This is a genomic window from Streptomyces gilvus (assembly GCF_022513565.1).
Taxonomy (GTDB): Bacteria; Actinomycetota; Actinomycetes; order Streptomycetales; family Streptomycetaceae; genus Streptomyces; species Streptomyces gilvus.
Map to the genome: position 1 here is coordinate 1 of NZ_JAKWBE010000022.1, position 57671 is coordinate 57671.

General features: G+C 71.6%; 50 protein-coding genes and 1 pseudogene. 16 read left to right on the plus strand and 35 right to left on the minus strand.

The genetic code is table 11. The features are described from left to right. The 11 genes and pseudogenes from MKW14_RS28235 to MKW14_RS28285 all read right to left on the minus strand — a co-directional run. A pseudogene (locus tag MKW14_RS28235) lies at positions 1 to 186 on the minus strand (site-specific integrase); the annotation flags it as partial. Then, positions 186 to 386 (minus strand): helix-turn-helix transcriptional regulator, encoded by a 201-nt coding sequence (locus MKW14_RS28240; protein ID WP_240866920.1) that lies wholly within the window; start codon positions 384 to 386, stop codon positions 186 to 188. The gene MKW14_RS28240 and the pseudogene MKW14_RS28235, both read right to left, overlap by 1 nt. 2 nt (positions 387 to 388) lie before the next feature. After that, complete coding sequence (gene repSA, locus MKW14_RS28245; RefSeq protein ID WP_240866923.1) at positions 389 to 1765, minus strand: replication initiator protein RepSA; 1377 nt, start codon at positions 1763 to 1765, stop codon at positions 389 to 391. Then, positions 1758 to 1952: a hypothetical protein gene (locus MKW14_RS28250; protein WP_240866926.1), complete on the minus strand. Its 195-nt coding sequence runs from the start codon at positions 1950 to 1952 to the stop codon at positions 1758 to 1760. The genes repSA and MKW14_RS28250 overlap by 8 nt, the downstream gene beginning before the upstream one ends. 89 nt (positions 1953 to 2041) lie before the next feature. After that, complete coding sequence (locus MKW14_RS28255) at positions 2042 to 2356, minus strand: SpdD-like protein (RefSeq protein WP_240866928.1); 315 nt, start codon at positions 2354 to 2356, stop codon at positions 2042 to 2044. Between the two features lie 25 nt (positions 2357 to 2381). Beyond that, positions 2382 to 2537, minus strand: a complete 156-nt coding sequence (locus MKW14_RS28260; RefSeq protein WP_240866929.1) for a hypothetical protein — start codon at positions 2535 to 2537, stop codon at positions 2382 to 2384. A gap of 12 nt (positions 2538 to 2549) precedes the next feature. Beyond that, positions 2550 to 2741 (minus strand): mobile element transfer protein, encoded by a 192-nt coding sequence (locus MKW14_RS28265; RefSeq protein ID WP_240866931.1) that lies wholly within the window; start codon positions 2739 to 2741, stop codon positions 2550 to 2552. A 2-nt stretch (positions 2742 to 2743) separates the two neighbouring features. Continuing rightward, positions 2744 to 2935: a hypothetical protein gene (locus MKW14_RS28270; protein ID WP_240866933.1), complete on the minus strand. Its 192-nt coding sequence runs from the start codon at positions 2933 to 2935 to the stop codon at positions 2744 to 2746. 17 nt (positions 2936 to 2952) lie between these two features. Beyond that, on the minus strand, positions 2953 to 3624 hold the full coding sequence (locus MKW14_RS28275) for a DUF2637 domain-containing protein (protein ID WP_240866935.1): 672 nt from the start codon (positions 3622 to 3624) through the stop codon (positions 2953 to 2955). A 95-nt stretch (positions 3625 to 3719) separates the two neighbouring features. Further along, positions 3720 to 5075, minus strand: coding sequence for an FtsK/SpoIIIE domain-containing protein (locus tag MKW14_RS28280; RefSeq protein WP_240866937.1), 1356 nt, complete (start codon positions 5073 to 5075; stop codon positions 3720 to 3722). Positions 5076 to 5078: 3 nt separating this feature from the next. Further along, positions 5079 to 5435: an SCO3933 family regulatory protein gene (locus tag MKW14_RS28285; protein WP_240866939.1), complete on the minus strand. Its 357-nt coding sequence runs from the start codon at positions 5433 to 5435 to the stop codon at positions 5079 to 5081. Positions 5436 to 5592: 157 nt separating this feature from the next. On the opposite strand from MKW14_RS28285, the gene MKW14_RS28290 reads away from it, so the two are divergent. Next, positions 5593 to 6324 (plus strand): XRE family transcriptional regulator, encoded by a 732-nt coding sequence (locus MKW14_RS28290; protein WP_240866940.1) that lies wholly within the window; start codon positions 5593 to 5595, stop codon positions 6322 to 6324. A gap of 39 nt (positions 6325 to 6363) precedes the next feature. Continuing rightward, positions 6364 to 6834 carry an NUDIX hydrolase gene (locus MKW14_RS28295; protein WP_240866942.1) on the plus strand — a complete coding sequence of 157 codons (471 nt, stop codon included), beginning with the start codon at positions 6364 to 6366 and terminating at the stop codon, positions 6832 to 6834. On the opposite strand, the gene MKW14_RS28300 is transcribed toward MKW14_RS28295, so the two are convergent. Continuing rightward, positions 6822 to 7382, minus strand: coding sequence for an HD domain-containing protein (locus MKW14_RS28300; RefSeq protein ID WP_240866945.1), 561 nt, complete (start codon positions 7380 to 7382; stop codon positions 6822 to 6824). The genes MKW14_RS28295 and MKW14_RS28300 overlap by 13 nt on opposite strands. 559 nt (positions 7383 to 7941) lie before the next feature. Between MKW14_RS28300 and MKW14_RS28305 the strand changes: the two genes are divergently transcribed. The 6 genes from MKW14_RS28305 (at position 7942) to MKW14_RS28330 (ending at position 15504) form a co-directional block, all read left to right on the plus strand. Then, a complete protein-coding gene (locus MKW14_RS28305) occupies positions 7942 to 9549 on the plus strand; it encodes a hypothetical protein (protein ID WP_240866947.1) in 1608 nt (535 codons plus the stop codon). Positions 9550 to 9706: 157 nt separating this feature from the next. Continuing rightward, entirely contained in the window at positions 9707 to 10813 is a 1107-nt protein-coding gene (rlmN, locus tag MKW14_RS28310) for a dual-specificity RNA methyltransferase RlmN (RefSeq protein ID WP_240866950.1), read from the plus strand. 125 nt (positions 10814 to 10938) lie between these two features. Further along, positions 10939 to 12012: a thiamine ABC transporter substrate-binding protein gene (locus tag MKW14_RS28315; protein ID WP_240866953.1), complete on the plus strand. Its 1074-nt coding sequence runs from the start codon at positions 10939 to 10941 to the stop codon at positions 12010 to 12012. Further along, entirely contained in the window at positions 11988 to 13670 is a 1683-nt protein-coding gene (locus MKW14_RS28320; RefSeq protein WP_374116607.1) for an ABC transporter permease, read from the plus strand. The genes MKW14_RS28315 and MKW14_RS28320 overlap by 25 nt, the downstream gene beginning before the upstream one ends. Continuing rightward, a complete protein-coding gene (locus MKW14_RS28325; RefSeq protein ID WP_240866954.1) occupies positions 13671 to 14690 on the plus strand; it encodes an ABC transporter ATP-binding protein in 1020 nt (339 codons plus the stop codon). It begins immediately after the preceding gene. Between the two features lie 25 nt (positions 14691 to 14715). Beyond that, positions 14716 to 15504 (plus strand): maleylpyruvate isomerase family mycothiol-dependent enzyme, encoded by a 789-nt coding sequence (locus MKW14_RS28330; RefSeq protein WP_240866956.1) that lies wholly within the window; start codon positions 14716 to 14718, stop codon positions 15502 to 15504. A gap of 61 nt (positions 15505 to 15565) precedes the next feature. Here MKW14_RS28330 and MKW14_RS28335 read toward each other — a convergent pair whose 3' ends face one another. From MKW14_RS28335 to MKW14_RS28365, 7 genes are all read right to left on the minus strand, one after another. Continuing rightward, complete coding sequence (locus MKW14_RS28335; protein ID WP_240866958.1) at positions 15566 to 16252, minus strand: LAETG motif-containing sortase-dependent surface protein; 687 nt, start codon at positions 16250 to 16252, stop codon at positions 15566 to 15568. Positions 16253 to 16412: 160 nt separating this feature from the next. After that, positions 16413 to 17534 carry an LOG family protein gene (locus MKW14_RS28340; RefSeq protein ID WP_240866961.1) on the minus strand — a complete coding sequence of 374 codons (1122 nt, stop codon included), beginning with the start codon at positions 17532 to 17534 and terminating at the stop codon, positions 16413 to 16415. 61 nt (positions 17535 to 17595) lie between these two features. Next, positions 17596 to 18003, minus strand: coding sequence for a VOC family protein (locus tag MKW14_RS28345; RefSeq protein ID WP_240867164.1), 408 nt, complete (start codon positions 18001 to 18003; stop codon positions 17596 to 17598). A gap of 102 nt (positions 18004 to 18105) precedes the next feature. Next, complete coding sequence (locus MKW14_RS28350) at positions 18106 to 19464, minus strand: hypothetical protein (protein WP_240866963.1); 1359 nt, start codon at positions 19462 to 19464, stop codon at positions 18106 to 18108. Next, on the minus strand, positions 19446 to 20246 hold the full coding sequence (locus tag MKW14_RS28355) for an ABC transporter ATP-binding protein (RefSeq protein WP_240866964.1): 801 nt from the start codon (positions 20244 to 20246) through the stop codon (positions 19446 to 19448). Before MKW14_RS28355 ends, MKW14_RS28350 begins: the two co-directional genes overlap by 19 nt. Positions 20247 to 20438: 192 nt before the next feature. Then, a complete protein-coding gene (locus MKW14_RS28360) occupies positions 20439 to 21803 on the minus strand; it encodes an aspartate aminotransferase family protein (protein WP_240866967.1) in 1365 nt (454 codons plus the stop codon). A 2-nt stretch (positions 21804 to 21805) separates the two neighbouring features. Then, entirely contained in the window at positions 21806 to 22324 is a 519-nt protein-coding gene (locus tag MKW14_RS28365) for an Lrp/AsnC family transcriptional regulator (RefSeq protein ID WP_240866970.1), read from the minus strand. 203 nt (positions 22325 to 22527) lie between these two features. On the opposite strand from MKW14_RS28365, the gene MKW14_RS28370 reads away from it, so the two are divergent. Both MKW14_RS28370 and MKW14_RS28375 read left to right on the plus strand, forming a co-directional pair. Then, positions 22528 to 23967 (plus strand): gamma-aminobutyraldehyde dehydrogenase, encoded by a 1440-nt coding sequence (locus MKW14_RS28370; protein WP_240866971.1) that lies wholly within the window; start codon positions 22528 to 22530, stop codon positions 23965 to 23967. 113 nt (positions 23968 to 24080) lie between these two features. After that, positions 24081 to 25256 (plus strand): polyamine ABC transporter substrate-binding protein, encoded by a 1176-nt coding sequence (locus MKW14_RS28375; RefSeq protein WP_240866974.1) that lies wholly within the window; start codon positions 24081 to 24083, stop codon positions 25254 to 25256. Positions 25257 to 25271: 15 nt separating this feature from the next. Here the strand turns inward: MKW14_RS28375 and MKW14_RS41625 are convergent, their stop codons facing one another. From MKW14_RS41625 to MKW14_RS28440, 12 genes are all read right to left on the minus strand, one after another. Further along, positions 25272 to 26690: an NADase-type glycan-binding domain-containing protein gene (locus tag MKW14_RS41625; RefSeq protein ID WP_374116608.1), complete on the minus strand. Its 1419-nt coding sequence runs from the start codon at positions 26688 to 26690 to the stop codon at positions 25272 to 25274. Between the two features lie 857 nt (positions 26691 to 27547). Next, complete coding sequence (locus tag MKW14_RS28385; RefSeq protein WP_240866975.1) at positions 27548 to 28114, minus strand: phage tail protein; 567 nt, start codon at positions 28112 to 28114, stop codon at positions 27548 to 27550. Continuing rightward, on the minus strand, positions 28111 to 30072 hold the full coding sequence (locus MKW14_RS28390; RefSeq protein ID WP_240866978.1) for a putative baseplate assembly protein: 1962 nt from the start codon (positions 30070 to 30072) through the stop codon (positions 28111 to 28113). Before MKW14_RS28390 ends, MKW14_RS28385 begins: the two co-directional genes overlap by 4 nt. Continuing rightward, entirely contained in the window at positions 30072 to 30515 is a 444-nt protein-coding gene (locus tag MKW14_RS28395; RefSeq protein WP_240866980.1) for a GPW/gp25 family protein, read from the minus strand. Before MKW14_RS28395 ends, MKW14_RS28390 begins: the two co-directional genes overlap by 1 nt. Before the next feature lie 31 nt (positions 30516 to 30546). Continuing rightward, the gene (locus MKW14_RS28400) at positions 30547 to 32439 is read right to left on the minus strand and encodes a VgrG-related protein (RefSeq protein ID WP_240866983.1); all 1893 of its coding nucleotides are present in this window, start codon (positions 32437 to 32439) and stop codon (positions 30547 to 30549) included. Further along, entirely contained in the window at positions 32439 to 33164 is a 726-nt protein-coding gene (locus MKW14_RS28405; RefSeq protein ID WP_240866985.1) for a CIS tube protein, read from the minus strand. Before MKW14_RS28405 ends, MKW14_RS28400 begins: the two co-directional genes overlap by 1 nt. 14 nt (positions 33165 to 33178) lie before the next feature. Beyond that, positions 33179 to 33601 carry a phage tail protein gene (locus MKW14_RS28410; RefSeq protein WP_133047369.1) on the minus strand — a complete coding sequence of 141 codons (423 nt, stop codon included), beginning with the start codon at positions 33599 to 33601 and terminating at the stop codon, positions 33179 to 33181. Between the two features lie 48 nt (positions 33602 to 33649). Then, positions 33650 to 34099 carry an extensin gene (locus MKW14_RS41005; RefSeq protein ID WP_276622013.1) on the minus strand — a complete coding sequence of 150 codons (450 nt, stop codon included), beginning with the start codon at positions 34097 to 34099 and terminating at the stop codon, positions 33650 to 33652. A gap of 3075 nt (positions 34100 to 37174) precedes the next feature. Continuing rightward, positions 37175 to 37333, minus strand: a complete 159-nt coding sequence (locus MKW14_RS28425; protein WP_165955043.1) for a DUF6760 family protein — start codon at positions 37331 to 37333, stop codon at positions 37175 to 37177. Further along, entirely contained in the window at positions 37330 to 37860 is a 531-nt protein-coding gene (locus MKW14_RS28430; protein ID WP_240866986.1) for a hypothetical protein, read from the minus strand. The genes MKW14_RS28425 and MKW14_RS28430 overlap by 4 nt, the downstream gene beginning before the upstream one ends. Beyond that, positions 37860 to 38303 (minus strand): phage tail protein, encoded by a 444-nt coding sequence (locus tag MKW14_RS28435; RefSeq protein WP_132856017.1) that lies wholly within the window; start codon positions 38301 to 38303, stop codon positions 37860 to 37862. The genes MKW14_RS28430 and MKW14_RS28435 overlap by 1 nt, the downstream gene beginning before the upstream one ends. Before the next feature lie 69 nt (positions 38304 to 38372). Beyond that, positions 38373 to 39968, minus strand: a complete 1596-nt coding sequence (locus tag MKW14_RS28440) for a phage tail sheath family protein (RefSeq protein WP_240866989.1) — start codon at positions 39966 to 39968, stop codon at positions 38373 to 38375. A gap of 230 nt (positions 39969 to 40198) precedes the next feature. Here MKW14_RS28440 and MKW14_RS28445 point away from each other — a divergent pair, with 230 nt between their 5' ends. Together MKW14_RS28445 and MKW14_RS28450 are read left to right on the plus strand one after the other, a co-directional pair. Further along, on the plus strand, positions 40199 to 41797 hold the full coding sequence (locus MKW14_RS28445) for an eCIS core domain-containing protein (protein ID WP_240866992.1): 1599 nt from the start codon (positions 40199 to 40201) through the stop codon (positions 41795 to 41797). A gap of 120 nt (positions 41798 to 41917) precedes the next feature. Next, positions 41918 to 43348, plus strand: coding sequence for a hydrolase (locus MKW14_RS28450; protein ID WP_240866994.1), 1431 nt, complete (start codon positions 41918 to 41920; stop codon positions 43346 to 43348). A 30-nt stretch (positions 43349 to 43378) separates the two neighbouring features. Here MKW14_RS28450 and MKW14_RS28455 read toward each other — a convergent pair whose 3' ends face one another. The 3 genes from MKW14_RS28455 to MKW14_RS28465 form a co-directional block, all read right to left on the minus strand. Then, entirely contained in the window at positions 43379 to 45370 is a 1992-nt protein-coding gene (locus tag MKW14_RS28455) for an ATP-binding protein (protein WP_240867166.1), read from the minus strand. A gap of 62 nt (positions 45371 to 45432) precedes the next feature. After that, entirely contained in the window at positions 45433 to 46104 is a 672-nt protein-coding gene (locus tag MKW14_RS28460; protein WP_240866996.1) for a Pvc16 family protein, read from the minus strand. A 153-nt stretch (positions 46105 to 46257) separates the two neighbouring features. Beyond that, positions 46258 to 46929 (minus strand): helix-turn-helix transcriptional regulator, encoded by a 672-nt coding sequence (locus MKW14_RS28465; RefSeq protein ID WP_240866998.1) that lies wholly within the window; start codon positions 46927 to 46929, stop codon positions 46258 to 46260. Between the two features lie 269 nt (positions 46930 to 47198). On the opposite strand from MKW14_RS28465, the gene MKW14_RS28470 reads away from it, so the two are divergent. After that, the gene (locus tag MKW14_RS28470; protein WP_240867000.1) at positions 47199 to 50390 is read left to right on the plus strand and encodes a helix-turn-helix transcriptional regulator; all 3192 of its coding nucleotides are present in this window, start codon (positions 47199 to 47201) and stop codon (positions 50388 to 50390) included. Here the strand turns inward: MKW14_RS28470 and MKW14_RS28475 are convergent. After that, complete coding sequence (locus MKW14_RS28475; protein WP_240867002.1) at positions 50387 to 55483, minus strand: hypothetical protein; 5097 nt, start codon at positions 55481 to 55483, stop codon at positions 50387 to 50389. The genes MKW14_RS28470 and MKW14_RS28475 overlap by 4 nt on opposite strands. A 228-nt stretch (positions 55484 to 55711) precedes the next feature. Here MKW14_RS28475 and MKW14_RS28485 point away from each other — a divergent pair, with 228 nt between their 5' ends. The 3 genes from MKW14_RS28485 (at position 55712) to MKW14_RS28495 (ending at position 57316) form a co-directional block, all read left to right on the plus strand. Continuing rightward, positions 55712 to 56101: a Tat pathway signal sequence domain protein gene (locus tag MKW14_RS28485; protein ID WP_240867005.1), complete on the plus strand. Its 390-nt coding sequence runs from the start codon at positions 55712 to 55714 to the stop codon at positions 56099 to 56101. Then, entirely contained in the window at positions 56098 to 56736 is a 639-nt protein-coding gene (locus tag MKW14_RS28490) for a class F sortase (protein WP_240867008.1), read from the plus strand. Before MKW14_RS28485 ends, MKW14_RS28490 begins: the two co-directional genes overlap by 4 nt. Before the next feature lie 88 nt (positions 56737 to 56824). Then, positions 56825 to 57316 carry an RNA polymerase sigma factor gene (locus MKW14_RS28495; protein WP_208786070.1) on the plus strand — a complete coding sequence of 164 codons (492 nt, stop codon included), beginning with the start codon at positions 56825 to 56827 and terminating at the stop codon, positions 57314 to 57316. Positions 57317 to 57671: the final 355 nt, after the last annotated feature.

The following is a 57671-nucleotide window of genomic DNA, read 5'->3' on the forward strand; positions in this document are numbered from 1 at the left end:
CAGCCACTGCTCAGCGAGCCGCTTCTGACGGTCGGGGAAGCTCTTGGACTTCTCCGTGCCATCGGGGCCGATGTAGCGGGCGCGGTAGCGCAGGCCGGTGCCGTACCGCTCGGTCTTGACCCTGACAGGCTTGCCGTCGGGGCCGGTTTCGGTCCGGTACCAGCGGTCTTGGATGTGTCCGGCCATCAGGCGGCGACCTCCCCGAGCTGGGAGTCGACCCAGGCCCGTACGTCTTCGGGGTCGAAGCGGAGATGCCGGCCGACGCGGAAGCCGCGGGGACCGGTGCGCTTGCGGCGCCACTGGTAGACGGTCTCGACGCTGGGAAGCTCGAACATCTCGACCAGGTCCTCGGGGGTGAGGAAGCGGTGCGGCAGTGCTGTCGTCATGGTCAGCACCCCCTTTCGTCGGCGAGTTGGTCGCGTAGGGCTTCGCGGGCGGTTTCGCGGTTGAGCTGGAGGCCGCGGGCGATGGTGGCGGCGAGGGCGGACTCGCCGGGGGTGTGGCCGTGTCCGGCGTACTGCCAGTCGGCGAGGACGAGGACGGTGTCGGGCTCGACGTCGTCCAGGCCGAGGGCGGCGTGTTCCTGGGCGGCGCGGTAGTCGGCGCGGGCCTGGCGTAGGGCGCCGAGGGTGGTGGAGTAGCGGCGCGACTTGGAGGAGAAGTGGCCGCGGAAGCCGAGCATGTGTGCCCAGGCCCACAGCCGCCGCTCGGGGTACAGCTGGTCGAGGTCGCGGCATGCGGTGATCAGGCGTCGGGCGTGGTCGGGGACGCCGTGTCGGTCGAGTTCGGCGAGTTCGCCGATGCGCCGGTCGAGGGTGCCTGTGTTCTCGGCGGCTTTGGTGGCGTACTTGGCGACGTAGGAGGCGACGGCCTGTTCGGTGATGTCGGAGCCGTCGCCGAACGCCTTCACTGGGCGGATGTCGAGTTGCCGTCCCCACTGGAAGGTGCGGGCGGGCTGGTCCCCGGCAGCGGGCACGCTGACGCTGCTGTAGGTGTGCCGGGCGGCAGCGTGGATGGCGTCCTCGAGGAGGGGGACCGTGGCCCAGGGTGCCGGCGGGGAGTCGGGGCCGCCGGGTCCGTCGATGCGGATCACGGCGTGGAAGTGGATGGCGCCGCGCTTTTGGAACTCGGCCACCTTGCCGTAGGAGACCCGGCAGACCTCTTTCAGTTCGCGCTGGGTCAGTCCGGCCCGCTTGGCGATCTCGCGGCGGAGCCGGTTGGTGAACCGCATCCACAGCTCTCCGGCGTGGTTGTTGAACAGCACGGCGCCCGCGTAGTCGTAGGTTTCCGGGTCCAGGGCGGTGCCGAGGGCCGGATCGTCGGCAGCGTGGCGGGCGCCGCAGCGGCAGCGCCCGGAGTCGGGGCGGTTGTGGACCGGGCCGAAGGAGGGGGCGGTGAAGGTGGCGAAGACGCGGGGGTGTTCGCGGACGGTGGCGGGGATGTCCTTGTCGTCGTCTCCGGCAAGGCCCGCGCGGATGAGGCGGTAGGTGTCGCCCGCGTACAGCCATGCGCAGGCCGGGCAGCGGGAGGCCCGGCGGTTGCCGCAGGCGACGCGGAGGCGTCCGCCGGGTTCGTTCTCGGTGCTGTAGTGGTGCACGACCTGGCCGGTGGTCTTGTCCTTGTGGAGGGTCCAGCCGGTCAGATGGATGGGGTCGGAGCAGCCGCCGGTGCGGCGGATCTGGTCTTGCCAGCGGTGGTAGCCGGGGGCCGAGGCCACCCTCAGCAGGTCGCCGAGGGTGGTCGGGTCCAGCAGCGTTTCAGGCACGGGCACCCTCCCGGACGCGACGGACGGGCAAGGTGCCCAGGCCCTGGCAAGCGGGGCAGTGGGCGGTGATGGTGCGCAGGCGACCGCGGGTGTCACGGCCGCCGATGGTGACGGCCACGGCGGCGAAGCCGTCGCAGTTGGGGCAGATACGGGCGTTGCGGGTCGTGGCCGGGACGGCGGCGGGCATGATGGTGGTTCCTTCCGGATCAGTGGTTCGGACAGGGATGGCGCCCGGGCGGCGGATGCTTGGCGGTATCAGGGCCGCCCGGGGGCCGGTCAGCGTCGCTTGGTCTCGGAGGCGAGCAGGGAGCGCAGGACGACGGCGCACACGGCGACCGAGGCGCCGGTGATGGCGACCGCCAGGAGCAGCGAGACCAGGACGGCGCCGACGACCAGGACCACGGCGGTGCCGCCGCCGACCAGGGCGAGCATCGTGCCGGGGGTGAGCTGGACGACCGGCCGGGACGAAACCGGGGCCGGAACGGCCAGCGGGGTCTGGGACGCCGGGACGACGGCGGTCGGCTCGACGACGACCGGCGGGGTGACGTGCCCGGTCGGAGTGGGCATGGTCGGGATCTTCGGACGGAACATCAGCGGATCTCCCTTCTGGGCTGGGCTACTTGACGAAGTGGTCGATGACGGGGGCGAGGACGCTGTCGGCGAGGAGGAAGCCGCCGAGGAGGAGCACGGCGATGAGCCAGGCGGGCGGGCGGATCAGCTTGACGCCGAGGTAGCCGACGACGAGCAGGGCGAACCAGAGCGGAACCTGCATGACGGTTGCCTCCTAACGGACGCGGCAGCGGTGGGTGCGGGCGGCGAGCTGGGCGGCCGAGGCGCTGGTGTAGTCGGCGGACCAGCCGCAGCCGTCGTTGCTGCACACGGCAGCGTGTTTGGTCTGGCCGTTGCGGTCGCGGTGGGTGCCGATCTGCACCGGGCCGATCCGCATCACGGAGTGGAAGAAGTCGCGTGCAGGCATGGTCAGTTCTCCTCTCGGCTGGTGGTGGGGTCGGGGAAGCTGGCGCGGATACCGGCTGCGGTGGCCGGGTCGGTGGTGTGGCGGGCGGCTTCCTCGGCGAGCAGGAAGGCGAGGTAGGGCCGGTTGGCGGCGGTCATCTCGCGGGCGCCGTCGAGGTAGTCGGCGACCGTCAAGTCGGCGGGGTCACGGGTCACGGTCTTCTCCCTCCGGATCAGGCGAGCTGGGCGGCGATGGCGTCGGCGAGGTGAGGCGGGACGCCGAGGCGAGCGCGCAGGGTGTCGGTGTCGATCCGGGCGCCGGTACGGGCCTGGTGGTCGGCAGCGACCTTGCGGGCGTGGTCCACCAGCGCAGCCGGGACCGGCACCGCAGCAGGAGCAGGAGCCGGGACGGGCGCCGGGTCGGCGGCGGGCAGCTCGGGTACGGTCTCCGCCTCCAGGGCAGGGGCCGCTTCGGGGTCTTCCTCGACCACGGGGGCCGGGGGTGCCGGCGGAACCGGTGCCGGATCGGCGACGTGGCCGGGTGGGGTTGTGGTGTGGGCGAGGAGGGTGCCGCCGAGGAAGGCCAGGGCGGGCCATCCGGCGACGAGGATGCGCAGCCAGGCCGGGACGTGGTCGAGGTCGAGGAGTCCGGCGGTGGCGATGTTGGCGCCGAGCGAGGCGACCAGGGCGACCAGGAACCAGGACCAGGCCAGCCGAGACGGACCATCGGTGCGCAGCCGCCGCCAGACGGCGACCAGGAGCAGGTCAACACTGATGGGGTAGGCCCAGGCTTTCCAGCCGGACTGTCCGGCGGCTGCGGCCAGGTCGTGCAGGTGGGCGAAGGACAGGGCTCCGGCGATGGCGGCCTGGATGAGGACGGCGTCCAGGCGGATCGAGCGAGCCATGGGCTTGCACCTCCCTTCGATCGGGGTTTCGGGCATGGAGGGGGTAGGGACCTGGCGCGAAGCGGTCGCGCCGAACGGCGATGCGTGGAAGGGGGTCAGGCAGCGGCAGGAGCCGACTCGACAGCCGGGGCGGGAACCGGCGTCGGTGCGTCGAGCACGGGCCGGAACCGGTCCAGGCCGGGCAGGTCCGGCGTCAGGTCGGCGTGCCGGTTGCAGGTGTTCACGGCCTGGCGCAGGGAAGTGCGCGGAGCACGGATGCGGTGCCAACCACCGGTGGAGTCACCGGCGACGGCCAGCCCTCGTGTCTCGGCGGGGATCTGGATCGCAGCCAGCACAGCATCCGGGGAGATGTCCCCGAAAGCCATGTTCGCGGACGTTTCGTCGTTGACGCGGTGCGCGGTGCGTGCGGTGAGCTGGGCGCGGAGCATGGTGATGCCCTTGCCGAGTTCGGAGCCGAAGCGCTGCCCGCAGATCTCCAAGTAGATGCCGGCGGCTCGGCCAAGCTGAGCGAGGCGGACGAGGGCGGTGATGATGCGGTCGCGCCGCTTCTCCTCCTCCCGGTTGGCGAACAGGGCGAGTTCGGCGACCTCATCCACCAGGACCACGATCGGCATCGGCCGCAGATCGGCGGGCAGGTCCCAGATGTCGGTGGCGATCTCCGCATCCGGCACGTCCGCGGTGATGCGCTGCTCGGCCCGGATGAGCTGATAGACGTCCTCCATGTGCGCGACCAGGGCATCCAGCAGCTCGGCGGCGGTGTCGGGGTTGTCGGCCAGTGCGGAGAACCGGCGGGCCAGCGGGAACAGCTCCACCCCTTGCTTGCAGTCGATCCCCACCAGCGCGACCCGCTGCGGGGCGAGCCCGGCCACAAGGTTGCGCTGATAGACGGACTTGCCCGACTCCGTGGCCCCGAGGGTCAGGGCGTGCGGCATGGTCCGGTAGTCGCGGTAGTGCACGGCGCCGTCCTCACGCAGGGCGACCGGGACGCGCATCGGGCCTGTGTCGAGCCGGGCGGGCATCTGCACCCGCTTGAGCACGTCGTAGCCGGTCATCCGCACCTCGACCACGCCGGAGCGCAGTTCACGTGAGGTGACGCCGTACAGGCCGAAGGAATGCCGCAGCCGGTCCGAGGAGGCCGCCACGTCGAAGGCGTCCTGACCAGGCCGGAGCTTGAGACGCAGGACCAGGCCGGTACGGGTGGGGCGTATCCGCAGGATGCGCGGCGGTCGGGACTCCGGCGCGGGCCGGTTGGTGACCCGGGCCAGAGTCAGACGCCAGCGAGACGGCGGAACGGTCAGCCCGCAGGCGTCCATCACGCTCGTGTAGCGGACCAGGACCCGCAGCGCGGCGAGGGTGACGCCGAAGGTCAGCCAGTACCAGGCGGGACGCCGCCACCGCAGGAGACCCGCAGCAGCAGCGACCAGCACCAGAGCGACGGTCAGCCACGTCATGGCTCAGGCCGCCTTCGGCTTCGACGCGCCAACGGCGAGCGAGGTCACGGCGACCGCGCGGAAGGCGATCCCGTGCCGCTTCTGGCCGTTGAACTCGTTCTCCCACGGCCGGGCGATCAGGCCCGTCAGCGCGACCGGCGTGCCCATGGCCAGCTCACCGGAGATGCCGGTCTCCGGCACGGTGATGGACAGGATCTCGACTTCGTCGTTGGCCGCGAACATCACGTCGACCGTCATCAGCTTCCCGCCGGTGTCGGCGTCGGTGGCGATCTCACCGGTACGGCGGTCACGGACCTTCGGCTGCGGGTTCTTGGCGACCATCACGGTCGCGGCGGAGGTGTCAACGGGGATCTGACGCATCGTCTGTCTCCAGATCTTCGGGGCAGTAACCGCCTTGCCTGGCGGTGAGATCAGGAGACCGCGAAAGGGTGCGGACACATCACGGTCCGTATGGACGTTTGGGGACGTCTGAGCTATCGTCAAAACGTCCCTGGAACGTCCCATGGAAGGGCACGTCATGGCGAACGAGCGTCTGCGCGCGACGATTTCAGCAAAGGGCGAGACTATCCAGTCCGTAGCTCAGCATGTCGGCGTAGACCCGAAGAGCGTCGAGCGTTGGATCACCACCGGTCGGACGCCGCATCGGGGACACCGCTGGAAGGCAGCGAGCTTCCTGGGCGTCGATGAGGTCTACCTCTGGCCCTCCGTCGAGAAGCAGGCCGAGACCGCCAGCACTTCCGAGCTGATCTCGTACTACCCGCACCGAGGAGCAGTGCCCGCGTCGCTGTGGTCATCGCTGATCGAGAGTGCGACAGACCAGGTTGGCATCCTCGTGTACGCAGGGCTGTTCCTCTTCGACAGTCACCCAGATCTTCCGGACCTGTTGGCGGAGAAGGCAAAGGCCGGCGCCCAGGTTCGCATCCTGCTCGGAGACCCCGACTCAGATGCCGTCCGGCAGCGCGGCGAAGAGGAGGGCATCGGTGACGATCTGGCGGCACGTGCCCGCATCACCCGCCGCTACCTCGAGCCAGCCGTCACCACACCCGGTGTTGAGGTTCGACTCCACGACACGATCCTCTACAACTCGGTCTACCGGTTCGACGACGACGTGTTGGTGAACCCCCACGTTCTCGGCGCTCCGGCCGGACAGAACCCGGTCCTGCACTTCCGCTACCTCCCCGGAGCCCGCACGTTCCGGCACTACATGCGGAGCTTTGACCACGTGTGGGAGCTCGGACGCCCGGCCTAGTCAGCTCACGCTGACGTCGAGTCGTGCGACGCTGGAGACATGGCCCGTGTTGACTACTTCAACGATCCGAGCGCCCCGAAGGCCAACAGCATCGTGCCCTCGGTCACTGCTGTGGCCCTGAACGACGCCGGAGAAGTCCTGCTGATCCACAAGACGGACAACGATCTGTGGGCACTGCCCGGCGGCGGAGTCGACGTCGGCGAGTCAGCGCCCGACGCGGCCGTACGCGAGACGAAGGAAGAGACCGGGTTCGATGTCGAGGTGACCGGCCTGGTCGGCATCTACACGAACCCGGCACACGTCATGGCGTACGACGACGGCGAAGTCCGGCAACAGTTCTCCATCTGCTTCCGGGCACGCATCACCGGCGGCGAGCTACGAACCAGTAGCGAGAGCAAGGAAGTAGCGTTCGTCGCGCCGGACAGGCTGAACGAGCTGAACATCCACCCGTCCATGCGCATGCGGATCGAGCACGGCTTGGTCAGCCACCCTGAGCCTTACATCGGCTGATCAGCGAGACGGACACGCGTACGCTCCACAGCAGCGCCGAGGTACGGCCGGGCCTTACTGATCGCGGTGTGTACTTCGCTGCCCGGCTCGTACCGAACCAAGATCTCGTCAATGCGCCGGTCGAAGTCGAAGGACTGCCCCGCGGGACCAGTGGTCATGTCGGCGTAGATCAACGCGTCCAGAACCGGGGAGTCCTCCCGCTCGTACACGGCCAGCTCAGTACTCAGCCCCCGCTGCTCAGCCTCGTACACAGCGCCGGAATGGTGGGCGACCAGCCTCACGAGACGCGCCGGCGCCCCGAGCGTTTCCAGGTAACGCGCACCGTCGAGGGGGTGGAAACCGGTGTCGCGCAGTTCGGGCGCGTACCCGATGTCATGGAGCCACGCGGCAGCGATCAGAAGGTCACGATCACCTTCGGACACGGCCGGGGAAGCCTCGCGAGCACGTCGAGCGACGGCCTGGGTATGCAACCAACGGTTTCCGAGCGGAGGCAACAGGGACTCAGCCAGTTCGGCCGCTCCCTGGGGCGTGTCCAAGGCAGATGACATATAACGCACGGTAGCGGACGCGACCACATGCGGACAGCCCCGCTCAGAGACTCCCGATCATGGTGCGGTGGAAGTTTCCCTACATCATCAAGGGCTCGCTTCGCTCGCCGTTGCTCCCGGCCTCCTGAACTGCAAGCAGTCCGATCAGAGATCGAAGGTGCCGCGCACAGCGCGGCGGCGCCGGACGGTCGCCGCCGCGCCGCCCCTCCTTGCCTTCGTCACCGGGGCCGCGCGCCGTCGCCCGTCCGCGCCCACAAGGGGGCGAAGACCAGGCCGGGGTATGGGTGAGACGGCCCAGCCGAGGTCAGAACACGTCGTGGCTGGGGCGGCCGACTCCACGACTTTAGCCAGCCACTTTGGCGCGAGCCTCGAAGATCATGGCCCCAACGTCGTGCTTTACCGGGCAGGTCCACAGACTGCCCGACGCGCCGGAAGCTTACGGGGCCATGATCACTCGCGCCAAAGCAGCTCCTGGCCAAAGTCGCTCCGCCGGCCTGTGGGCGCAGCTAAGCTTTCCGGTTGGCGACTGACGTGTCTTTGGGGGAGGTTCCGAGCCAGGATGATGCAGGAAAGTCCGTACGAGCGGATCCGGGAAATCGAGAATTCAGCTCCGGCAAATCTAGCGATTTGGAAATATGGAAAATCTGCTCTCCCTGTCGCCTTGTTCGAGGTCTCTAGGAGGCGAGTCACTGATAAGTTCGAGCGGATCAAATCCGGCGGCCCTGCAGGTGAGGATGGTGAGATCGGAGGCAAGTGGGCCTCAGTAGCAGCCCACTTGGTGGAGTGGGCTTATCGTTACGGCAACCAGAGCGAGGAAGGACGGGAGCCTGCTGAGCAAGACGCGGTCGCTGCTGTCGATCTAGCTGAAAAATGGAAGGCGCTTGACATCGCCTTTAATGCAGGGAGGGCAGGTCGTGCCAAGATCTCGCAGACGAAGCGAGGGCTTTGGGTCGATCCCCTTAGTGATCCGCGGATAGAAGTCCTAGACATCTTCCTGGAAGGGGTCGATACTAACGCGGAGCCGACTCCCAAGGTGGGCCCTGATCTCAGTCCGGCAATTACCCATCTCAATTCCGTGCGCGATTCGATGTCTGGGGGTTCGGCAGCAGTCCCCAGATGGGTCGTGGGCCTATTTGTGCAACACGCGAAGAACAATCTGCGGGCTCAGAATTGGGAGGTGCCGAGATCTACCAATATCGGCGGCATGACCCTAGATGAGGTGATCCCCCTGCTCGGAACTTTGTGGGGAATCGCACATGTCGGCTGGGAAGTGTTCGCTCGGTATCCAAGTCTGACCATGGCGAATCCGGCTTTCAAACGAAGCGATCTTGCGCAGATGATCGCTCGCTACAACCCGGATAGTGATAAGATCGAACTTTTCTTAGACTTGCTTACGTATCAAGGCCAGAGCGGCAGGTCCCCGCTTTCTGCGCCACTCATTCAGTGGAGCGACACGCTGATCGTAACTCGGCACTTGCTGCATGACACTTTGACGGAACGAATGGTTCTGCGAGCAGCGTCAGCGGATCCTGCCAGCTCCGGAAAACTGGGCACCGCCCTTGGTGATCTGTGTAGCCGATGGGCGACACGCTTGCGGGATATACCAGGTGTCGAGGTTGCCGAAGAGGTAAAAATCGTCGATTCCGGGAATAAGAAGTTGGGTGATCTCGACATCGTTGTGCTCGACAGAGGTCAAATGCAAGGACTGATTGTCGAGGCTAAATGGCCTGTTGACGCCAGGACCCTCAGTGATGCCCGGAAGCAAGAAGATGCCATAGACAAGGGCCGGGCGCAGATCGAGAGACTTCAAACGCGAATCGGAAACGACGTCAAAGTCAAATTTCCCCCTGGGTGGCCTGAATTTCAAGACGTTGAGTGGAAATGGCTTGTTGGGACAGCGCGATTTTTGGATTCGCGGCGAACAGAATCGGCTATCCCGTCCACTAGCCTGCGTCTTGTCGAAGGGCTCTTGCCTGTAAGCTCATTGCGGGAACTTGTAGACGCACTGGAGAATCTTCCTCTACCTCGGGAAGGTGAGGATTTTCGGCTGGGCTGGAAAAAGGTAAGGATTGGCCAGCATCTCATTCATGTGCGGACAATCCAAATGCTGCGGACTCGCCCAACAAGCCCACCGCTTGGCCGACGACGTGCCGACGGATGGACATGAGCCCGGATCTCCATCTGCGTAAACGGCGTGTCGGAACGCTGGGCCGTCCCTGGGCCGTCCGAGGCTGCTCAGTGCCGACAGTTGACACCCACTAACGACAGTCGTAGCCAGCCACAGCCGCAGGTCACCCAAGTGGATCTGCGACACTGGTACGACCATGCCCAAGCCCGGAGAACTCACTTTCGTCGCCCCCCGCGGAGCTCAGAAGCCGCCGCGGCATCTTGCCGATCTCACTCCTGCCGAGCGCAAGGAGGTCGTTGCCGAGGTCGGGGAGAAGCCGTTTCGTGCCAAGCAGCTGTCGCAGCACTACTTCGCGCGGTACGCGCACGACCCCGCCGAGTGGACCGACATCCCGGCCGCGGCGCGTCCCAAGCTGCAGGAGGCGTTGCTTCCCGAGCTGATGACCGTCGTGCGGCATCTGGCGACCGACCAGGGGACGACCCGTAAGACGCTGTGGCGGCTGTTCGACGGGACGCTCGTCGAGTCGGTGCTGATGCGGTATCCGGACCGGGTGACGATGTGCATCAGCTCCCAGGCCGGGTGCGGGATGAACTGTCCCTTCTGTGCGACCGGGCAGGCGGGGCTGGACCGGAATCTGTCGACCGCCGAGATCGTGCACCAGATCGTGGACGGGATGCGGGCCCTGAGGGACGGGGAGGTTCCCGGGGGCCCCGCGCGGCTGTCCAACATCGTCTTCATGGGCATGGGCGAGCCGCTCGCCAACTACAAGCGGGTCGTACGGGCCATCCGGGCGCTCACCGACCCCGCCCCGGACGGACTCGGGCTCTCGCAGCGCGGGATCACCGTCTCGACCGTCGGACTCGTGCCCGCCATCCACCGCTTCGCCGACGAGGGCCTGAAGTGCCGGCTCGCGATCTCGCTGCACGCCCCCGACGACGAGCTGCGCGACACCCTCGTCCCCGTGAACACGCGCTGGAAGGTGCGGGAGGTGCTCGACGCCGGCTTCGAGTACGTGGAGAAGAGCGGGCGGCGGCTGAGCATCGAGTACGCGCTGATCCGCGACATCAACGACCAGGCGTGGCGGGGGGACAGGCTCGGGCGGCTGCTGCGGGGCAAGCCCGTGCACGTCAATCTCATTCCGCTCAACCCGACGCCCGGGTCGAAGTGGACCGCCTCCCGGCCCGAGGACGAGAAGGCCTTCGTCGAGGCCATCGCCGCGCACGGCGTGCCGGTGACCGTCCGGGACACCCGCGGTCAGGAGATCGACGGGGCCTGTGGACAGCTGGCGGCCACCGAGCGGTAGCCTTTGCCCGTACGTACATCTTCATATCCGACAGGGGAGCGCCACAGCGCTGAGAGTGCGGCATCGGGCCGCAGACCCTCTGAACCTCGCCCAGGTCATTCTGGGTAGGAAGTTCGGTCATCACCGTGAACACCAAGAAGTACTGTGCTGTCGTCGTCGGCCTCGGCATGCTCACGCTGTCCGCCTGCGGCTCCTCCGGCGGCGCCTCCGCCTCCGACTCCAAGACCGTCACCCTGGTCAGCCACGACTCGTGGGCCGTCTCGAAGAGCGTCCTCGCCGACTTCGAGAAGCAGTCCGGGTACAAGGTCCACGTCCTCAAGGACGGAGACGCCGGGCAGGCCGTCAACAAGGCCGTCCTGACCAAGGACAACCCCCAGGGCGACGTCTTCTTCGGCGTCGACAACACCCTGCTCTCCCGGGCCCTCGACAACGGACTGTTCCAGTCGTACGAGGCGAAGGGCTCCGACCGGATCAAGCCGCAGTACCGGGTCGACCAGGACAAGCACCGGGTCACGCCCATCGACTCCGGCGACATCTGCGTCAACTACGACAAGGCCTACTTCAGCAAGCACAGGCTGACCCCGCCGCAGTCCTTCGACGACCTGGTCAAGCCCGAGTACAAGAACCTCCTCGTCACCGAGAACGCCGCCACCTCCTCACCCGGCCTCGGCTTCCTCCTCGGCTCCGCCGCCAGGTACGGGGACGACGGCTGGCAGGGCTACTGGAAGAAGCTCAAGGCGAACGGCGTCAAGGTCGTCGACGGCTGGGAGCAGGCCTACAACGAGGAGTTCTCCGGCTCGGCCGGCGGCAAGAAGGCCAAGGGCGACCGGCCGCTCGTCGTCTCCTACGCCTCCTCGCCGCCCGCGGAGGTCGTCTACGCCGACCCGAGGCCGAAGACCGCACCGACCGGAGTGTCGTACGGCACCTGCTTCCGGCAGATCGAGTACGCGGGACTGCTCAGCAACGCGCGCAACAGCAAGGGCGGCAAGGCGTTCATCGACTTCCTGGTGACCAAGGAGTTCCAGGAGGACATGCCGCTCAACATGTTCGTCTACCCGGTGATCGAAGGGGCCACGGTGCCCAAGGAGTTCACCGAGTACGGTCCCGCCGCCAAGGACCCCGAGACGATGGCCCCCGCGAAGATCGCCGCCAGCCGTGACCAGTGGGTCAAGTCGTGGACGTCACTCGTACTGAAGTAGCGACCCGCCCCTCCGGGGCAAGGGCCCGGCGCGGGAACGCGGCGCGGCTCGGGCTGCTCGCCGTGCCCGTCGCGTTCTTCGCGCTGTTCTTCGCCTGGCCCGTCGCCGCCATCGTCGCACGCGGGCTGAGGGTCGACGGGGTGTGGCGGCTGGGGCGGATCGCGGACGTCGTCACCCAGTCCGACATCCGGCACGTCCTGTGGTTCACCACCTGGCAGGCGCTCGCCTCCACGGCGCTCACCCTCCTGGTCGCCCTCCCCGGCGCCTACGTCTTCGCGCGCCTCGACTTCCCGGGCCGGCAGGTGCTGCGGGCCGTCGTCACCGTCCCCTTCGTCCTGCCGACGGTCGTCGTCGGAACCGCCTTCCTCGCCCTCGTCGGACGCGGCGGACTGCTCGACGAGGTGTGGGGCGTACGGCTGGACACGACCGTGTGGGCCATCCTGCTGGCGCACGTCTTCTTCAACTACGCGGTCGTCGTACGGACCGTGGGCGGGCTGTGGGCGCAACTGGACCCGCGGCAGGAGGAGGCCGCGCGGATGCTGGGCGCGTCCCCGCTGCGCGCCTGGCGCAGGGTCACGCTGCCCGCCCTCGCGCCCGCCGTGGCCGCCGCCGCGCTGATGGTGTTCCTCTTCACCTTCACCTCCTTCGGCGTCGTCCAGATCCTCGGCGGACCCACCTTCTCCACCCTGGAAGTCGAGATCTACCGGCAGACTTCCGAGATCTTCGATCTGTCCACCGCCGCCGTGCTCACGATCGTCCAGTTCGTGGCCGTCGGCGCGATCCTCGCCGTGCACGCCTGGACGGTACGGCGGCGGGAGAGCGCCCTGCGGCTCGTCGACGCGTCCGTGACCGCCCGGCGGCCGCGCGGCGCGGGCCAGTGGGCGCTGCTGGCCGGCGTCCTCGCCACGGTCGCCGTCCTGCTCCTGCTGCCGCTCGCCGTGCTGGTGCAACGCTCGCTGGACGCGCCGGACTTCCGCTACTACCGGGCGCTGACCGGCGACGCCGGCGACACCTTCCTCGTCCCGCCGATCGACGCGATCGGCAACTCGCTGCAGTACGCCCTCGCCGCGACCGCCATCGCCGTCGTGATCGGCGCTCTGGCCGCCGCGGCCCTCGCCCGCCGGGACGCCGGACGCCTGGTGCGCGGCTTCGACGCGCTGCTGATGCTGCCGCTCGGCGTCTCCGCGGTGACCGTCGGCTTCGGCTTCCTGATCGCCCTCGACAAGCCCCCGCTGGACCTGCGCCAGTCCTGGATCCTGGTGCCGCTCGCGCAGGCGCTGGTGGGCGTGCCCTTCGTCGTACGGACCATGCTGCCGGTGCTGCGGGCCGTGGACGCGAGGCTGCGGGAGGCGGCGGCCGTGCTCGGGGCCTCGCCCTGGCGGGTGTGGCGGGAGGTCGATCTGCCCCTGGTGCGGCGGGCCTTGCTGGTCGCGGCCGGGTTCGCCTTCGCCGTGTCGCTGGGGGAGTTCGGGGCGACCGTGTTCATCGCACGGCCCGACAACCCGACCCTGCCGGTCGCCGTGGCACGGCTGCTCGGGCGGCCCGGCGACCTCAACTACGGCCAGGCGATGGCCCTTTCGACGATCCTGATGGTGGTGTGCGCGGTGGCGCTGCTGGTGCTCGAGCGGCTCCGCACCGACCGGACCGGGGAGTTCTAGATGCTGCTGAGCCTGGAAGACGCCACCGTCCGCTTCGGCGGGCGGGCCGTGCTCGACGCCGTCGGCCTCGATGTCGCCGAGCACGAGGTGGTGTGCGTGCTCGGGCCCAGCGGCAGCGGCAAGTCCACCCTGCTGCGGGCGGTGTCCGGGCTCCAACCGCTGGACGCCGGACGGGTGTTGCTCGACGACCGCGACCAGGCCGGTGTGCCCGCGCACAAGCGCGGGGTCGGCCTGATGTTCCAGGACCACCAGCTCTTCCCGCAGCGGGACGTGGCCGGCAACGTCGCCTTCGGCCTGCGGATGCACGGAGCGTCGAGAAGCGAACAGCAGGAACGCGTGCGGGAGTTGCTGGATCTCGTCGGGCTGCCCGGCGCCGAGCGGCGGGCCGTGGGCGCGCTGTCCGGCGGTGAGCAGCAGCGCGTGGCGCTCGCCCGGGCCCTCGCGCCCCGGCCGCGACTGCTGATGCTGGACGAGCCGCTCGGTCAGCTCGACCGCTCGCTGCGGGAGCGGCTGGTCGTCGAACTCCGGGAGCTGTTCGGCCGGTTGGGGACCACCGTGCTCGCCGTGACGCACGACCAGGGCGAGGCCTTCGCGCTCGCCGACCGGGTCGTGGTGATGCGGGACGGACGGATCGCCCAGTCCGGTACGCCGCTGGAGGTCTGGCAGCGGCCGGCGGACGAGTTCGTCGCCCGGTTCCTCGGCTTCGAGAACGTGGTCGAGGGCACGGTCGCGGGGGAGGCCGCCGACACTCCCTGGGGCAAGGTCCCGGTGCCCGAGGACGCCCCCCAGGGCACCCGCGGCCTCCTGGTCCGCCCGGCCGGCGTCCGGCTCGTCCCCGCCGACGAGGGCCTGCGCTGCACGGTCGCCGCGCGCACCTTCAAGGCCACCCATGTCGCCGTACACCTCCAGCCCGAGGACGCGCCCCGGCTGGAGGCGGCGTGCGCGCTGCGGGAGGCCCCGGAGGTTGGGGACCTGGTCGGCGTGGAGTTCGACGCGGCGGAAATCGTGGTGCTGGGCTGATCGGTCCGCGCATAGGGTGCGGCTCATGACCTTGCTTGCGTACGACCGCTACTGCGACGAGATTGCCCACCAGGTGGCCGAGTTGCGGACCGTGGTGACCTCCGGCGCCGACCTGTCCGCGAAGGTGCCCACCTGCCCCGACTGGACCCTCGAACAACTCGTCCTGCACATGGGCGGCGTACTGCGCTGGGTGGAGGTGCTGGTGCGGACCCGGGCCGAGGAGAACGTCCGGGACGAGGACATCCCCCGCGGCGACGGGCCCGAGAAGACGGGCGACGCCGCCGAACTCGACGCCTGGCTAGCCGAAGCCGGTGAACTGGTCGTTCGCGCGCTCCGGGAGGCCGGTCCGGACGCCAAGGTGTGGTCGTGGGCGGGCATGCTCGGCTCCGCCTTCTGGGCGCGTCGGATGGCCCACGAGATCACCGTCCACCGGGCGGACGCCACGCTGGCCGCCCAACTGCCCTACGAGGTCGCGCCCGAGATCGCCGCCGACGCGATCGACGAGTGGCTGCAGCTCGTGGGGCTGGCGGGCGAGCGCAGGGAGATGGAACGACCGCTCGCCGCCGGGCGTAGCCTGCACCTCCACGCGACCGACGTCCCGGGCGAGTTGAACGCCGAGTGGCTGGTTGTGGGGACCGAGCAGGGCGTCACCTGGCGCCGCGGCCACGAGAAGGCGGACGTCGCCCTGCGCGGCCCGCTCACCTCCCTGCTCCTCGCCTTCTACCGCCGACTGCCGCTGGACAGCCCCGGGTTGGAGGTCCTCGGTGACCGGCGGCTGCTCGAACTCTGGCTGGAGCGGGCGTCGTTCAGCTGAACGACGAAGGCCCGTCCCCGGGGATACGGGGACGGGCCTACGCGAACCTGTCGGTGAGGCGTCAGCGGCCGCTGTTGGCCCCACGACGGCGCATGCCGAAGAACACGGCACCGCCGCCGACGACGACGAGCGCGCCCGCGACACCGGCGATCAGGCCGGTGTTGGAGTTCGCACCGGTCTCGGCGAGGTTGGAGTCACCGGCGGCCGGGGACGGGGCGTTGGACGACGTGGCCGCCGGAGCGGTGCTGTCCGAGGCCGACGGGGTCGGGGTCGGGGACTCCGAGGCCGGGGTGGTGGCCGGAGAGGTCGTGGCCGGCGCGGTGGTGGCCGGAGCCGTGGTCTCGCCCGTCGAGCAACCCTCGGCCGGGGTGGTCAGGTTCGGCGTGATGTCACCGACCTCACGCTTGCCGGCCGTGACGTGGATGCGGTACTCGGCCTTCGGCGCCCAGTCCTCGGCGAAGGTGATGGTGACACCCTCGCGGGAACCGGTGACGTCCTGCGAACCGATCTGCTTGACGTCCGAACCGTTGTTCTCGAGGTAAACGGTGACGGTCGCTTTGGTACCCGAGGCGTCGACGTCCTTGACGGTGATGACGCCCTTGCCGTCCTGACACGCAGCGGCGGCGGAGAACTCAGAGATGCTGCACGCGAGCGCGGAGCCCGCGGCGCTCACGGCGAGCGCGGTCGAGGCCGCGGCGACGCCCAGGATCTGCACGGAACGTCGGGCGGTACGGCGAGATATGGTCACTTTTGCCCTTCACGGGATACGCAATTGAGGGGGGTTGTAAGAGATGTGAGGCAACAGTGAGGTGAGGCTTCACACTCCCCAGGAGGCTCACAGGTCTATAAGTGTTTCATAAGAAGTGTCAACGCATATGCTCACCCCGGGCGTTGGCTTTGCCTCCTTATTAACCACCGATACGTTTCAATGCCTCAGGGGCGTCCTCGATCCGGTCAACGAGGGCGATACGGGACTCCATCGAGCGTTCCCGGGCGAGTGATCGCAAGAGGGGCCACGCCGGCAGCCGCTCCGTCCAGTGCTCCCGGTCGACGAGCACCATCGGCGTCGGTTCACCGCGCGACTCGTAGTAGTTGGGCGTCGCGTTGTCGAAGATCTCCTGTACGGTCCCGGCCGCGCCCGGCAGGAACACCACGCCCGCGTTGCACCGGGCCAGCAGTCCGTCCTCGCGGGTGGCGTTGGCGAAGTACTTGGCGATGTGCGAGGCGAAGGGGTTCGGCGGCTCGTGGCCGTAGAACCAGGTGGGGATGCCGATGGAGTGGTTGCCCTTCGGCCAGCGGGAGCGCACCTCGAAGGCGGCCCGCGCCCACTCGGTGATCGACGGGGTGAACGACGGGGCGGCACCGAGGAGTTCGCATGCCTCGTCCAGCACCGCGTCCTCGTACGGCGCCGCGTACGCGCCCAGGTTCGCCGCCTCCATCGCGCCCGGGCCGCCACCGGTCGCCACGGTCAGCCCGGCGCGGCTCAGCTCCCGGCCGAGGCGCGCGGCACCGGCGTACGCCTGCGTGCCGCGTGCCATGGCGTGGCCGCCCATCACGCCCACCACCCGGGCTCCGCGCAGGAGTTCGTCCAGGGCGTCGGAGACGGAGTCGTCGTGGACGGCGCGCAGCATCGAGGCGTATATGTCGCCGTCCGCCTTGGTGCGCTGGAACCAGGCGTAGGCGAGGGCGTCGGGTGTCTGCTCGTAACCCTTGTCCAGGGAGGCGAACAGCTCGTCGGCGGTGTAGAGGTGGCCGCGGTAGGGGTCGAACGGGAGATGCGGGACCGGGGGGAAGACCAGGGCGCCGTCGGCTCGGATCTTCTGCTCGGCGTCCGCCCGCATCGGGCAGCCCAGGAAGACCGCGCCGGCGGTGTCCGTGGTGAGCAACTCCCTTGTGCGGTCCGTCAGATCGACGCCCTGTACGCGGTGGCCGGCGAGGGTGCCGCGGGCCGAGACCGTCGCGTCGAAGTCCTCGAGCGTCTCGATCTCGCGCTCGTCGTGGTGGGCCGCATGGGCCGGGCTCGTCTGCACGGGCCCATGCTAGGCACCCCGTGGGTTCAGTCACGGGCCCATGCCACGCAACCCCGTGGGTTCAGCTCTGGACCGCTGCCGGGTCCATCCACACGACCTCCCAGGAGTGGCCGTCGAGGTCGTCGAAGGAGCGGCCGTACATGTAACCGTGGTCCTGGACGTCGTCGTTGGCCCTGCCGCCCGCGGCGACGGCCTTCTCGACCAGCTCGTCGACCTTCTCGCGGCTCTCGGCGCTCAGACAGATCAGCACCTCGCTGGTCCGCGTCGAGTCCGCGATCTCCTTCTTGGTGAAGTCGGCGTAGCGCTGCTTGCTGAGCAGCATCGTCACGATGGTGTCGCTGATCACGACGCAGGCGCAGTCGTCGCCGCTGAACTGGGGGTTGATCGTGTAGCCGAGCTCCGTGAAGAACTTCTTCGACGCGTCGACGTCGTTCGTGGCCAGGTTCACGAAGATCATCTGCTGGTACATGCGGGTCTCTCCCATCGGGCGGGGTGTGCTGTTCGATGGGGTAGACCGGGGGCGCCGGCGGAACTCATCGGTGGCCGGGGGATGTGTTTCCCCGGGGTGCGCTCAGCGGGTGAGGGGGAGTACCGCGAGGTCGGTCACCAGCAGGGTCAGCGGGGTGAAGAGGGTCAGCAGGGCGGCGGCGCGCAGGGCGGCGGCGGTGCGGAGCATCGTGGCGGGGGCGCCGAGGCGGACCAGGGCCGCCGTGGTGTCGGCCCGGGCCTGTCTGGCCTCCACGGCGGCCGTCAGCAGGGTGGCCAGGGTGCAGCCGGTGACCAGCACGGTGCCGAGGGTGGCGAGGGGCCCGAAGGAGGGCTCCGAGGGGTCGTAGAGCGTGGACATGGCGTACGCGGCGGAGGCGACGGCGCAGACGACGCCGAGGGGGCGGCCGATACGGGTGGCCTCCTCCATCAGGACGCGGCCCGCCAGGAGGCGCAGGGCGCCGGGGCCGGCGGACTGCAGCAGGCGGCCGGTGAGATGGGTGAGGGCGGGGGCGGCGAGGGCCAGACCGAGGACGGTCAGGGCGAGGCCGACGAGCACGGCGGGGGTGGCGGTGGTGAGGCCGTCGGGCAGTTCGACGGTCCGGCTCTGGGTCGTACGGCCCGCGTAGGCCTCCACGGCCAGACCCGCGGCGAGGGTCGCGATGCCCCAGGGGAGGCCGGACGGGGCGGTGCGGGGGGCCGGGGGCCGGGTGGGGTCCTCGTCCGGAGTGTCAGGTGGTGTCTCGACGGTCCGCGCCGATGCGACACCCTCCGCGCCGCGCCCGTCCGTGGGCGGCCGTGAGGTGGGGCGGCCCCCGTGGAGGCGGGCGCCGAAGCGGCCGGACGCCCCGAACGTCTCCCGTGCGGCCGATCCGCCGTGGGCGCCGAAGCGGACGTACGAGCGGGCCGTGCCGCGTGTGGTGGCCGGCGGGGTGTCACGGGGGCGCAGGGCGAGCGCCACCGCCGCCGACGCCAGCACCGGGACCAGGGACAGGAGCGTCACGGATGCCGGGACGGGCAACGGCCGGTCCGCCGCCAGGGCGTCCGCCGCCGCGCCGTCGAAGGGGATGCCTGTCAGGTCGCCCCGCAGGTACAGGAAGAGCAGGAGGGCGAGGACGGAGCCCAGGGTGGTGGACAGGGCCGTCGTGGTGGCCGCGATGGTCATCAGACGGGCCGGCCCCAGGCCGATGGAGGACAGGCCCGGGCGGGGCTTCGTGGCCGGATCGGTACGGGAGACCGCGATCGCCAGCTGGACCGTGGCCGCCAGCGGTGTCAGGCACCAGGCCAGGCGGAGGGCCGAGGAGGACGGGGAGGCGGGGTGGCTCAGGGCGTGACCGAGGCTGCACAGGAGCAGGAAGCCGGTGCCGCCCGAGGCCAGGGTCACCAGCAGCCGGCGCAGCTGGACGGCCGGAGGGGCGGTGCGGGTCAGACGGAGAGCGAGCACGCGGCCCCCTGGCCCTCGGACGCGGCCCCCCGGCCGCCCGGCCCGCTCCGTCGGCTCTCCGGGCCCCGCGCCTCCGGCTCCGCCATCGGCGGGAGGTGGACCGTGTTGACCCGGCGGCCGTCGAGCAGGGCCACCGTGCGGTCGGCGAGGGCCGCCGTCTCCGCGTCGTGGGTCGCCAGGACCACCGTGATGCCGTGGGAGCGGGCCGCGGTGGTCAGCGTCCGCAGGACGTGCGCCCGGTCCGCGCGGTGCAGCGGAGCCGTCGGCTCGTCGGCGAACAGGACCGTCGGCGCGGGGGCCAGGGCGCGGGCGATCGAGACGCGCTGGCGTTCCGCCTGGGTCAGTTCGTGCGGACGGTTGCGGGAGCGGTCGCCGACGTCGAGGCGTTCCAGCCACTCCAGCGCGGCCGTCCTGGCCCGGCGGCGGCTCGTGCCGCGTAGCATCAGGGGGAGCGCCGCGTTCTCCCAGACGTTCAGCTCGGGGACCAGGACCGGCGCCGGGTCGATCCAGCCGAACCGGTCGCGGCGCAGCCGTTCCCGGGTCAGCGGGCCCATCGTGTGGACGGGCACGCTGTTGAACCAGACCTCGCCGCGCTGGGCCGGCACCAGTCCGGACAGACAGCGCAGCAGGGTCGTCTTGCCGCTGCCGCGCGGCCCGCTGACGGCGAGGATCTCGCCCTCCCGGACGCCGATGGAGACGCCGCCGAGGCCGGGGGAGCCGTCCTTGTGGGTGAAGTGCAGGGCGCGTGCCCAGAGAACGTCGTTGTCGGGCGGGGCCTGCATGCGCGTACACCTCGTTCTGATCCGTTTTCCCTGCCGCGATCCCCCGTGCGGGGGAACGATGACAGGGCCGATCGGTTACCAGGCACGCTAAGGAGCCGGGAGCGGAACGCCGGACAAAACGCGGCCAGGGCGCACCCTTGTCACTCGGACGGGTGCGCCCCGGGGCCATATAAGCGGCTGAACCGCCGGAGGCTAGAGCTTCGTCCACGCCTCCGTCAGCGTCGCGCGCAGGATCTGCTCGATCTCGTCGAACGTGTCCTGGTTGGAGATCAGCGGCGGAGCGAGCTGGACGACCGGGTCGCCGCGGTCGTCGGCACGGCAGTACAGGCCGTTGTCGAAGAGGGCCTTGGAGAGGAAGCCGTACAGGACGCGCTCGGTCTCCTCGTCGTTGAAGGACTCCTTGGTGGCCTTGTCCTTCACCAGCTCGATGCCGTAGAAGAAGCCGTTGCCGCGGACGTCGCCGACGATCGGCAGGTCGTGCAGCTTCTCCAGGGTGGAGCGGAACGCGCCCTCGTTGTCCAGCACGTGCTGGTTGAGGCCCTCGCGCTCGAAGAGGTCGAGGTTGGCCAGGCCCACCGCGGCGGAGACCGGGTGGCCGCCGAAGGTGTAGCCGTGCAGGAAGGTGTTGTCGCCCTTGTAGAAGGGCTCGGCGAGGCGGTCGGAGACGATGCAGGCGCCGATCGGGGAGTAGCCCGAGGTCATGCCCTTGGCGCAGGTGATCATGTCCGGGACGTAGCCGAACTTGTCGCAGGCGAACATCGTGCCGAGGCGGCCGAAGGCGCAGATGACCTCGTCCGAGACGAGCAGCACGTCGTACTGGTCGCAGATCTCGCGCACCCGCTGGAAGTAGCCGGGCGGGGGCGGGAAGCAGCCGCCGGCGTTCTGCACGGGCTCCAGGAAGACCGCGGCGACCGTGTCGGGGCCCTCGAAGAGGATCTGCTGCTCGATCTGGTCGGCGGCCCAGCGGCCGAAGGCCTCGGGGTCGTCGCCGAAGATCGGGGCGCGGTAGATGTTGGTGTTCGGCACCTTGTGCGCGCCGGGGACCAGCGGCTCGAACGGCGCCTTCAGGCCGGGCAGGCCGGTGATGGACAGGGCGCCCTGCGGGGTGCCGTGGTAGGCGACCGCGCGGGAGATGACCTTGTGCTTGGTGGGCTTGCCGACCAGCTTGAAGTACTGCTTGGCCAGCTTCCAGGCGGTCTCGACCGCCTCGCCGCCGCCGGTGGTGAAGAAGACCTTGTTCAGGTCGCCCGGGGCGTGGTCGGCCAGCCGCTCGGCGAGCTCCACGGCCTTCGGGTGGGCGTAGGACCAGACCGGGAAGAACGCCAGCTCCTGGGCCTGCTTGAAGGCGGTCTCGGCGAGTTCCGTGCGGCCGTGACCGGCCTGGACCACGAACAGACCGGCGAGACCGTCGAGGTAGCGCTTGCCCTTGTCGTCGTAGATGTAGGTGCCCTCGCCGCGCACGATCGTCGGGACGGGGGAGTTCTCGTACGAGGACATGCGGGTGAAGTGCATCCACAGGTGGTCGTACGCGGTCTTGCTGAGGTCCTTCTGGCTCACGGTTATCGGGTTCCCCACATGTAGGTCTGCTTCTTCAGCTTCAGGTAGACGAAGCTCTCGGTGGAGCGCACGCCGGGCAGTGACCGGATGCGTTTGTTGATGACGTCCAGCAGGTGGTCGTCGTCCTCGCAGACGATCTCGGCGAGGATGTCGAACGAGCCCGCGGTCATCACCACGTACTCGACTTCCGACATGTCGGTCAGCGCCTCCGCGATCTTCTCGACATCGCCCTCGACGTTGATCCCGACCATCGCCTGTCGGCGGAAGCCCACGGTGAGCGGGTCCGTGACGGCGACGATCTGCATCACGCCCTGGTCGAGCAGCTTCTGCACGCGCTGGCGCACGGCCGCCTCGGACAGGCCCACGGCCTTGCCGATCGCGGCGTACGGGCGCCTGCCGTCCTCCTGGAGCTGTTCGATGATGGCGAGGGAGACGGCATCCAGATGGGGAGTGCCGTTCCTGGACTCGCGGGTGGAGTCCCTCTGCTCTGCGCTTCGACTGGCCACGACCTCACTGTGCACGACCTCTCGACAGTTCCGCAAGGGCGGATCAATGAAATTCGTTGTTTACGCGTCTGAGACCTGCGGATTTCGCAGCAGTCCGCCGATCGGGGGTGTTGAAAACGTCGGCTCTCGGATTACTGTGGGTGTCTCAGCCAATGGACACGTTGGCTCCACTCGAACTTTTCCACTCGAACTTTCCACTCGAACTTGGAGGGCCGGCAGTGAGCACCGAGCTGCGTCGTCTGCGCAACTACATCGACGGTGAGTTCCGGGACGCCGCCGACGGACGGACCACCGAGGTGGTCAACCCCGTGACGGGCGAGGCCTACGCGACCGCGCCGCTGTCCGGGCCGGCGGACGTCGACGCCGCGATGGCGGCCGCCGCCGCGGCCTTCCCGGCCTGGCGGGACACGACTCCGGCCGAGCGGCAGAAGCACCTGCTGAAGATCGCGGACGCGTTCGAGGAGCGCGCCGAGGAACTGATCGCGGCCGAGGTCGAGAACACGGGCAAGCCGATCGGACTCACGCGGTCCGAGGAGATCCCGCCCATGGTCGACCAGATCCGCTTCTTCGCGGGCGCGGCCCGGATGCTGGAGGGGCGCTCGGCCGGCGAGTACATGGAGGGGCTCACCTCCATCGTCCGCCGCGAGCCGGTCGGCGTCTGCGCGCAGGTCGCGCCGTGGAACTACCCGATGATGATGGCCGTGTGGAAGTTCGCCCCGGCCATCGCGGCCGGCAACACGGTGGTGCTGAAGCCGTCCGACACCACGCCCGCCTCGACCGTGCTGATCGCGGAGATCATCGGGGAGATCCTGCCGAAGGGCGTCTTCAACGTCATCACCGGTGACCGGGAGACCGGCCGGCTGATGGTCGAGCACCCGACCCCCGCGATGGCCTCCATCACCGGGTCCGTGCGCGCGGGCATGCAGGTCGCCGAGTCCGCGTCCAGGGACCTGAAGCGGGTCCACCTGGAGCTGGGCGGCAAGGCGCCGGTCGTCGTCTTCGAGGACACGGACATCGCCAAGGCCGTGGAGGACATCTCCGTGGCCGGGTTCTTCAACGCCGGGCAGGACTGTACGGCGGCCACGCGCGTGCTCGTCCAGGAGTCCGTCCACGACGAGTTCGTCGCGGCGCTCGCGAAGGCCGCCGCCGAGACCAAGACCGGGCAGCCGGACGACGAGGACGTGCTCTTCGGTCCGCTGAACAACCCCAACCAGCTCAAGCAGGTGACCGGGTTCATCGAGCGGCTGCCCGCGCACGCCAAGGTCGAGACCGGCGGCCACCAGGTCGGTGACAAGGGCTACTTCTACGCGCCGACCGTCGTCTCCGGGCTCAAGCAGGACGACGAGATCATCCAGAAGGAGGTCTTCGGACCGGTCATCACCGTCCAGTCCTTCCGGGACGAGGACCAGGCCGTGGAGTGGGCCAACGGCGTCGAGTACGCCCTCGCCTCCTCGGTGTGGACCAAGGACCACGGGCGGGCCATGCGGATGTCGAAGAAGCTGGACTTCGGGTGCGTGTGGATCAACACACACATCCCGCTGGTCGCGGAGATGCCGCACGGCGGCTTCAAGAAGTCGGGCTACGGCAAGGACCTGTCGGGCTACGGCTTCGAGGACTACACGCGCATCAAGCACGTGATGACCTCGCTGGAGGCGTAAAGCGGTACCAGGTGTAAGGGGACCGGGCATCGACAAGGTGTCCGGTCCCGCCGTCTCCCCGCTCGACGCGGCGTCGATTGTCGCCGCGCGGGCGGAGGCGGGATGCTGCGCCCATGCCCCTGACGCCGAAGAACCTTTCCCTTCCCCGTCGTTCACTGCTGCTCGCGCTCCTCGGCGGGGTGGCCGGCTGCGGGGTGCCCGCGGCCTACGTACGGCCGGGTGAGCGTGCCGTCGCTGACCTGTCGGCCCGTCAGAAGAGACTGACCTGGGCCAACTGGCCGCTCTACATCGACGTCGACGACGCGAACCCGAACCGGCGGCCCACGCTCGACGCGTTCGAGAAGCGCACCGGGATCTCCGTCAAGTACACCGAGGAGATCAACGACAACGACGAGTTCTTCGGCAAGATCAGCCCGGCGCTGATGAACCACCAGCAGACCGGCCGGGACCTGATCGTCATGTCCGACTGGATGTGCGCGCGGTTCGTACGGCTCGGATGGGTCCAGCAGATGGACCGGGCCCGCCAGCCGAACGTGGCCAAGTACCTGGACCCGCAGCTGAGTTCCCCCGCCTTCGACCCGGGCCGCAGGTACACCGTGCCGTGGCAGTCGGGCATCACCGGCATCGCGTACAACCGCGGGAAGCTCGGCCGGGAGATCCGTCATGTCTCCGACCTGTGGGCGAAGGACCTCACGGGCCGGGTGACCCTCCTCTCCGGTCTGGACGAGGCGTTCGCGCTGCTGATGCAGGGCAACGGCGTCGACATCACCCGGTGGACCGCCGCCGACTTCCACACGGTGTGCGACCAGGTCGAGAAGTACGTCCACGACGGCCAGATCCGCCGCTTCACCGGCAACGACTACACGAAGGACCTGGTGACCGGTGACGTCCTCGCCTGTCAGGCCTACTCCGGTGACGTCATCCAACTCCAGGCCGACAACCCCGACATCCGCTTCGTCGTCCCCGAGGAGGGCGCCGAGCTGTGGTCGGACTCCCTGATGATCCCCGACCGCGCCCTGCACAAGCGCAACGCGGAACGGCTCGTCGACTACTACTACGACCCCGAGGCCGCCGCCGAACTCGCCGCCTGGGTCAACTACGTCTGCCCCGTCCCGGCCGCCCGTGAGGTCCTGGCCTCCGCCAAGGACAAGGACACCGCCGCCCTCGCCGAGAACCCGCTGATCTTCCCCGACGCGAGGATGCGCCAACGGCTGGCGATCGCACGGGACATCACGTCGAGGGAGCGGGTGGAGTTCGCGCGGCGGTGGAACGCGATCGTGGGGTTGTGAGGGGTCCCCCCTGGGCTAATTGGCGTTGGACGGGCCGTAGAACTCGATCTCGGCGATCGCGACCTGCTTGCTGGCGTCGGCGCCGTAGGCCGACTCGATGGTGAAGCGGACCGCGGTGACCTCGCCGACGCGGAAGGGCTCGCGCTGGCTGCCCGGGCCCTGGTCGAGGACGAGTTGGCGGGTGGTCTTCTTGCCGTTGGCCAGGGTGACGGTGGCCTCGATGCGGTGCGGGCGGGCCGACTGCTGGAGTTGGTCGGCGCGGGTGGAGACGCCCGGGGTGATGCGCAGGTCCAGCAGCCGGGTCGGCTCGTTGAACTTCGCCTCGATCCACTGGCCCTGGCCCGAGTCCGACACACCCGGGCCCCACCAGGTGTTGTTGAACTTGTCGAAGGCCAGGTCGGGCTTGTGGCCCGGGTAGGAGCGGGAGGCGCTGTAGCTGTCCGGGTCGACCGGGGCGCGCTTGGAGAAGTGGTCCCGGGTCGCCTGGATGCCCTGGGGGAGGTGGACGGCGCCCACGATCAGCAGGGTCAGTACGACCGCGACGCCCAGCCAGGTCAGTACGCGGTCGAAGGCGCGGCGCAGACGGGGGCGGTCGCCGGCCCACGGGGTCTCGCGGTTGCCGGCCCCGAACAGCCGCCGCCACCAGGGCAGTCGGCCGGGGGACCGGGCCTCGCCGGCCATCGGCATCGCGCAGCGCGTGCAGAAGTGCCGGTCGGGACGGTTGCGGGTGCCGCACCAGGGGCACGGGGTGCCGCCGTCCGCGCCGAGTTCCTCGCCAGGGGCCCGTACGACCTGCGGCCGCTGGGGGACGGGGCGGCCGGGGAGGACGGGGGCGACGGAGGGGGCCGCCGCGGGGCGGGGTTCCGGGTCGGCGACGGGGACGAGGAGTTGGCGGGCACGGTCGGTCAGGCCGCTCGGGTCAGAGGCCTGAGGTGGCGTTGGAGCCGGGGCGGACGCGACGTCGGGGAGAGGCGTCGTCGCGGCCGCCGCGGGGACCGGTTCGGTGGGGGCTGTGTCGTCCATGGTCGGGTTGGCGTGCGAAGGGCCGCTCGGGGAGGGGGAGTTGTGGACGGTTGCGGGCGTCGGCGGTGCGGTCCGGGGCGTGGCCGGCTGGTCGGCGGCGCCGGGTGCGGCTCGGTCCGCGTCGGTGGTGGGGTGGTCGGCGCTGGGGGACTCGGTGGCGGTACCGGAGACCAACAGGTCCCTCGGGGTACGGGCCAGACCGGCGCCACCGTCGGGCCGCGAGAACGCGTCCCAGCCGGGGCCGGGGCCAAGACCGGAGGCAGCGGAGGAGGCCGGGTCGGCCGTCGCGGAGGTGGCTGAAGGGGCGGTCGGGCCGGACCCTGCTGACGAGGTGGCTGACGGGGCGGTCGAGGCGGGAGTGCCTCCCACCCCGCCGCCGCCCGAGGGCTCACCGGAGGCCTCGGCGCCCATGCCAGAACCGCCCGCCTGCCCGGCGCCCCCACTGCCCGCCCGCCCGAAGGCCTCTCCCGCGCCACCGATGCCGGCGTCCGTACCGGGGGTGTGGTGGGCAGCGCCGCCGGATCCGCTGCGCGCGCCGGCCGCGCCGGGGCTGTTGTGGGAAGCGCCGCCCGACAGGCTGCTGGCGTTGGCCGCAGCGCGGAACCCGTCGCCGGGTGTGCCGACCGTGCCGTCGGCTCCGCCGTTCAGGCCGCGGGTGTTGTGGGAAGCGCCGCCCGACAGGCTGCTGGCGCTGGTCGCAGCGTCGGACCCGTCGCCGGGTGCGTCGACCGTGCCGTCGGCTCCGCGGTTCAGGCCGGGGGCGTTGTGGGCAGCGCCGCCCGACCCGCTGTCGGCGCCGACCGCACCACCGAATCCGCCGTCGGCTCCGCCGTTCAGGCTGGAGGCGTTGTGGGCAGCGCCGCCCGATGCGCCGTTCGCGCCCGCCGCGCCGCCGAACCCGCCGTCCGATGCGCCGTTCGCGCCAGCCGTACGGCCGAACCCGCCGCCGGATCCGCTGACCGCGCCGTCGGATCCGTTGCTCGCGCCGGCCGCGCCACCGAACCCGCCGACCGTGCCGCCGAACCCGTCGTCTGCGGCGCCAGCCCCGGTGCGCGCGGGTGTGCTGTTGTTCGGGTCGGGCGAGCCGTCGTCGGAACCGGCACGTCGGGCCGCCGTACCGTCGGGTCCGAGGGTGCTGACCGGGGGCGTCGGTGGGCGGTTGTTTCTTGGCTCGCGGTCCTTCCAGCTGAGTACCGCGCCGCAGGCGTCGCAGAATGACTGGCCCGGTTCCGCGCGGGTGCCGCATTCGGCGCAGTTCTGGGTGGTCGTCATGGGGACGGGGTCCTTTCGGCGGGAGCGGTGGCGGTCACCTGGACCGTGTACGGCATATGGGCGGGGCGGGCGGTCGCCACGAGGGTGTCCAGGCGGTGGTGGTCCGCCGGGGTGGGGGCGGGGAGACGGAGGTGGACGTGGAGACGCGGGCGCGGCGTGCCGGGGAACGGGCCCAGCGGACGGGCGCTCCAGGCCGCTCCGCCGCTCTCCGTGATCTCCGGTTCGACGCCGAACGCCAGCCGCACGGCCTCCGACAGCCCGCGCCGCGTGCCACGGATGCGGTGGAGGTACGCCGCCGCGGCCACCGCCGCCCGCAGCAGCGACTCCGGTTCGCCGCCGTCCGTCTCCGCGCCCACCCAACTCCCCAGCCACTGGACGAAGTCGAGCGGGGCGAGGGACGGCCGGAAGTACGTGTCGAGACAGTCCAGCACGCTGTGGATCGGCGCGACCGTCTCGTCCAGCCCCGCGACGAACCGCTGGGCGAGATCGTCGTCGGCGAAGACGGCCGGCAGCATCATGCCGATCGGCGCGGAGGAGCCGAGACCGTCGATGGACCCCCTCACGCGCCGTCCCCGATCACCCGGACGCGGTGGTCGAACGAGAAGACCAGCGACGGCGCCGAGAGGTCGATACGGTCCGTCGCCTCGCCCCGCTTGCCGGTCAGCGGGTCCGCCGGGTGCAGGACCACCTCGTCGACCAGTTCCACACCGGGCACCCGCTGCAGCACCGCGAACACCTCACCGGCCTGGACGGGCCGCCCGAACGGCCAGCCCGTGCCGTTCGCACCCCCGGTCAGCGGATCCAGGTGCCGGTACAGCGCGTCATGGGCCTCGCGCCGCACCTTGTCCGTGTCGACACCCCGGAACGCGTGGACCGTGGCGACGACGGTCACGCCCTGGTAGTACGGCGGCCCGACCGCCAACCTCGTCCCGATCAGCCGCCGTTCGTCCAGATGGCGCGTGATCCGGTCCAACAGGGCGTCCCCGGGCACCAGTTGCTCGAAGCGCAGCCGGCCGCCGGGGTCCGGGACGGCCTGCGGGACGACCAACACCCGTACCGCGTACGCCCCGTGCTCGCCCTCCTCGCCCTCCAGACAGGTGATGCGCGCGGTCTCCGGGGCGGCGCGTCGCGCCAGCTCCTCGTAGTCCCGCAGGGTCACCGCCCGCTCCTGGGCGCGCAGCGTGATCGGCGCCCGTACCTTCGCCTCCTCGACCGTCTCGCCGTCCACCCCGCCGCGCGCCGCCTCACGGTTGACGACCTCGGAGACGTACGGGATGGAGGTGCGCAGGATCTGCACCGCGCCCCGGGCCACGTTGCCGGCCCGGCCGCCGCCGGTGCGGTAGCGGCGGGCGCGGATCGGGGAGCCCTTGGGCGCGACCGTGCCGTACTGCCGCAGCGTGCCGTCCGGTTCGCGCACCGCGGGTCCGAAGGCGATCTCCCCGGTCGTCGCGTCGAGGGTGATGTGCCGGTCGTGCGGCCCCGAGCCCGCGAAGTTGGGGACGACCTGCCAGTCGACCCAGCCCTCGTGCTCGGCCGTCTGCAGCAGCACCGGCGGGTCGTCGCCGACCACGGGCGCGTGCGTCAGACGAAGCCGCTGACCGGGCAGGCCGGTCGACTCGCCGAGCGCCTCGTCGTACACCGTCTCGGCGTGGACGACACCCGTGGTGCCGCCGACGGTGAAGGCCTCGGCGGCGCGGATGGTGGGCGAGGTGGTGTAGAAGGGCTGGCCGGGCAGTGGCTCGGTGACCCGGCAGCGGATCCAGCCTCCCTCCTGCCCGGCGTTGCGGGACAGGACGTGTCCACCGGGCACGTGCAGGATCACCTCACCGGGGCGGTTCAGACCGCCGGTGCCGTCCCGGTCGACCTCGCAGGGCTGCCAGCCGTCCGCGGTCCACGCCTCCCACACCAGCGGCGGCTGCCGCGGGTCCACGCCGACGCCGTCCACGCGGCTGTCCAGGTCCAGCGCGATCGCGCAGTGCGGGACGGCCGCGCTCAGCCCCAGCAGCATGCAGTCCCCCGGATCCGGGGACTCCGAGAAGCAGAGCAGGTCCTTGTCGTCCTCGGCCAGGTCGTGGGTGCGCTCCACCGCCGCCTCGCCCTTGTGCTGCACCAGCAGATGCCGCAACTCGCACGGTACGACGGTCAGTTCGCGCTCGGTCGCGAAGACCACCGCTTCCTCACTCTCGGTGCGCATGGTGGCCACCTCGGTGCCCAGCGGCACCGCGATCGACTCCTCCTGGGGAGCCGACAGCCAGAACGTCACGTCCGTGCGCGCGGCCGAGGGCGGGAACAGGGTGATCCCGACCAGGTCCAGGAAGGCCAGATGGTTCTTCTCCGGCACCCGGTTGAGCCGGTAGACGATCTGGTCCGCCATGTGCGCCACCGTCTCGACGAGGGTGACGCCCGGGTCGGAGACGTTGTGGTCGGTCCACTCCGGGGCGCGCTGCTGGATGTAACGCTTGGCGTCGTCGACGAACTGCTGGAAGCGGCGGTCGTCGAGATTGGGGGAGGGCAGGGCCATCAGCGGTCGCTTTCAGGGGAGTTGCCCCCGCCGGGACCGGCGTCGGGCTCCTCGTGGGACGGAATGACGTAGAACGGGAAGACCAGACTGCGCGGGTTGTTGGTGCCGCGGATCGAGTAGCGGACGTCGATGAACAGCACGCTCTGGTCGGCGCCCGCCGTGACCTCGACGTCCTCGACCTCGATACGCGGCTCCCAGCGGTCCAGGCTGACGTGCACCTCGTGCTGGATACGGCCCGCGGTCTGCTCGTTGACCGGCGCGAACACCAGGTCGTGGATCGCGCAGCCGAAGTCCGGCCGCATGGGCCGTTCGCCCGGCGAGGTCGACAGCACGAGCCGGATCGCCTCCTCGATCTCGCGCTCCCCGCTGACCAGCGCGATCCCGCCGGTCGGCCCGATGCGCAACGGGAACGACCAGCCGGAACCGACGAACTGCTCGGCCATCAGGACTCCACCTGCCTTGCTCGGAAACGGTTCACAGCGCCGCCGGTACGGGGATGGTGGCGCACAGGAACGTGGGGGCAGCGACCGTGAAGTTGGCTCCCTTGACCGTCGTCAGAGGCGAGCTGAGCTGGAGGGTCGTGAGGCCGGTGAGGTTGGTGACGGTGCCCGTCATGTTCAGGGCGCCCGTGGCCGTCAGCCCGATCTCGGGCGCGCGCACGTTGACCATGCCGCCCTGGATGCTCAGCGCGCCGCCGCTCTTGATGGTCAGGTTGCGCCGGGCGCTGAGCGACAGATTGGTGCCCGCCTCCACCGACACCGACCGGCTGCCCTTGATGGTGACCGATCCCTTGCTGTCGACGGTGATCTCGGTCTTCGTCCGGTCCAGGTTGATGGTCAGCCGCTCGTTGCCGGTCGTCAGCCGCACCCCCTGCTTGCGCGGACCGGTCTTCTGGCTGAGCAGGTCCATCCGGTTGCCGTCCCGGTCGGAGACGGTGTGCCGGCTCGCCTTCTTCCGTACGGTGTCGTGAAGGGGCACATCGCTCACCGCGGTCGGTTTGTCCCGGCCGTTGTAGAGCCCGCCGATCACGAACGGATGGTCCAGCGCGCCCCGGTCGAAGGCGACCAGCACCTCGTCGTTGACGTCCAGCGGGAAGATCCCGCCCCCGCCGAGGCCGCCCATCTGCACGGTTCGCGTCCAGTCGCTGACGTAGGTGTCGTCCAGCCACGGGAACTGCAGCTTCACCCGGCCCTGCTTGAGCGGGTCGTTGACGTCGGTGACCAGCGCGTTGGCCACACTGGGCAGCCGGGGCGCGGTGTCCGCCCCGCCCGAGGCCAGCCCGTACAGCGACCGCCACTGCCGGCCGCTGACCGTCACCCACGACTCGTAGTGCTTGCCGTCTCCGAAGACGTGCCGCACGGACGTCACCGTGTACTTGCCCTCGAACGGCACCCCGACGTCCGCCAGAGCCACCGGAACTCCCGGGCGCAGCTTGGGGTTTCCGCGCGCGACGACCTCCAGCTCGGCGAACGCGCCGGTGACGTCGTCGGCGAGCGCGTCCGCGGCGAACTTCACCTCGTTCTGCCTGTCGTAGGGCGTGCCCGTCTCCACGAGCGTGGCCGACGTGAACTTCCCGGCCGCCGCGCCCGGCGACGTGCCGATGGTGATACCGGGGTTGGAGGCGGCAGGCGCGGTGGCCGTCAGCGTCTTCTTCGTGGTCACGTCCCACCCGCGGGACTCGACCTTGCCCACCTGGTCGGCGGCGGTGACCGCGGCGCGCAGCCGCAGGATGTCGTGGCCGGCCTGCAGCACGAACGGGCTCTTGTCGCCGTCGGTGTCTGGAGAGGGCGCCCCCGAGGCCGACTTGGGCTTCACGAACTGGAACTTGCCGTCGGCGTCGACGGACATCACCATCTCGTTCTCGTCCGCGAGCCGGGCGAGGAAGTCCCAGTCCGTCACATTGGACTGGGAGATGAACTCGTACACGGTCCTGGTCGACTCGATCCGCCCGATCGGCACACCGTCCTTGGCGGCCAGCTTGCGGGCGATGTCGGAGGCGCTCTGGTTGCGGTAGGCGGCCACGCGGCGCTGGCGCAGGAGGCGGTGGCCGAGGTCGTAGCCGCGGATGACGGTGTAGGAGCCGGTGCCGTCGTAGTCGGCCTCCAGCCCCGTGACCTCACCGGTCAGCAGCGGATCCCCGGCGCCCTCGCCGTCCGCCACCGGCGCGAACACCACCTTGGTGCCGAAGGTGATGTTCAGCTTGCCCAGCAGCAGCCGGTACGGGTCGCGGAAGGTCAGCCGGAACGCGGCCGGGACGCCGACGCCCTGGTCGACGTAGCTGTCCACCAGGTCCGGGGCGAACTCCGGCGGCAGCTTGGCGCCGCCGATCTTCACATCGACGACGTTGGAGTAAGCGGACTGCACCATCAGGTACGCACCTCCTCGGCGGCGGGCAGCACCAGTTCGACGCCGGTGCGCAGCTGGGCGGGGTCGTCGATGCCGTTGGCCTCGGCGATGGAGCGCCAGGCGGCCGCGTTGCCGTACTCCCGCCAGGCCAGCGACTGCAGGGAGTCGCCCGCCACGACCCGGTGCACGCGCTGCGCGGTGAGCGCGCCGGAGGTCGGGTTCTGGCCCTTGGTCTTGCTGGGGATCTCGTGCAACTGGAGCTTGCAGGTGGCGCGGATGGGCACGCCGGTCGTCGAGAACAGCGTGTAACTGGCCTCGACCGAACTGACGTACGCCGTGAACCGGGCCGTCGAGAACGACCCCCACTGGAAGACGACCCACGGCGGTGACGGCTGCTTGGCGGCGATGCTCTTGCTCGTCACCTCGCAGCAGGCCAGCAGCGACTCGACCTTCTTCAGCACGGTGTTGCTGGTCGGCTCGTCGGAGGTGTCGAGGAAGATCTCCACGCCCATCTCGCGCGGCTCGGCACCCATGAACTCCGGGAGCGGGCCGTCCCGTTCGATCTGTGCCGGGGTCACCTTCCACTGCGCGCGGCGGGTCAGCGACAGCTGCGCCGGGTTGAAGTCGAAGCCGAACGTCTTGATGATCCCGCCGGGCGTCCTGCTCTTGCCCTTCGGCGGTTCGTGGATCGCGAGCGTGGCGCGTACGAGGCTCTTGCCGGCGCCACTCCTGCTGCCCTTGGCCATGTCTGCGGTCCCTCTCAGTCCGTGAACCCGTGGTGGGCGATCTCCAGCACCTCGGTCGCCACGGCGGGGCTCGCGGGGTCCAGGGAGGGGCCGGTCCAGCTGACCGGCAGCACGTCGATCAGCCCCCATCGCGCGACTTCCGAACCGTCCGCCCGGAGCGCCGCGATCTGCGCCGTGGGGCGCTTGATGCCGGTCTGCACGGACGAGATCCACTTGGCGACCTTCGCCGTGTCCGGGGTCAGCGGGCGGGTCAGCCGGATGTTCGAGAACGTCACGCGGGTCGGCAGCTGCCAGACGAAGCCGTTGTTGCCGCCCTCCTGGCGCTGCTCGATCTCCACCTGCGACGACAGTCCCTCACAGCCGTTGAAGTAGCCGAGGCTCTCACCGTCGATGCTGAGGGAGAACCAGATGGTGGAGCCCGGGTCCTGGCGGGACATCGCGGCCTTTCTGTCGATCAGGTGGGGTGGCTGGCGGTCGGGTGCGGGTCAGCGGCGGGGGTCGCGGAGCTTGCCGATGCGTTCGCGGTCCAGGCGGAGTTCGGTGCGGATCAGGCGGGTGACGCGGCCGATGATCCGGTGCACGAGCTCGTCCAGCTGGAAGTCGGTGAGTTCCCGGGGGTCGAAGGCACCGGCGGGGATCTCCGTGTAGGCGGGTGGGGGAGTGGCCGGTGGGGAGTAGGGCGGCGGCGGTTCGTACGGCGGCGGGGCGGCGGCCGATGCGCTGTACGGGGGCGGGGGGCTGCCGTGCGACGGGGCCGACCGGGGTGCGGCCTGGGACGTCCGGTGAGTGAGGACGGGCGCGGCGGAGGCGACGACGGCGGCGGCCGACGCGGCGAGGGCGCCGGTGGCGGACTTGGCCGGGGGTTTGGCGGGGGACTTGGTCTTCGTGCCGAACCCGAGGCGTTGGACGGCGGGTGGGGGAGTGAGGGGGGCCACGGGGAGGGGGGAGGGGGTGCCGGGGGTGGTGGTACGGGGTGACGGCTGGTGGAGGGGGGCGAGTTTGAGGGGAGTGGGTTCTGGGGCCGGGGTCGGGGTGGTGATGCGCTGGGCTGGGGGCGCGGGGACCGTGGGGGTGTCGGGGAGAGGGGTGGGCGCCGGGGCCGGGGTCGGGGTGGTCGGGGTGGTGATGCGCTGGACTGGGGTTGCGGGGAGGGGAGTTGGGGGCGGCGGGGCCGTGGGGGTGCCGAGGAGGGCGGTGGTGTCGGCGGGGGGAGTGGACAGGGGAGCGCCCAGGGCGGAGCGGCGGGGGGTCAGCGGGGAGGCGAATGCGGTCCGCTGGATGGACGGGGGTGGGGCGACGGGCGGCGCGGTCGTCGGGTGTGCCGGGGAACGGGGGGCTGTGGAGGGCGCGGTGGCGTGGGCGTGCTGGGTCGGGGGTGTCGGCAGGGACTCGGAGGGTGCGGGAGCCCCCTTGAACGCAGGGGAGTTGGCGGTCGCCGGTCCGGGGTGCGTGCTTCGGGAGGGGGCGGGCTGGGAGGTGATCGGGGCTCCGAGGCCGCGGCGGGTGCCGGTTCGCTGGACTGAGGGGGCCGGCGGGGGTGTGGAGTGCGAGGCGGCGGGCTTGAGGGGTGTGGGGTAAGGCGGTGCGGGGGTGGTGGGGGTGGATTGCCGCTGAGCCGACGGGGGAGCGGTGACCGTGGACTGCTGCGTTCGCTGGACGGTCGGGTCGGTTCCGGTTCGCGGGGTGGTGGCCGGCGTGTGGGGTTGTGCCTCCGAGGCCGTGGGTGTCGTGCCGTCGAGGGGTGTTGCGGGGGCGCCGTCGCGCGCCGGGGTGGCGGTCGGGGGCGGTGTGGTTGCCGTGCGCTGGACGGGTGTGGGGCCCGGGTTCGACGCCGTCCTCGTTCGGTGTGATGTGCGGTTGTGCGGTTGGGCGGGGGAGGGGGTGGCGGGGCTGGGAGTGTGTGTGGGGTTGGTGGGCGTCGCCCGTTGCACGACGGGCCCTGCCGAGGTGCCCGTGGTGGGGGCGGTCGGACTGGTGCCCTGGGTGGGGGTGATGGCTGGACTCGGGGCGGATGCGGGCGCGTTGTTCGACGCCGTCCGCGGTTGGTGCGACGCCGGTGCGGTCGTCGCGCGCTGGGAGGACGCGGGGCGCGTGTCCGACGCCGTCCGTGGTTGATGTGCCGTGGCCCGCTGCACGACGGGTGCCGTCGTAGCGGTGTTCTGGACGGGGGCTTCGGAGGGACGCGGGGGCTCGCCGGGGGCGCCGATCGGGGTCGGTCCCGGCCGGTGCGGTGCGGGTGTGGTCTCTGCACGCTGGACGGACCTGTCACCCGAGTTCGAAGTCGCCCCCCGCTGCTGAGGCGCGGGCGCTGAGCCGACGGCCCGCTGGACGGAGGTTCCCGTGGGGACGTCGACGGCAGGAGCAGTCGGCCGTGTTTCGACAGCGCTGGTGGGTGCGCCGGATCCCGTGCCTGGGGGAACGCCGACAGACGGTGTGGTCGACCGTGCTCCGGAAGAGCCGACGGGGGTGCCATGGCCCGTGCGCTGTACGTCCATGGGGGGCGCGACGGGGGAAGAGCCGTTGCTGGGCGGTGTGCTCGGGGCCTTGCGCTCGGACGCCGTGATGTCGAGCGTGCCGAGGTTCGGTGTCGTCGTCTGATGGGTCCGCTGGACGGATGGCGGTGTCGGGAGCGTCGTACCGCCGTTGTCGTTGGACGAGGGTCGGGAGCCGCCGGGGGCCCGGGGTGTCGTATCGCCGCCGGTGTTCGAAGTGGACTGCGGGCGGTCGGAGCCGTTGCCGGGCGGTGTGTTCGTGGGCGTCGGCTGGGACGGGGGCGGTGTTGTCGTCTTGCGGGTTCGCTGGACGGGTGCCGGTGCGGGAAGTGACGTACCGCCGTTGTCGTTGGACGAGGGTCGGGAGCCGCCGGGGGCCTGGGGTGCCGCACCGCCGCCGTCGTTCGAGGAGGACCGGGGACGGTCCGAACTCGTGGTCGCGCGGCGTTGGACGGCGGGGGACGCCGGGACGGCCGACGCCCGCTGAGCCGTGGATGGCATGACGGCGGTGCCGGACGAGCCCCCGCGCGCCGACTGACCCCCGACAGGCGCCCCGGCGCCGGGTGCGACATCGGAAGGCCGGCCGGGACCCCGTACAGGAACAGACGGTTCACCGCCCGCGACGGCCCTGGTGCTCCCAGCCGCAGGGCTGCCCGGCGTCCGCTGGACCGACGCCCCCTCGTCACCGCCGTACGAGACCGTCCCCGCCGGTGAAGACGCCCCTGTCGGTTCAACGCCGCTGTTGGCAGGGCCCGTTGACGCCGATACCGCAGGCGTCGAAGTCTCTCGGGCCGCAGGCAGTGTCCGCCGCTGTATGGCCGCTGTCCCGGTCCGGGCCTTCGTAAGGGACCTCGGTGGGGAAGGCGAAGAAGCCGCCGGTACCGGTGTCACCCGGACCCCGGGCGCAGGGCGCGGTGCCGCGGTGGGGGGCTGCGTCGGAGTCGCCCGCCACTGGGGTGCACGAGCCGAAGCCGAAGCCGACGGGGTCGGGGCCGCTTCTCCGCTGCCCGAACCGGACGTCGGCACTGCCGCACCCCGCGTCCCCGCCAACGTCCCCCACTCCCGCGCCGGAAGTGCCCGCAGCGGTACCGCCGGAGTGCGTTGCACCGGGGAGACGGGGTTGGCCAGGGGCAGGGCGCCGGCGTGGCGTTCGAGCCCGGGGACCGGCCGGCCCACGGCCGTACGCGGCGCGTCACCGGCGAGGCTCGCGCTCGAGTGTCCGTCCAGCACCGCGGGGGAGGCCGTACCCGCGAACGACGGGTTCTGCCAGGTCGGCAACCGCCCCCCGAACCCGGCGTCCGCCACCTCGGCCCGTCCGGGGACCACGGTCCGCTGAATCGGCGGCAATCCCGGCCATGAGGCGGTCACGACGGGGCGCGCCCGCGTGTCCGCGGCGGACGGAGGGGCCGCCGCGGGTTCCACCGCAGGCACACCACCGTCACCGTCAGTAGCGACGTCGGCCCGTGGCACGTCGGCGCCCTCGGTCCGCTTCCGTATCCGGTCCAGGAACCCCACCGCTCAGCCCTCCGCCCCGGCCCGGGTCACCAGGGACGCGATCTCGTCCGTGAAGCGGCGGCGGTCGTGGTGCTCCAGGTCCAGGATCTCGTCCATGCTCCAGTGGAAGTGGTAGGCGACGTACGCGATCTCCTCGTGCAGCCGGTCGGTCGCGTACGTCACGATTCCCCCAGGCGGCTCCCGCCGAGTTCCACCTCGAAGGGCTCCGAGCAGTGCGGACACCGGACGGCCGCCCGGGTGTGCCCCTCCGCGTTGATCTGGCGGTAGAAGTCCTGCAGGAACGCCAGGTCGGAGGCGAACATGTTCTCCACGATCCCGTCGTGGACCATGGGCAGCGTGCCCAGCCGGGTGATGACCCGGCCGAGCAGGACCACGGACAGGTACGCCGGGTTCTCCTGCACGCGGACGTCCCGCAGCGGCACCAGCTCGTCCCGTGCCGTCGACAGACGCATCACGCCGTCCCGGTGGACGGTGCCCGACTCGTCGACGTACCCGCGCGGCAGCTGGAAGGGGAACTCCGTGCGCAGGGACTCCTGTTGACGCACGGGGGCCGACGCGGGGGCCGGCGCGGGAGCCGGGGCCGGTGTCGCCTCCGGCCCCGGCAGCTCGATGTCCGTCTCCGGCGCGGACGCCGCCGCGTCCGCGCCGGAGTACGTGACGGCGCCGGCCCGGGCAGCCGAACGCCGCATTACTCGATGACCAGTTCTTCGAACGCGATCGTCACGGTCTCGGTGAGCGCGGAGGCCTCGCCCGCCTTCACCGTGCTCGCGTCGATCTTGTTGCACCAGGCGTTGCGCAGGTGGTAGCGCTTCACCGGGTTGTTCTGGAAGTCCATCATGATGATCGACGCGTTCTTGCGGGCCGTCGTCATCTGGCCGCTGATCGACTCGTTGATCCACTGGGTGAACGAGGCCGACTGGGTCATGCCGCGGACGACCGTGCAGGTGCCGTTCTTCTTCACACCCGGCAGGTTCTTGACCACGTTCTGGCCGTTCGGGGTGTTCTGCTGGTACGTGATGACGTCCTGCTCGATGCTCAGACCGCTGACCTCGGCGAGGTACTCGACCATCACGCCGTCGATCTGCAGGCCGAAATTGTGTGAGGTGAGGGCGTCACCCGGCTGGAGACTCATGGTGTCTTCGCTGTCCTTCTGGAAGGTCTCGAAAAGGGCCTAGGGGGTACGGGGAGCAAGGCGCCGGCCCTACTCCTCCAACTCCCCGCTGCCGCTGGAGAACTGGGCCAGCCGGAAGATCACGAACTCGGCCGGCTTGACCGGCGCGATGCCGATCTCGCAGACGACCCGGCCGACGTCGACCGACTCCGGCGGGTTGGTCTCCTCGTCGCACTTGACGTAGAACGCCTCCTCGGGCCGCTGGCCGAACAGGGCGCCGCTGCGCCACTCGTTGACCAGGAACGCCGAGATGTTGCGCCGGATCCGGGCCCACAGGGCGTGGTCGTTCGGCTCGAACACCACCCACTGGGTGCCGATCAGGATCGACTCCTCCAGGTAGTTGAAGTACCGGCGGATGTTCAGGTAGCGCCAGGCCGGGTCGGAGGAGAGGGTGCGGGCGCCCCAGACGCGGATGCCCCGGCCCGGGAAGGCGCGGATGCAGTTGACGCCGATGGGGTTCAGCAGGTCCTGCTCACCGCGGGTGATCTGGATCTCCAGATCCACCGCGCCGCGGACGACCTCGTTGGCGGGCGCCTTGTGCACACCGCGCTCGGAGTCGTTGCGGGCCCAGATGCCGGCCACGTGACCGCTCGGCGGGATCAGCCGGGAGGTGCCGCTGGACGGGTCGAAGGTCTTGATCCAGGGGTAGTACAGGGCCGCGTACTTGGAGTCGTAGCCGGCCGTCTCCTGCCGCCAGACCCGGATCTGACGGGCGTTCAGGCCCGGCGGGGGGTCGATGACGGCGACGCGGTCGCCCATCAGCTCGCAGTGCGCGATCAGACCCAGCTGGACCGCCTTGACGGCCTCCAGGTCGATCGCGCCGCGCTGGTAGGCGGCCATCAGGTCGGGCACGGCGACCATGGAGATCTCGTCCACGGCCTCCAGACCGCCGAAACCGGTCCGGTCCGCGGAGTCGCCGAGGTACTGGGCGGGACCGGGGTGCGAGCCGTTCTCGACGGCCTTGTCCGGTACGGCGGGGGCGGGCGCGGGGGCCGCGAGGGCCACCGTCTGGTTGTCCGGGCGGACCAGCTGCGCGGCCGGCGCGGCCTCGGTCACGGTGATGAGCTTCGAGCGCTCCTTCACCTGCGTGACCACGTAGTTGCGGCCGCCCTTCTTGGCGGTCACGTCGAAGCTCTCGACGGCCTTGTCGCCGTCCTTGACGATCAGCCTGAACCGCTCGGCGGGGCCCTCGCCCTCCGGGTCGGCGACCTCGACGCTCAGCGGGCCGTTGCCGCCGGAGGCGATCGCCGTCACGGAGAACGTGCCGATCTGCTGCGGCTCGGCCGCCGGCAGCGCGGCCCTGGCGGCGGAGCCGGTCACGGCGGCGGGGGCGGCGCCGGCCGCGGCCGCGGCGTCGTCGGCGGAACCGCCCACGCGCACGACGTACGCGGCGCTGCCGCCGTTCTGGAAGAAGCCGTAGACCGAGTGCGCGAGGTAGTACCCGTCGGTGAACTCACCGAAGCTCGCGACGTACTGGCTCCAGTTGGTCACCAGCGTCGGCTCGTCGAGCGGACCGGTCGGGGCGAGCCCCACGAAGGCCGCGACCGACGTGCCCACCCCTTCGATGGGGCGCGAGCCGCTGGCCACCTCCTCGACGTAGACGCCGGGCGACAGGTAGGACGGCATGCTCTGCTCTCCTCGGGGTACGAGACAGGAACGCCCTCAGCCTCACGCGCGCGGGGGCCCCGGGAAACGGCCTCCGGTGCCGGACCGCGGGCAGTCGCGTTGCCCGCAAGGGCACTCCGGCATGCCCTGGCCTGCGACGCTGCCCCCAGGTCTGCACGTTCGGACCTTCCCGTGCCGGGGGCCGCCCGATAACGCTGGGGGGCCAGTCGGCCAGCGATGAGGGGAGTGCCGTGCGCGCACAGGGGACACGGGGCCACGAGGACGGCGAGCAGCAGAGGGCTCGCCCGGTCCCGGCGCCGGGTACGGCGGCACAGCGCGTACTGGACCTCCAGCGTCTCGCCGGCAACGCCGCCGTGTCCATGGCCGTCGCCGAGGAGCGGCACGAGCACGACGCGGGGTGCGGGCACGTGCCCTCGGTCCAGCGTCAGGCCCTGGTGCACCGGGTGCTCGGGTCCTCCGGGCAGAGCATGGACCCGACGGTCCAGCGGGAGATGGAGGCCCGGTTCGGCGGCGCCGACTTCAGCCATGTGCGGGTCCACACCGGCACGCTGGCGCGTGAGTCGGCGGCCGAGCTGCGGGCGAAGGCGTACACCTCGGGGAACAACGTGGTGGTGGGCGGCCCCATGTCCAAGGAGGACTGGGCGCACGAACTGACGCACGTCGAGGACCAGATGGCGGGTCCGGTACCCGGCACGGACACCGGTTTCGGGGTGCGCATGTCCGACGAGAACGACTCGGGCGAACGGCACGCCGTGGAGAAGGCCCGGCGGGTGATGAGCGGTCCCGTGCCCGTGCAGCCGCTGCGCGCCCCCGAGGCGGCCGCCGCGACCGGCAGCGGGCAGCGCGCGCCGGTGATCCAGCGCACCGTCTGGGAGTTCCTGCCCGGTTCCAGTTTCGAGGACCCGCGTCTCGGCCCGCAGACCCGCTGGCGGAACGAGACCAATCACGCCGACGTCCGCACCTCCGGCCAGCTCGGCATGGCCGCCCATGCGACACCGTCTCCGGGTGACCGGTACGACGACGTGACCCACGAGCACCACAGCAGCGGGAACGTCAGGTTCACCACCAAAGGGACCATTCCCGACCGTGACCGTCCGGGCCGGGAGTCCGTGACCCGCCGAGCTGTCGTGGAGGCCAAGGAGAAGATCGCGTCGGTACTGGCCATGCTGCAGGGGGCCGGAGCCAACCCCGGCGGGCAGCTGCTGGCAGGGCTCCAGTCGGGCTTTCCGGCGTTCCGCAGCGCGACGCCCCAGCAGATCGCGGTTTTCCTGCCCCGGGTCACCGAGGTCGTACGCCGCATCCAGACCGGCCTCAACGCGGCCGGAGCCGAGATCGCCCTGATCGGAGCGGGCACCGGTACCCCGGCGGACGTCGCGGGTTGGGTCGCCCCCAGCATGAGCGATCTCAGCAGCCGCATCTTCAACCCGAACCAGCAGAAGAGCGAGGACCTCCCCACCATGGACGCCGGCCGCTCCGGCCCCATCCACCTGACGGAGAAGGGCCAGAACGCCTGGTACGTCATCCACGAGGCCACCCACCGGTTCGCCGGGACCCTCGACTACCAGTACAGCCCCTACGACCAGGAGCTGGAGGAGGAGGGGTACGAGGCCCAGCTCGCCGGGATCATGCCGGACCAGGCGGCGGCACGGGACGCGGCGATGCTGGGCAAGCGCGCGGTCCGCGACCCGGGCGAGTACACCGGCAAGGACGAGCCCTCACCGCTGAAGCAGCCGAACTGGTACGCCATGGGGCAACGTGCGCTGATGAACGCCGACTCCTACGCGCAGTTCATCCTGACGGCCACCGGCACCCGGGCGCCGCGGACCTGAGCCGCACAGCGGCCGGTGCCCCCGCCGGATGCCCACAAGGGCAAGGCTCCCGGTCTCGGTGCCGAAAAGGCTGCCCGCCCGCCTCCTGTGCCTTTGCCGTGCCATGGCTAGCGTCGACGCGTGAGCCTGTGGACTTCCCTGGAACCCGCCTCCGCGACCGTGGACCCGGGTGGCAGTGCACGTGTGCGGTTGCGGTTGCGCAATACCGGTGACGTGGTGGACGAGTACCGGTTCGAGCCGGTGGGGCCGGTGGCGCCCTGGACGACGGTCGAGCCGCAGACCTTGCGGTTGTATCCGGGGACGACGGGGACGGTGGAGCTGACGTTCGCGCCGCCGCGCACTCCCGATGCGGCCGCCGGTCCGAATCCGTATGCGGTGCGGATCACGCCGACGGAGCATCCGGAGGCGACGACGGTTCCGGAGGGGAATCTGACGATCACGCCGTTCACGGAGGTGCGGGCGGAGCTGGTGCCGCCGACCGTGAAGGGGCGTTTCCGGGGCCGGCCCAGGCTGGCGGTGGACAATCTGGGCAACACCAAGCTCACGGCGTCGATCAGCGGCAACGACAACGGCGATCAGTTGTCGTACGACATCCATCCGAGCAACGTGCAGATCGAGCCGGGGCGTGCGGCGTTCGTGAAGACGACGCTGAAGCCGCGCCGGATCATCTGGTTCGGCAGCAAGGAGCAGCACCCGTACACGCTGAACGTGGTCCGCTCGGGCACCAACCCGCTTCCGGTGGAGGGGACTTACCTCCAGCGCGGGTTCCTGCCGCGCTGGCTGGCCACCTTCTTCGGCGTCTTCGTGGCCCTCGGGATCACCTTCGTGATGCTGTGGATCGCCTACAAGCCCGCCGTCAACTCCGGCGCCACCGAGAAGACCGTCGAGGCCGGTGCCACCCTCGCGCCCAGCCCCTCGGCCACCTCGGCGCCGGTGATGCCGGCGCCTCCCGCCACGACCAGTGCCCCGCCGCCCGCCGACTCGGGGGCCGCCGCCGGGGCGGGCGGATCCGGTGGCGGAGGCGGGGGCGGTGCTTCGGCCCCCAAGACGGCCAAGCCCAAGCCGGACACGGCGGCGACCGCAGTGAACCGGCTGGCGAAGAACGACCCCGGCGGCCGGCACGTCTGCTACCGCGCCTACGTCCAGGGCGACGGCTGGCAGAAGCCGGTGTGCGACGGCACCGTGGCCGGCACGGTCGGACAGGGCCAGGCGATCATGGCCCTCAACGTCGCGGTGTACGGCGTCCAGGGCTCCTCCGGCAACGCCATGGTCTACAACCCCCAGTCGACCAACGGCCAGGGCACCTGGAAGCCGGACTGGACGGCCATCGTCGCGGACGGCAAGGACAACTACATCGGCAGTACCAAGGAGGGCGCCCCCTACATGGTGACCTTCGTCTGGAACGTCGGCTCCGGCCAGCTGTGCAGCGTGGTCAAGATCAGCGGCCAGAACTGGGACAGCCAGACCTGCAACAACGCCCGCCCCGACCTCAACACCGCCGGTCACTTCGACAACTCGCGCTTCGTCGAGGCGATCAAGCTGACGGTGTGACGGAATGACGACGGCCCGGGGAGGGCGCCGCTACCAGGCGCCCTCGCCCGGCACCAGACGGCCGGCCTTGCGGTACTCGCGCCGGGCGCCCTCCAGCAGATCGGCCGCGGTGACCAGGTCGCCGCGCCCGGCGGCGAGGTAGGCGGCCGTCACCACGGCGCTGCGGATGGAACCGCCCGCCAGCTCGAAGTCAGCTGCCACGGAACCGAGTTGGACGGCCTCCGCGCACGGCACGTGGGACAGGCTGTGCCGCCAGAGCGCGAGCCGCTGTTCGGCGTCCGGGAACGGGAAGTCGATCACCAGGTCCAGCCGGCGGGTGAACGCCTCGTCGATGTTGGCCCGCAGGTTGGTGGTGAGCAGGGCGATCCCGTCGAAGGACTCCAGCCGCTGGAGGAGATAGGCGCTCTCCATGTTGGCGTACCGGTCGTGCGCGTCCTTGACCTCGGACCGCTTGCCGAAGACGGCGTCGGCCTCGTCGAAGAGGAGCACGGCGTCCGTGCGGTCGGCCTCGGTGAAGATGCGTTCGAGGTTCTTCTCCGTCTCGCCGACGTACTTGTCGACGACCGAGGACAGCTGGACGACATAGAGGTCGAGGCCGAGTTCGGCGGCCACGACCTCCGCGCTGAGCGTCTTTCCGGTACCGGACTCGCCCGCGAACAGGCCGAGCACGCCCCGGCCCCGGCCGCCCCCGGCGCTCAGCCGCCAGTCGCCGAGAACCCGGTCGCGGTGGCGGGCGCGCAGCGCGAGCTCGCGCAGCTGGGTGAGCGGGCGGTCGGGCAGGACGAGGTCGCTCCAGTCGACGGCCGGGCGGATCCGCCGGGCGTGCTGCTCCAGCCCCGACGCGGACTGCTGGCGGGCGGCCAGGCGCAGATGGGCGGGGGAGAGCGGGGTCCCTTCGAACCGGGCGAGGTCGAGAGCGGCCCGCGCGGCCCGGGAGATGTGCTCGCCGGGCAGGTGGTACGGGGCGACGGTGGCCGCCAGATCGATGTCGGGGACGTTCTCCGCGCCGAGCGCGGCCGTCCAGGCGCCCACCGCCCCCGCGTGCTGCCGGGGCACGTCCAGCACGAGGGGGTCCTGGTCGGACCAGTGGGGGTCGTAGGGGCGCGGGGCCGTGATCAACACGGGTACGTCGGCGGCGGCGACCAACTGCCGTATCAGACCGGCGGGTTGGTCGGGAACCCCCGACACGACCACCGCCCGCCCGCCCAGCCGCGCCTCCCGCAGCAGCTCGGGGACCCGGTCCTCGGGCCCGGAGAAGCGCAGGGCGGCGACGCCGGCGGCACGCAGAGCGGCGGTCGCACAGGCGAGCCCGTCGCCCTCACGGCGCTCGCGGAGATAGACGGTGAGCGGGGGGCCGGCGCCGAGGCGGGCGGCGAGCCGTTCGACGAAGCGGCCGAACTCGCCGTCGGTCCCGGCGTCGGGCGGTGCGCTCAGCGCGTGCAGATGGCCGGCGAGCGCCGCGTCGGGGGTGTCGTCGCCGAGAAGGTGGGCGGCCAGACGGTCCGGGACGCGCAAGGAGCGGCTCAGGAAAGGGCGTTCGGGTTCCTCGACCGTGAGGAGACCGAGCGCGGACAGGGGGGCGGCCGGCTGGAACCGGGCCCGTGCGGCCGGTGAGTGGACGGGGACGCCGACCAGGTCCAGGGCGAGCGCGACGGTAGCCCGACGGCGGCTGACGTCGTCGTTGAGGTAGCCGTACAGCGGCTCGAAGGCGCGGTCCAGGTCCGGCGCGAGGGCGATGAGCAGCAGCGTCGCGTCGAGCTCGGTCAGCCCGAGCCGCGCGGACAGCTCGCCCAGCCGGTCGTACGGCTGCTCGGCGTGGTCGGGGAGAGCGAGCCGCACCGGCGGCACCGGCCGCAGCAGATGCCGTACCGCCTCCTCCGACAGATACAGCCCGCGCAGCGGATCGGCCGCTGTCGGATCGTCCACGGACCGCTGCTCCACGACCAGAGCGACCCGCTCGCGCAGCGCCTGGAGCCGCGCCACGAGGGCGCCGACGGGGTCGGTTCCGGCCAACTCGGCCATGCCGTACGGCACATGAGACAGGCCGCCCGGTTCATCCGCCGGGAGCTGCTGTGAGGCGTGTGTCACGGTGTCCGGTCCGTCGTGCGGTTCGCCGTTCGGGCGTTTCTGGCTGCCGCCACCTGGGACGGGCGGTGGGCGCGTTCGTCCGTGATCGCAGGGTCGTCCAGGGTGCGGACGCGGACCGCGGCGCCCTCGGTGACCGGCGGGCCGGCGTCGTACTCGGGGTAGGCCGGGAAGGGGGCCGTGACCACCAGGTCGAGGGACGGCTTGAGTTCACCGCCGAGCGCGGACCAGATCTCCGCCAGGGAGCGGGACTCGGTCTGGATGCCGGCCACCGACAACGGGATCGTCAGGCCCAGCGAGCCGAGCGCGCCCGGGAGTTCGGACGGCCCGATCAGTTCGCGCGGGATCAGCGTGGCCAGCACCGCGGAGAGCAGCCGGTGTTCGTCCTGCGGCCGCTTCGTCCACGCCGTCACCAGGTACGACAGCCGGAACCAGCGCGGCGGCTGGCGCCGCTTGACGACCACGTCACGCTCGTCGTGCACGGCGACATGGCCCCGCTGCCGACGGTTGACGTCCTCCCGGATGTCGTACAAGTAGGCGTTGATCGTGGGCGAGTTGCGGCGCGCGGCCCAGTCGCGGGTCGGGGCGTCGAAGGCGACGTCGATGCCCGAGCCGGACAACGCGCCACCGCTGAGCAGGCCCTTGAGGACCTCGTCCACCTCGTGGATCACCGTCTTGCTCCCGCCCCGCGATGCCCCGCACCGCACGAAACCCGCTGCCGTACCCGATCCTGCCCTCCGCCCCGGCCGTCCGCGCAGGCACGCGGGGGACGGCTCACGGGCGCACTCCGCTGCCCAAGGGGGCCGAGTGGGCTGCCCGTTGGGTCAGATGTAGCCTTCCCGCAGGGCATGCGCGACCGCGTGCGCCCGGTTGCGCAGATGCAGCCGGGTGGTCAGCCCGTGGATCACGTTCTTGACGGTGCGTTCGGAGTAGGACAGCTTGCCGGCGATCTCTCCGGTGTCGAGGCCCTCGGCGACCAGACGCAGCACGTCCACCTCGCGCGCGGTCAGCCCCGAGGACGGTCCGCCGGGCCGTCCGGCCGCGCTGCGGTGCAGGGTCCCCACCTGGTTGATCAGCCGGCCCAGCAGGTCGGCGGGCAGGTCGCCGTCGCCGCGCGCCGCCGCGAGCACGGCCTGCACCAGCCGGGTCGAGGTGGCCTCGTGCCGCCACACGATGGCGCCGACCCCGCACTCGATCACGTCGAGCAGTTCGCTCTCGCGCAGGGAGCCGACGACGAGCACCGCCCGCGCCCCCTCACTGCGCACCAGCCGGCGCAGCCGGGTCAGCGCGGTCTCGTCGAGCACGTCCCCGACGAGCAGCGCCACCGTGCCGGGCCCGGACTCCTCGCGCAGGTCGACCTCGGGGTACCGGCGCAGCTGGCCGATCGCCCCCTCGCGCAGGATCGGGTCGGAGGCGAGCACCGCCACGGGTATCCGCTCGGGCACGTCGGCCGTACCGGCCGTACCGGGGCGTGTGGTCCGCGATGAGCTGAGCAAGCGTTTCCCCTATATCCACGTGCACGCAACCTCTGCGGGGTCGGTGACAGGCGTGCGTTTTCCACACTCGTGTGACGGGTGGGACGACCGCAATCGTGGAGGACCACGAGCAGCACCACGAGATCGGCCGTACGACTACCACGACGGCGGTCGGCCGCCCGGTTCCGCGGGGGCCGGATCCGGCCGCCGTGGGACTTGTCACGCCACCGCCGCGGGACGAGGGCCGTCCTCGACTGCGGAACACGTCCGGTCCGAGCAAGGAGGCAGGCATGGCCGTAGCGCAGGGTGAGCCGCCGCGCGAACACCGGGAAGCCGCCGCGCTGTTGGCGGACGCGGCGGCGCGCGCCCGCACCGGGGCGGGCGGTCTGGTGCTGCTGCGCGGCGCCACCGGCACCGGCCGGACCACCGTGCTGGAGGCCGCCGCCGAGTCCGCCGCCACGCACGGCATGCGGGTGCTGCGCGCCCGCTGCGCCCCCGCCGACACCGCGGTGCCCTTCGCCGCCGTGTTCCAACTCCTCGGCGAGGTGCCGGGGTTCGACGCGTCCGACAGCGAACGCGAGCAGGGCGCGGTGCTGCAAAGGGCGTTGGACGCCCGCGCGGAGGAGTCACCCCTGCTGGTCGCCGTGGACGACGTCCACCTCGCCGACGCGCCCTCGTACCGCTGGCTGGTGGAGTACGCCCGCCATGTGGACCGATTAGCCCTGCCGATCCTGCTGGCCGTCACCGAGCGCAGTCAGTACGACGTCGAACTGTCCGCGCCGGGCTTCACCCATACCCTTTCACCGGCCCTCGTCGGCACCCACACCCTCGCCCCGCTCACCCCGGAGTCGGCGGCCGCCCTGGTGCGCGCCGAGTTCCCCGGGGCGACCGCGTCCTGGGCGGACGACTGCGTCCGGGCCGGCGCGGGCAGCCCCCTGCTGCTGCGGGCCCTCCTCGACGACCTGCGGGCGTCCGGCGAGCCCGCGTCCGTGCCGGAGACCTGCGCCGCGCTGTACCCGGGGGCGTATCCGGCGGCCGTGTCCTGGTGGCTGGACAGCGCCGGACCGGGCACCGCGGAGGTGGCCCGCGCCCTGGCCGTGCTCGACGAGGGCTGGGACCACAGGGGGGCGTCCCGAAAGGACCGTTCGGACCTTCACGAGGTGCGCGGCTCCCTCGGCGGCTCCGAGGAGGGCTGGGACCGCAGGGGACCGTCCCGAAGCGGCCGTGTCCGTACGGGCCTTGACGAGGTGGACGGCCCTCTCGGCGGCTCGGAAGAGGGCTGGGGCGGCATGGGGCTGTCTCGAACCGGTCATGCGCGTACGGGCCTTGATGAGGTGCGTGGCCCTCTCGGCGGCTCGGAGGAGGGCTGGGGCGGCAGGGGGCCGTCCCGAACCGGCCATGCGCGTATGGATCTTGATGAGGTGCGCGGCGCTCTCGGCGGCTCCGAGGAGGGCTGGGAGCGTAGGGGGCCGTCCCGAATCGGTCGTGCGCGTACGGACCTCGACGACGTGCGTGGCTCCTTCGGCGGCTCCGAGGGGCGGTGGGGGCGTTCCGGCGGTGGGTTCGACCGTGTTCCCGAGCGGCTCGGCGCCCTGCTCGCCGAGTTGGCCGGGGCCGATCCCGCCCGGGTGGTGGGCTGGCTCACCGCAATGACCGGGCTCGGTCTGCTGCGGCCCGACGGCCACGGCCGCCCGCGCTACGGTCATCCCCTGCTGCGGGACGCCGTGCTCACCGGCGTTCCCGTGGCCCGGCGGCGGGCCGCGCACCGGACGGCCGCCGAGACGATGCTGCACCGGGGCGCCCCCGTCGAACCCGTGGCCCGGCAACTGCTGCTCTCCGACCCGGTGCGCGCCCCCTGGGCCTCGACCGTGCTCCAGGACGCCGCCTCGCTCGCCCTGCGCGAGGACCGCACCGAGGACGCGGTGGCCTTTCTGCGCCGGGCCCTGGACGAGCCGCTGCCCGACGAACGCCGGCAGCGGCTGCTGACCGAGCTGGGCTCCCTGGAGGTCGCCGACCGCACGTCCTCGGCCGGTATCCCCCGGCTCACCGAGGCGCTGCGGCTGCCGGGCACCCCGCAGGACCGGGTGCGCGCGGCGATCGCCCTCGGCACCGCGCTCGCCGGGCGCGGCCGGCCCCGCGCCGCCGTGGACGTCCTGCGCTCCGTCGGCGAACAGCTCGCCGACCGGCCCGACCTCGCCGCCACCCTGCAGAGCGCCTCCGCCCTGCTCTCCGACCAGGACCAGACGGTCCGCCGCGAGGTGTACCGCGAGCTGTGCGACACCGCCGAGAACGCGCCGGAGCTGCTCGGCCCGGCCACCCGGGCGCTCCTCGTGCGGTACGCGGCCACCGCCGGACTGACCTCGGCGGCCGAGGCGATGCACCGGGTGCGCGCCCTGCTGGCCGAGCCCGCCGACCCGCTGACCGAGCCCTTCCTGCTGGGCACGGCCGCCGCCGTCGCCCAGTGGGCCGACGAACTGGAGGAGGCGGACCGGCTGGTGGAGCGCGGACTGGCCGGCCAGCGGCCCGGGCTGCTGCACCCGATGCACCAGGCGCTGCTCAGCACCCGCGACGACATCGCGGCGGCCCGCGGCGAGTTCGGGCGCCTCCCGGCCGAACCGCCCGTGCTGTTCGCCACCGGCCCCGCCAACGCACACGCGCACATCCTGCTGGCGCTCGTGGAGACCGGCCGCGCGGTCGAGGCGCAGCGCCTCGCGGACGGCTTCGACCTGCGCGAGGCCCCCGACAGCTGGGAGTTGAACCGCTTCCTGTACGCGCGTGGAGTGCAGCGCGCCGCAGCGGGCGATTCGGCGGGAGCCCTGCACGACTTCCTGGAGTGCGGTCGCCGTCAGTCGGCGCGCGAGGTGGTCAGTCCGGTCGTCACCCCGTGGCGCTCGGCCGCCGCCGAGTGCTGGTTCGCGCTCGGCAACCCGAAGGAGGCCCTCGCCCTGGCCGAGGAGGAGCTGCGGCTGGCCCGGGAGTGGGGCACGCCCCGCACGGTGGGCCGCGCCCTGCGCACCCTCGGCTCCGTCACGGGCGGCCGCCGGGGTCTGGAGCTGACCGAGGAGGCCGTACGACTGCTGCGGGACGCGCCCGCCGCGACGGAACCGGAGCTGGCGGCCGCGCTGCTCGCGCAGGGCCGGCTGCTGACCGCCGCCGGGGAGCGCGGCAGGGCCCGGGAGTGTCTGCGGGAGGCGGCCGAACGGGCCGAACGGCTGGGCGCGATGCGGCTGCGGGAGCTGGCCGAGGAGGCGCTGCGCGAGGGCGGCGCGCGCCGCCCCGCCCTCGTCCGCACGGGCTCGGGCTCCCTCACCGGCAGCGAGCTGCGCATCGCCCGCCTCGCCGCCGACGGCCGCACGAACACCGAGATCGCCGGGCTGCTGCACCTCGCCCGGCGCACCGTGGAGACCCATCTCACCAGCGCCTACAAGAAGTTGGGCATCCGACGACGCGGCGAGCTGAAAGAGGCGCTGAGCGCCGACTAGGGGGCCGGCGGAGGCGGCGGCGCGACCGTCGCCGTGACGCCCAAGTGGTTGTCGGGGTCCTGGAGTCGCGCGCCCTCGCTCGTCAGCATGCGGCGGACCATCGGCTCCGGCATGCGGATCACCACCGGCGTCGGCAGGGTCAGCTCGCGCACCGCGGTGTTCGTACGGCTGCCGCGGACCCGGTTGGTCACCCTGGCCACCACCCTGACGTCCAGCGTGAACTGGACCAGGACCGCCTTCATTTTCGGCTTGTGCAGCGGCATCGAGCCCGCCGAGTTCGCCGCCGCGTCCGAGACGCCGCCCGATCCGCCCGCGTTGCCCATCAACTGGTTGAGCCGGAACTCGTCCGCGTTGAGCAGACCCGCGCCGCCCAGCGCGCGGGCCTGTCTGCCGTGCTCGGCGGAGCTCACCCCGTCCGTCTGGGTGGGCCGGGGCGCCTGGAGATGGCTCTGGCCCACCGTCTCGAACGTCATCGTGTCGCCCACGCCCAGCACCCGCCCGTCCCGCAGCCGCGCGTGCAGGGAGGCCCGCAGGTCCTGCCCCTCCGCACCGGAGGCGTGCACCGGCGGCAGATCCGCGCCGGCGGAGGTGAGCAGCGGCAGCGCGGCGATCAGCCACTCGGTGGAGACGGCCTCGTTGAGCGCGTACGCGGCGGCCTGGCCCTTGTCCCGGAACCGGTCGCCGCCGCCCGCCTGCCGGACCGCCGCCGTCACCAACTCCCTTACTCTCGGCGCCCCTTGGAAGCCGTTGACCTGTGCCTCCATCGGCAGCCGCACCCCGCCCGCGTGCCAGGAGCCGAGTCCGGCCGGGCCGTCGTCGCGCGGACCCCGCACCCCGGGCGCCGCGTCCCGTACCGGTGCGGTCACCCGGCCCAGCGCGGCCAGGTCCTTGTGCGGCACGCGGTGGGTCAGCGTCAGGTTGTCCATGCGGGCCAGCGCCAGCCGGGTGCCGCCCTTGTACAGTTCCAGGCTCGCCCGCACCGGCAGCCGCATCCTGGCGGACGGCGCGGACTTCGCCTCGGCGACCGTCTTCATCCCGAGCTGTCCACGGCTCGCCGCACCGCTGCGCCGTGAGTCGCCGGAGGCGTAGCCGACGCCCGCCGCGCCGCCGGTGCTCTTCAACTGCCCGGCGCCTGCGTCCGGTTTGCCCGAGCCGGCGAGGACGCCCTCGACGCCGGTCACCGTGCCCTCGTCGTGGGAGACGGCCTGCTGGGAGACGGCCGCGGTGATGTACTCCATGTCCCGGCCGTCGCCCGCGTCGCCCGTGTACGCGCCGTCCCCCCTGCGGTCGACGCGGAACACCGCCCAGTAGGGCGTCCTGCGGCCGTCGAGCAGTTCCACCGTGACCCCGCCGTCCATGGCACTGGACAGCAGTCCGGCCGAGCCGTCCCGGTCCAGGACGCGCAGCAGCCGCTGCACGTTGTCGTTGCGGTCCTTGAGCTGCTGCCGGGGCAGCAGGTCGTCGGCGACGTCCTGGTGCCGGCTCTGGACCAGGTCGGACCGCAGCCGTCCCAGCAGCGGCACGAAGTCGGGCAGGTCCTCGACCATGCCGAAGCCCAGGGGCAGCCCGCTGCCGAAGCCGGGGCCGGCCGTCCGCGAGGAGGCGGGCCCACCGCTGCTGCGGGCCGGCGCGGACGAGGACGTACCCGTGGTGGCCCGCGCCCGTTCGGCGGCCCTGCGGGAGCTCTCCGCCCCGCTCTCGCCCCGTGCCGCCGGGGGACGCATGACGAGGTCGGTGTCGGCGTCGAGGTTCAGCTGCCGTCGGATCCGCGCCGGCAACTGCGCCTCCGTCAGCCACACGGCCGCCGCGCCCGGCAGCGTACGGGCGCCCTGGCTTACGTAGGGGCCGCCGCCGGTGACCCTGACCTCGGCGACCATATTGACCAGCACATCGCACTGGACCAGATACAGCGGGGCCTTCTTCGGCGTGTGGGCGTTGCGCTCGACCGTGCCGGACAGCGCGGCGGCCCGGCTGTCGCCGTGGCCCGTGGTGCGGAACGTCGACAGGCCCTGCCCGGTGCGCCACTCGGGGCCGTTCTCCGACCCGGTCGCCCCGAACTGCACGGTGCTGGTGGTCCCCTGGCCCACCTGACCGGCGGACTGGTGGCCGCCCAGGATGAAGGTCTCCGTGCCCGGTCCCTCGCCCTTGTGCACGAACTGCGGGTTGGCCAGCGTCAGCCGGGTGCCGACCGCGCCGTCGAGGGCCGCGAGCCGGCGCGGATAGCGGAGGTTCTTCACCACCCAGCCGGAGGACGCGGCCTGCCGCAGGGCCGCCTTGACCGCCCGCTCGCTGAACCGGTCCTCCACCGCCAGCCGGGGCGCGAGCCCCTCCGTCGCCAGCGCCGGATCCTCCAGCAGGCCCTTGTTGCGGGCGGCGGCCTGCGCCAGCAGCTGGAAGGCGAGCGCCCGGACCGGCTCCGAGTCGAGGTTCTCCACCAACTGCCAGTCCCGCAGCGCCCGTCCGACGGAAGGCCGCGGGGTGATCGAGGCCAGGTCGCCGATGCCCTCGGCGTTGAACGCGTGATCCGGCGCGGGCGCCTTCGCCCCGCGCGCCCCGGCCACCGCGTCCCGCCGGTCCCGGCCCTCCTCGTCCAGCGTGAACTCCGCCGGAGTGAGCAGCCGTACGTCCTGCGGCTCCATGTGCAGCCCCGCCAGCAGCTTGGCGTCCGGCGCGTCCTGGCCGGGCGAGCCGACGCTGAGGCCGCGGGCGAGCTTGCGGGGCCGGGAGGTCATGGTGACGTCCACGCGCATGCTCAGGGCCGCAGCGAAGGCGCTCGCGGTCTCGGAGCCGTTGGTCAGGATGTCCGAACGGCCCATGGGGCCCGCTTGGTTGCGACGGGTTCCGGTGCTGTGCCTCTCGTAGCGGGCCGCACCGGTCAGCGCCCCCGGGACCAGCCGGGCCTGCCCGAGCACCAGACCGCCGATCGAGCGCGAACTGCTACGGCCGCTGGTCGAGTTGCTGGTGACGCCGGAGTGGGCGCGCACCATCCAGTCCTTGATGTCGCCCTGGTACTCGGCGTCCGACATCTCGCCCCTGACGAGGAGTTGTACGTCGTGCGCGTGCAGGGTGGTCTTGCGGCGCAGTCGGACCCGGACGCCGGTGGACAGCAACTGGTCCTTGTTGACCCGGAGGTTGGTCTCCGACAGGACCGTCATCAGCTCGCGGTAGTTGCGCCGCTGGGCCTCCGCGTCCTCGTCGCTGGTGTGCGGGGCGGGCGGGGTGGCGCCGAAGACGGGCAGATAGCCGGCCAGCCTCGGGTCGGTGGCGAACAGTTCGCGCACGGCCAGCACCATGGGCTCGGTGTCGAGCCGGCTCAGCGTGACGCTCGATCCCTTCGCGCCGTACGGGAGATGGCGCTCGACCTCCGCCTCCTCGCCGTTCTCGTCGGTCCGCCGGGGCTTCTCGGCGAACGGCCCGGCGGTCGCGCCCGGCGGCAACGGCAGCCCCAACTCCTGCGCCTCGTCGGCCCGCAGGCTCATCCACACGTTCATCGCGTGGGTGGCGACCCGGCGCCCGGGGTTCAGGACGTGCTCGGCCGAGCGCGGCCCCGTGCCCTCCGCGGTGAACAGGACCGTCCCGAAGTACAGCGCCTTCTCGCCCCGCACCTCCGCGCCCTGCCGAGTGGAGACGGTCTGCTCGGTCACGCTGAAGCGGGCCTTGCGGGCCGCCGCGACCGGCATCGCGGTCGCCCGCACCACCGCCGCGTTGCCCACCGCGCCGACACCGATCGCCGGGCCCAGACCGGCCGCGACGGCCCGGCCCTTGCCCGCGGACTCGGTCACCGTGTGCTGGGTCTGCTGGTGTGTGCGCAGCTGGGTCTTGCCCGTGCTCCAGGCGGGGGAGAGGCCGGTGAGCGCCGCCCGCAAGTGGTAACTGCCCACCGTCTTCCCATCCTTGGACTGCAAGTCCTCGCCGAGCACGCCGTCCCGCAGCAGCCGGGGCATGTCCTCCAGCACCGTGGCCGTCGCGGTCGCCTCGTACAGCCGGGCCCGGCCGGGGGCGCCGGGCGCGGTGAGCGAGGGGTGGAGAACGGAGGCGACGGCGTCGAAGAGCCCACGGCCGCTGTGGTGCGGGGCGGCCGTGTCGGTGACGGCGACCGGGGCCAGCGAGTCGGCCAGCGAGACGCCGCGCGCGGTGTCCGCGGCGAGCGGTCGCGCGGGCGCCGGCGCACCTGTCCCGACCGGGACCAGATGCTCGGTCGGCACCCGCTGGGTGAGCGTCCCCTTGTCCCGGAAGGTCTGCGTCTGCTCGGTGCCGGTCTTGTGGACCCGTACCTCGTAGACCACCTTGCGGTGGACCTCCACCGAGCCCTTGTCGCTGCGCAGGACGCGCGGCTCGGCCACGTTCCGCTGGTGCCGGGACTCCCGCGAGGACTGCCAGGGCTGGGCGTTGCCGGTGGCGGCGCCGCCGACCCACAGGCCGGGCGCCACGGGAGCCAGTCCGAACGCCAGCCCGCCGACGCCCTTGGCGGACGAGCCGCCGGCCGTACTGCTCACCGTCGCGGCGGTGTTGTGCTGGACGTCGACCTTGGTGTCCTTGCCCTCCGGGTCCTCCAGCTCGGCCACCTCGTCGGTGCCGGAGACGGCGCCGGCCGCCTGGTCCTGGGAGCGGAAGACGGGCGGCCGGTCGTCGGGGGCCCGGCGGACGGCGACCGTGACGTCGTACCACTCCTTGCCGGTCCGGCCCCGCACGGCGAAGGCGCGGCCCTGTCCGAAGAAGCTCTCCGGCCGTCCGGCCAGCTCGGCCGCGATGTCGCCGACCGTGCCGTCGGCGTGCCCCACCGCGGCGGCCACCGCGTGCCGCACGAACTCGTGCCCGGTCAGCCCGTACGCCGTCGACAGCCCGGCCGCCTCCAGCCCCATCAGGTACGACGGCAGCTCGAACCCGGCCTCGGCGCGCTCCTCGATGCCCGGCAGCGCGGGCCGGGAGCGATCGGTGCGCGCCCGCCGCACCGCCCGGGCCGTGGCCGCGTTCCCCGCGGACTGCTGGAAGGCGAGCAGGGGATGGGCGGGCGGCCCGGCGGTGCGGGGCGCCGGGGGCGCCTGCTGGGAAGTGCCGGTTCTGCCGTCCCGTGGCTGCTGCTGGTTCCGCACGGCCTCAACGTAATCAAGGCACACGCCCGGCAGACGCCCCTTGGGCCACCCCGGTCCCATTCGCCGCGCCCACGCCATCGGCGGGCCAACTCCCGTACACCTGAAGGCCATTCGGCGACTTTGCCAGCTCTTTACAACCCGCTCCCGTGCTGTCTCGTCTCTCCGCTCGATCCACGCCACAGCCCGCCCGGCCCGACCGCCGGGCGGACCGACGAAAGAGAGCGATTCATGCGCCGAACCGGCTTCAGTGCCATGGTGATCGCGGCCACCGCCGTCCTGGCGGGCGCGGTGCCCGCGTTCGCCGCGGGGACGTCCGCGACCCCGAGCCCCGCGGAGCGGGCCACCTCCGCTCCCAGCCCGGTCCCGACCAGGACCCGTCCGGCCGGCCAGGAGCCCAGCGCCGTCCCGACGAAGCGTCCCGCCGCCACGGACGCCCCGACCCGGGTGCCCCGCGACCAGGTCTCCGTCGTGCCGAGCGGTGCGCCCGACACCGGTGTGACGGCCGGCTCGGACTCCTCGAACACGGGCACTCTGATCGGCGGGGGCGCCGCCGCGGCCGTCGTCGTGGGCGGCGGGGCGGTCTTCCTCCTGCGCCGTCGGCAGGCGAACGGGGAATGAGCCGCGTCTCCGGGCGCGCCCTCGCCGGCCTCGCGCTGGCCGCGCTGCTCGTGGGCTGCGGCGGCCCCGGCGCCACGACCGGGAGCGCCCCGGGGAGTTCCGCGAGCACCTCGTCCTCGTCCTCGTCCTCGTCCTCGTCCTCCGCGCCGCCCGCCGCGAAGCAGGTGCCGGCGGTGGGGCGATCCGTCCCGGTCGCGCTCCGGATACCGGCCGTCGGGGTCGACACCCCGGTGATGAAGCTGGGGCTGGCCGCCGGCGGGACCGTGCAGGTGCCGCCGATCCAGGCGCACGACCGGGCGGGCTGGTACGAGAACTCACCGACGCCGGGACAGACCGGACCGTCGGTGATCCTCGGTCATGTCACGGTCGGCGCCTACGGGGACGGCGTCTTCCGCCACCTCGGACAGCTGCGCCGGGGCGAGCGGATCGAGGCGCGCCTGGAGAACGGCACCACTGCGGTGTTCACCGTGACGGACGTACGGACGGTGGCCAAGGCGAACTTCCCGACCAAGGAGGTGTACGGGAACGTGGACCGGCCGGAGCTGCGGCTCATCACCTGCGGCGGGGAGCGCACGGGTGACGGCTACCGCGACAACGTCATCGTCTTCGCGGTGCTGACCGGCAGCGGCCACTGACCACCGACCGGAACCCGGGCCCGCGGAACGTACGCCGCAGGCCCGGGCTCTTCCTCCACGAGTGACCCCCCACGAACCCGGGAGAACGTTGAAACGGTCCCGCGAGAAGGCCGCGTCCGAGTTGTTCGCCGCCCTTTATCCGCGTCTCGCCGGCTGGTGCCGCCGGCTCGTCGACGACGACGAGACGGCCCACGAGATCGCCTCGGAGGCGTTCACCCGGCTGTGGGCGCGCTGGACGGCCGTCACCGAACCGCGCGGCTTCCTCTACGTCACCGCGGCCAACCTCGTCCGGGACCACTGGCGCAAGCTGGAGCGTGAACGCCGGGCCGTGCGGCGCGCCACCAACGAGGTCGCGGTGAGCCCGCCGGCCGAACAGGCGGACCCCTCGGTGCGGCTGCTCGTGCAGTCCCTGCCCGAACGCCTGCGCGTGCCGATCCTGCTGCACTACTACGCTGACATGCCGATCCGGGAGGTGTCCGTGCTGACCGGACGCAAGGAGGGAACCGTCAAGGCCGACCTGCACGCCGCCCGCGAACTGCTCCGCGCCCACCTGAGGAGAAGCGTTGACCACACACTCTGACGAGGGGCCGGACTACGACGACGAGACCCGGGACCGAGCATTCGACGCCGGGAACCCTGGATGGGGGTTCGGGGCTGAGAACACCGGTCGGGCGTCCGGAGTTGAGGACACCGGTCGGGCGTCCGGAGTTGAGGACACCGGTCGGGAGGCCGGGGTTGAGGGCACCGGTCAGGGTTCGGAGGTTGAGGACACCGGTCGGGGCACCGGAGCCGAAGGCGCCGGGCGGGGCTACAGCTCCGGGGATGCCGGGCGGGGCGACGGTCCTGGCGATGCTGGGCAGGGCTCCAGCCTTGGGGACACCGGGCAAAGCCTCCGTCCTGCGGACGCCGGGCAGGGCTTCCGTTCCGAAGGCGCC

Bases quoted from the DNA above. Each gene is read 5' to 3' on its own strand.
- MKW14_RS28410 (WP_133047369.1), bottom strand. From the start codon at position 33,601: ATGTCCCGCCAGGACCCGGGCTCCACCATCTGGTTCTCCCTCAGCATC.
- MKW14_RS28400 (WP_240866983.1), bottom strand. From the start codon at position 32,439: ATGGTGCAGTCCGCTTACTCCAACGTCGTCGATGTGAAGATCGGCGGC.
- MKW14_RS28275 (WP_240866935.1), bottom strand. From the start codon at position 3,624: ATGGCTCGCTCGATCCGCCTGGACGCCGTCCTCATCCAGGCCGCCATC.
- MKW14_RS28390 (WP_240866978.1), bottom strand. From the start codon at position 30,072: ATGGCCCTGCCCTCCCCCAATCTCGACGACCGCCGCTTCCAGCAGTTC.
- MKW14_RS28305 (WP_240866947.1), top strand. From the start codon at position 7,942: ATGATGCAGGAAAGTCCGTACGAGCGGATCCGGGAAATCGAGAATTCA.
- MKW14_RS28325 (WP_240866954.1), top strand. From the start codon at position 13,671: ATGCTGCTGAGCCTGGAAGACGCCACCGTCCGCTTCGGCGGGCGGGCC.
- MKW14_RS28485 (WP_240867005.1), top strand. From the start codon at position 55,712: ATGCGCCGAACCGGCTTCAGTGCCATGGTGATCGCGGCCACCGCCGTC.
- MKW14_RS28330 (WP_240866956.1), top strand. From the start codon at position 14,716: ATGACCTTGCTTGCGTACGACCGCTACTGCGACGAGATTGCCCACCAG.
- MKW14_RS28295 (WP_240866942.1), top strand. From the start codon at position 6,364: ATGGCCCGTGTTGACTACTTCAACGATCCGAGCGCCCCGAAGGCCAAC.
- MKW14_RS28290 (WP_240866940.1), top strand. From the start codon at position 5,593: ATGGCGAACGAGCGTCTGCGCGCGACGATTTCAGCAAAGGGCGAGACT.
- MKW14_RS28440 (WP_240866989.1), bottom strand. From the start codon at position 39,968: ATGCCGTCCTACCTGTCGCCCGGCGTCTACGTCGAGGAGGTGGCCAGC.
- MKW14_RS28375 (WP_240866974.1), top strand. From the start codon at position 24,081: ATGCCCCTGACGCCGAAGAACCTTTCCCTTCCCCGTCGTTCACTGCTG.
- MKW14_RS28355 (WP_240866964.1), bottom strand. From the start codon at position 20,246: ATGCAGGCCCCGCCCGACAACGACGTTCTCTGGGCACGCGCCCTGCAC.
- MKW14_RS28250 (WP_240866926.1), bottom strand. From the start codon at position 1,952: ATGCCCGCCGCCGTCCCGGCCACGACCCGCAACGCCCGTATCTGCCCC.
- MKW14_RS28345 (WP_240867164.1), bottom strand. From the start codon at position 18,003: ATGTACCAGCAGATGATCTTCGTGAACCTGGCCACGAACGACGTCGAC.
- rlmN (WP_240866950.1), top strand. From the start codon at position 9,707: ATGCCCAAGCCCGGAGAACTCACTTTCGTCGCCCCCCGCGGAGCTCAG.
- MKW14_RS28300 (WP_240866945.1), bottom strand. From the start codon at position 7,382: ATGTCATCTGCCTTGGACACGCCCCAGGGAGCGGCCGAACTGGCTGAG.
- MKW14_RS28265 (WP_240866931.1), bottom strand. From the start codon at position 2,741: ATGCCTGCACGCGACTTCTTCCACTCCGTGATGCGGATCGGCCCGGTG.
- MKW14_RS28260 (WP_240866929.1), bottom strand. From the start codon at position 2,537: ATGCAGGTTCCGCTCTGGTTCGCCCTGCTCGTCGTCGGCTACCTCGGC.
- MKW14_RS28280 (WP_240866937.1), bottom strand. From the start codon at position 5,075: ATGACGTGGCTGACCGTCGCTCTGGTGCTGGTCGCTGCTGCTGCGGGT.
- MKW14_RS28240 (WP_240866920.1), bottom strand. From the start codon at position 386: ATGACGACAGCACTGCCGCACCGCTTCCTCACCCCCGAGGACCTGGTC.
- MKW14_RS28455 (WP_240867166.1), bottom strand. From the start codon at position 45,370: ATGGCCGAGTTGGCCGGAACCGACCCCGTCGGCGCCCTCGTGGCGCGG.
- MKW14_RS41625 (WP_374116608.1), bottom strand. From the start codon at position 26,690: ATGGGCGCCGAGGCCTCCGGTGAGCCCTCGGGCGGCGGCGGGGTGGGA.
- MKW14_RS28405 (WP_240866985.1), bottom strand. From the start codon at position 33,164: ATGGCCAAGGGCAGCAGGAGTGGCGCCGGCAAGAGCCTCGTACGCGCC.
- MKW14_RS28470 (WP_240867000.1), top strand. From the start codon at position 47,199: ATGGCCGTAGCGCAGGGTGAGCCGCCGCGCGAACACCGGGAAGCCGCC.
- MKW14_RS28430 (WP_240866986.1), bottom strand. From the start codon at position 37,860: ATGCGGCGTTCGGCTGCCCGGGCCGGCGCCGTCACGTACTCCGGCGCG.
- MKW14_RS28285 (WP_240866939.1), bottom strand. From the start codon at position 5,435: ATGCGTCAGATCCCCGTTGACACCTCCGCCGCGACCGTGATGGTCGCC.
- MKW14_RS28395 (WP_240866980.1), bottom strand. From the start codon at position 30,515: ATGGCCGAGCAGTTCGTCGGTTCCGGCTGGTCGTTCCCGTTGCGCATC.
- MKW14_RS28255 (WP_240866928.1), bottom strand. From the start codon at position 2,356: ATGTTCCGTCCGAAGATCCCGACCATGCCCACTCCGACCGGGCACGTC.
- MKW14_RS28435 (WP_132856017.1), bottom strand. From the start codon at position 38,303: ATGAGTCTCCAGCCGGGTGACGCCCTCACCTCACACAATTTCGGCCTG.
- MKW14_RS28490 (WP_240867008.1), top strand. From the start codon at position 56,098: ATGAGCCGCGTCTCCGGGCGCGCCCTCGCCGGCCTCGCGCTGGCCGCG.